The sequence below is a fragment of the Pseudomonadota bacterium genome (assembly GCA_013285465.1).
Classification (GTDB): domain Bacteria; phylum Pseudomonadota; class Alphaproteobacteria; order Micavibrionales; family CSBR16-224; genus CSBR16-224.
Genome location: CP053449.1, coordinates 1,690,646 through 1,748,316 on the forward strand (window position 1 = coordinate 1,690,646; position 57,671 = coordinate 1,748,316).

The window sequence follows — 57,671 nt, forward strand, 5'->3', positions numbered from 1 at the left end:
GATTCAGGATATTGATATAGGCGCGCATCACATCGGGGTTGGAGCGTTCCGCCCCGCTGCGGATCAGCGATAAAATCGTGCGGAAACGCGGCGAGCGTTTCTCCGCATCGGCAAAGAAATCAGAATATTCGCGCATCGCACGGCCAATACCGGAAACCGTATTGGCCAGCACGCCCATTTGCGCCAGAATGGCATTGGTCGGAATTGCCCTGATTTCATTGACATTGCGCTTATCGGGCAAGGCCGAACTATCCGTGCTTTCCCGTTTAATCGCCCTACTGCCGGAGGGGTCTGTCAAATTAGTGCCAAAGGCGAACAGTAAATCCGCATATTTCGGGTTCTTGGTATAATCCAGCTGGAACTGTGTTGATTCCGTGAAAAATCCGGTAACGGCACTCCGCATCGGCTCCTGATAATAAGGGTCGTCCTCATCCTGCGCCCCGTCCTGATCACCCAGCCAATATGTCAACGCACCTGTCACCATGGCCAGTGCCGTTTCCGCCGTCATAAAATTGACGTAACCGTCACCGCCCTGATAACTGCTTTCCTGTGTATAGGGAATACCGGCCTTGGCCAAAGCACCCAGCACATAGGGCGGCGCGATATATTCCAGACGTTTTTGGAAGCTTTCGGGATGACCGCCGCGCCCTATGGACTCCCCATGCGTATCAAAAAACAACAGGCCGATATTTTTAATTTTCCTGTCTTTGAACATCTGGATAAAGCGTTCTTTCATGCGCTCGATAGATGCCCCCGCGGCAGGCTGGCCGATATAACGCCCCGCATCGGAGTAACCGGTCTGAATACATAGGCGCTGCCGCTTTTTCAGATAAGAGGTAAAATCCGGGCTATCAAACAACGCGGCCATATAGCGCGTACTGTTCTGCAAAGCGCGGTCGGTTTCAAACAACGGGCAGATATCCACCATATGATCGACACCGAAATATTTGGCAAAATACAGCGCCGTTAAAATCGTGAACGCACTTTCGGTTTCCGCGATCAAAAAGCGGATCGGGCTGTCCGTATCAATATATTGCGTGATTTTCTGTATCAGCATGAATTTATATTTTGCCGTCATTTCTTCATCGGCAATATCGCCGAAATCCGCATTCACAGGCTTGGTCGCTTTAATAAGATCCAGAATTTTTTCGGTATTCTGCCGCCGTGTTGTCGGATGATCCGGATGCGTATCAAGCCGGATTTTCTCACTGACCGCATTATGCAGCTGGGTCGCATTCAGGCGGAAATGAACTTCCGCACGGCTTAATCCGTTGCTTTGCATTTGCGTCAGCAGGACAAGGAGTCGCTTTTGCAGTGCCGTATCTTCCGTTTTGGCGATATTTTTTTCAATTGCGCGGAGAAGCGGCGCAGCAGAGATAAGACGCTTTTTCGTACTGCCGATCAGCGATTGCGCAATCTGCTGCAATTCTTCGTAATTTTCATCGTCATTGTTATTGTAAGACAGGAAGTCCTTGCGGTGCTCCTCCATAAGAACAAGCGTCGTCTGAATATCCGCCAGCGGCTTTGCAAGCATTCCGCACTCTTCCGGATAATCCGCCAGCAGTGCGGTAAAGGCCTCCTGATATGCGGATAATTGCCGGATTTGCAGCAGGATACGTTTTTCCAAAGTCGTCGCCCATGAAATATCGCGCCGTCCGTCGATATCAAAACCGACCCATGTCGCAACGGAAAACAAACGCGGGCGCAGCTTCTGCCAATCCTGCGGATAGCATTCCTCCGCAACATCGAAAAGCCGTGACAGCATAAATTCCAGCGCTTTGTGCAAATTATCAATGGCCGCCAGTGCCAGATCATTTTCCATTGTCAAATCGGGTGGCATAAAAGTAACAGCCGCCGCCTTGTGCAATGCTTTTTTGGTCGCGCCGTTATCGGCTCCGGCAAGCTGCCCCGTATAGCGCGCCAGTTCCTGCGACAATGCAGGCGGCATTGAGAAAGTCGGATGCGCGGTAAAAACAAAACCGTAGAGAAAATCCTCCGTCTTTTTGCGGAAAGCTGAAAATCCGCACGGCGTTTTACCGTCTTTGCCGCGCGCCAGCGCATAGAAAATTTTATCGATCGCCGCCGTGTTTTCGGCCTGATTGCAACAGCCAAGATATTGCGCAGCGTTTTCCGCACGGTGTTCCAGCCCCTTGCGGTATAATTTTTCTACGGCATCCGACACAGCCGTGACAGATAATGCGCCTTTCTCAAAACCGCGGACAATATCCAGCGCCAAACGCAAGACCGGACTGACAAAGGGATCGCCTTGATAATTACCGTGATGCATCCGGTAACGCTCCAGCACATGCTGCAAGAAATCGGGACTGTCTTTTAAGGTGAGGCTGTTAACGGGGGTTATTTTGGGCAAATGACTTTCTTTCTTCTTATCGGATTGTTCAATATTGACCGGAAATCAATATTGCCACAGATCTGTAAAAATAGGAAATAAAGGCTTTGCTTGCTTTTGACGGCGCGGCAGAAAAATCTAGCGTTTGCGAATTTGCGGCTTATCGCCTTTCGGTCGCGAAGCCTGCGTTTTCTTTTCCTCTTCAGCCGTACCCTCCGTCATGGAAATTTTTGAGAAACGGCGTGCCAGCGCATCACCGTTTCCGAACGGATTAGCCGTATCCGCATCAAGATGCCCCGTGAGAACCAGATTCATATTGGAAAGACCGGATTCCTTATGCTGTATGAAACGCAAAGCTGCCTCATCAATCAAACGATGCACTTTGGCAATGGAGTCCTGATTGATGTCGCCATCGGTCATCTCCAAAAGCATATTCATCGCATTATGTTTCTTTTTATCAGGATCGCCAAACATCTCACGCAGCCGTGCCGTTTCCTTTTTCGGCATCGTGGCGGCATATTCCTGAATCTCGCCCAATGTCGCAATTTGAACGGTAGAGCCGTAGATTTCCACATCTTGACCGGTAGGCAATTGCAACTTGTCGCCAAAACGGGCTGTTTCCTCATCCGTCGGCACATGAATATCAATGTCTTTTTTTCCGGATTTTTGGGGCTGCGGTGTTTTTGTATTATCTGTCACAGGCTACTCTCACTTATGCGCTATTATTTTACATATAAATTATAGCGCATCCCGGGCTTGTTTGTCAAACGAAATACAGAATCCTCCGCAGGAACAATACGGGTGCAACAGCCGCTATAAGCGGCCGTTCAATTGCCTCTTTCTTCACAGTTTAAAGATAGAGCCGCTTACTTGATAAAATATCCGGAAACGCGCCAATGACCATCAGCCTCCTGCATAAAGGTCACGGTTTCTACCGCGTGCTGCTTATTTTGAAAGACAGTTTCATATAGCACAACCAGATAGTTGCCGTCAGGCGCACCCGGCAGCTCTGTCAAAAATTCAGACACTGTCAACTTACGCATCAACGTATTCCCCAGCGGTTTTCTGACGGCACTTAAAGAATGCGTCCAATCCTCTTGCGTTACAGCCGCCTTAAAATATGCCGATGCTCCCTCCCAACTCTCGGAATATTTTTCCCGGTCTACAAGCTGAAGCCATGTATGCACAGCCTGAAGCACCGCATCCTTTGCAGAATCAACCTGTACGGCGTCTTCCGCTTTTGCAACATTTGCCGTGACAAAAATCATTACGGCAACGATAAAAATTCTCATGGGTTTGAATAAAGCGCTCATTCTGTACAAATTCCTTTTCTTTCATGTTTAAAATAGCATCAGATTACAACAAACAGGGGTTAAAGTTAATCCTGCAAAAGATCCACCGTAAAAACCTCAATGTCTTTTTCTTTACCGGCAATGTCTTTTTGCCCCAGCGACTTAAAGTCATACTCATCATCTTGCCTGAACAAACGACGCGCATATCCCGATATTAACACTTTCGTACCGAGCTTCTTGTTCATTTGCTCCAGACGCGCCGCCGTATTGACAACATCTCCGTAAAGACTCAAGAACAGGCGATCCTCCCCGACCTGACTAAGGACAACCTTGCCCGTATGAATGCCGACACGGAACTGTGGTGTATAATCGTATTTTTTCTTATACTCTTTTTCATACTTTAAGAGCCGTTTTTCAAGCGCACTGATACTTCTAAGAGCGTTTTTCGCTTTTCCTATCGGCCAGATCACCACAAGCCCGTCTCCGGTGTAGTTGATTAAGTCGCCCCCGTAAATGCGGAAGATATAACCGGCATCGAAAATGAAGCGGGAAATAAGCTCCATACTTTTTTGCGGCGATAGTTTTTCGGCAATTTTAGTCGAGCCTACCATATCCAGAAACAAAACAACCCGCATCGTCTCGACAGGGCGCTTATATGTACCGATCAGAATATGGAAGATATGCTTGCTGCCGACCGTGTTGATGATATTTAACAGATAGCTTGTCAGCGTCGGGATAATAAACATCATACCGATAAAGAATAAATAGTAACTCTTAGGTATCGTCTGCAGAGATAAGGGGATATCAAATGCCTGCGAGACAAAAAATATGCTGACGATGACGGAAAACAGCATAAAGGCAAGGTAATAGAGGAAATGAACTGCCGGATGCCAAAGCTTGATATTCTGTCCCATCCGGCTGCGGCTTATTTCAAAATACACAAGCCAGCACCCCAGATAAACCAGCCAGAATGTTGCCGGAACCAGAATGTTGGACCAGGCGCTGTGATCTTCAATATTAAAAGAAGCCCATGACAGTAAAAAAGCAAAGCCGTAAACGATCAGATATTTTTGATAGAATAAAAGAGATATAACGGCCATGATCGCCGCATCAATATAAATCGGGGTCTTCATATATTCCCAAGACCACTCATGGCGATAGCCGACCAGCAAAGGCCCTGCGATCATCAAAATAATGAGCGCTATCGTGATTTTGTTATTCTCTCTCAGCATATTTTTTCTTCTTTAAAGCGCTGTCAGACCAAACAGGAGAACGTCAACGTCCGGCCTTTCGGCGCAAGGCGTCCAGCCTGTCCTGACGGCGTTTCATTGCTGCCTGTCCCGCCTTGGACGGCGCCTCTTTCGTCACAACAAATTTTTCACGCTCTGCAATAACGGCAGGGCTTGCCTCACTCACATCTCGAAAGCTCTGCAGTAATTGATCAACTTCCGACACATAGTTTTTTGATAATTTTGTCATTGTCTAAAAATCCATCCCTTATCTCCGGCCTTGCCGGATAAACAGCCTTACAGTTCTGCCAATAAAAGAGCCAGCGACAAGTAAATCACCCCCTGCAAAGCGCCAATAGCAATATTCCGCTGCTCTAAAATCTCATGGAACACATTCACGCGATATAAGATAACACGTTCCGCCACAAAAGAGAGCAGTTTCAAGACAAGGATAACCCCTAAGGAAACTGCCATCCATGGCAGCAGAAACATCTTGATATCATAAACCTCATAGACAACCAGATTCGCCGCGACACTAATGGCAAAAGCCGTCCCGATTTTCCGTCCGGCGAATGACAGCGCCAATGCCACATTGCCTTTTTGCAGCTCGTCCTGAACAGATTTATCTTTATGTGTCATGGAAAACAGTTTTAGCCTTAAGCGTGTCATACCTGTCAGCACAATCTGGGAAATAACATAGCCCGCAAACAGCGCCACCAGCGCCTCTATTGTATTGTCCGTAATCCAGATCATCAAAGCGCGCAGAATAATGGCTGCCGCAAGAACATTGCCTGTATCGCAAATAGCCACGGCAATATTGCCTTTGCTGATTTCCTCGCGCAGGGAAATATCGGGCAGCGCCAATTTATCAAAGATAATCCGGGCCCAGGCCATCAGAGCAATACCGACCACTCCGTAGACACCGATCGCCACAGCAGAACTCATCATATCTCCGCCCATATCGCCGTATATCGTGCCGCTCAATAAAATGGTCATTGCAAAAGTCACACCGGCGAGCGACAGCCCGAAAGCCGGGTTATCCTTTTTCAAAAGTTCATCAGAGGCATTGATATGCGCAATCGTCCCTGAAAATAATCTCAGCGATGCAAAAAGAGCAATCACAATGGAAAAATTCAAAAGCAGGATTTTATTATAACTATGATCCCAATAGACGAGGTCCCATCCCATTTTTCTTCACCCTTCTCTCGTGCGATATCGTTAAACGGAAGATATTTCATCTCTGTCTATTTTCTACAGTAATACATTGCATCAGATCTGGACAAGAAAACTCTTACATCTTGTCGCCATGAGTTGCGTCTGCGCATAAAAGACCGGTTGACCGATATGACATGATTGCGGATGATAGCGGATAGCAACCATAACCCCAGAAGAATCATGTTTAATCAAAAGCCAAGCACTGCACAGGATTATATTGACTGTTATTATTCACGCAGCCTGCGCATAGAGACAGATTTTCCAAAACTGCAGGAAACGGTTCAGCCCCCTGTCTGCATCGTCGGCGGCGGCATGGCCGGCGTAGCGACCGCGCAAAGTCTGGCTGAGCGCGGCATCCATGCCGTCCTGCTGGAGGCCAACCGTATTGCCTGGGGTGCTTCGGGGCGCAATGGCGGCTTCGTTTCCGCCGGATATTCATTAAGTCCGGAGAAAATCGCAAAAGCTGTCGGCAATCAACACGCGCGCGCATTATATGATTTAACAGCGGATGCTTTTCATTTGGTTCAGAAACGTATGGGCGCAAAGAAAGAGCTTATTTGCGAGGGGGAGGAAGGCATTCTGGGTGTGTCATGGTATGATGATGAAAAATCCGTGCGTGACCACGTCACTTTTATGAATGACGTCATGGGGGAAAAATTCGAATTCTGGCCAAGAGCGAAAGTCGCGGAATATTACAACACGAATAAATACTATGATGCCTATTTCAAAACACGCGCTATGCAACTGCACGCCTTGAACTATGTTTGTCACGCGGCAAATACGGCACAGGACGCAGGTGCCCGGATTTTCGAAAAATCTCCGGTAACAGCCTATTGTAAAAAAGGCGATCAATGGCATATTTACACTGAAAACGGCCATATTATTGCAGATCAGCTTGTCTTGTGCTGCGGCATACAAACGGGCGGCATACAGAAAAAACTGGCACGTTCCGTTTTATCGGTATCGACCTTTGTTTTACTGACGGAGCCGATGGAAGAAAAACTGCATCAAACCATCCGTGCACCTTACGGAGTCATGGATAGCCGCTTTTCATCGAATTACTACCGCCCCTTAACAAAAGATCACCGGCTGTTGTGGGGCGGCCTCGTATCGATGTTCCATCCCTCTCAGGAAAAGCTGAAAAAAATTATGATGCAGAATCTGCTGTCAATTTATCCGCAATTTGAGGGTGTTCAGGCAGAAGTCGCATGGGGCGGCGATATGGGCTATCCAACGCATAAAATGCCGCAAATCGGACGCCTGCAGGAGGGCCTCTGGTATGCGCAAGGATTTGGCGGGCATGGTATGACATCAACAGTCGCGGCCGGTGAAGTTATTGCCGCTGCCATAGCAGAGCAGGATGAACGATATAAATTATTTGAACCTTTCGGCCTGACATATGCCGGCAAACCCTTTGGCCCGGCAATTGCACAAACGGCCTATTGGTTATTTCAACTGCGGGATTCTTTGCAATCTCTGCGTTATAATCGTTCATGAATGCTTTAACAAAGCAAACCGGCCAAGTCTATAAGGTTTTTGCCGGGAAGATTATTGCCAAGCTGGTTTTAAAATATTTGAAGTGATTTATTTTCGTCATATTCAATGCTAACATGGCAAAAGTTTTGAAAACACAAAGTGAATTCAACAAGACTGTTTTTAAAGGAATGGGCGTTATGGGCATGAAAGCAGCACACTGGGATCATGAAGCGGCGCAGAAAATCCTGCAGGAAAAATCCTCCCTCCCCGGCGCTTTACTTCCCGTTCTCCATGACTTGCAGGCACGTTTCGGATATATCAATGCAGATTTCGTCCCGGAAATTGCACAGGCATTAAACCTTTCCCGCGCCGATATTCACGGTGTGATTTCTTTTTACCATGATTTCCGTGACGCTCCGCCCGCCGCAAATGTTGTAAAAATCTGCCGTGCCGAAGCGTGTCAATCCATGGGCTGTCATGAACTGGAAGAACATGCAAAGAACAGTCATATTACGCTAGAGCCTGTCTATTGCCTTGGCAATTGCGCCTGCGCCCCCGCCGTGATGATTGATGGCAAAACCTATGGCCGCGTTACGCCTGAAAAACTGAAGGAGCTGCTGTCATGAAAATTTATATTCCGCATGACACCTCATCCCTTTCCCTTGGCGCAGAGGATGTGTTGACCGCCATTCAGGCAAAAAATCCCGCTTTTGAAATTATCCGTAACGGCAGCCGCGGGCTTTACTGGCTGGAACCCCTGATCGAAGTGGAAATAAACGATACCCGCGTTGCTTACGGTCCCGTCACCGCCGCCGATATCCCTGCCCTGTTTGAGGCCGGATTCCCCGAAAATGCCAGATCCCATCCTTTATATCTGGGGCCAATAGAAGAACTTGATGCCTTTAAATGCCAGAGCCGCCTGACTTTTGCGCGCTGCGGGCTGATTGATGCGCTGAATATTGATGATTACAAATTTGACGCGCTGGAAAAAGCGCGCGCATTATCGCCGCAGAAAATCATTGATGCCGTCAAACAATCCGGCTTGCGCGGACGCGGCGGCGCGGCCTTCCCCACAGGGATTAAATGGCAAACCGTCTTGGATACAAAGTCAGAGCAGAAATATATCGTCTGCAACGCCGATGAAGGCGACAGCGGTACGTTCGCAGACCGCATGTTGATGGAAGGTGATCCCTATTGCCTGATCGAAGGCATGATGATTGCCGGACGCGCCGTTGAAGCCACGCAGGGCTATATTTACCTGCGCTCCGAATATCCCAACACCCAAAAAATCCTGCAAAAGGCGATTGATAAAGCCTATGCTGCCGGGTATCTGGGGAAAGACTTCGAACTCGAAATTCGTATAGGCGCAGGTGCTTATATATGCGGCGAGGAAACGGCGCTTCTGGAATCGCTGGAAGGCAAACGCGGCATGATCCGTTACCGCCCGCCTCTGCCTGCTGTCAAAGGATTGTTCGGCAAGCCGACGGCACTAAATAATGTCATTACACTGGCAAGCATTCCCTTTATTCTGACGCAGGGTGCGGAGGCTTACAAAAATCACGGCGCAGGGAAATCAAAAGGCACATTGACCATCCAGCTTTGTGGCAATGTCAAATATCCCGGCCTGTATGAAATTGATTTCGGCCTGTCGCTGAAAGAGCTTCTTTATGATATCGGTGGTGGCACGGCAACCGGAAAACCATTGAAAACAGTGCAATGCGGCGGGCCACTGGGGGCTTATCTGCATGAAAGCCAGTTCGATCTGCCGATGACCTATGAGGATTTTGCCGCGCAAGGGGCGATGCTGGGCCATGGCGGCGTCGTGGTTTTTGATGACAGCGTCGATATGGCGCAACAGGCGCGCTATGCCATGGAATTCTGTTCTATTGAATCCTGCGGAAAATGTACGCCCTGCCGTATCGGCTCCACCCGCGGTGTGGAGGTCATTGATAAAATCATCGCCAATACGGAGCGCGCCAAAAATCTGGAACTTCTGGAAGATCTTTGCGAAGTGATGACCGAAAGCTCGCTCTGCGCAATGGGCGGGCTGACACCGGCACCGGTCTTAAGCGCTCTGAAATACTTCCCCGAAGCTTTTGGTCTAAAACCCGGCAAAAAGGCGGCGTAACCATGGCGATATTGAAAGAAAAAGATTTCGGTACCCCTGCCCGCAAAACGGCAGCAGATATCACGCTGGAAATTGACGGGCATCATGTCACCGTGCCGGAAGGCACATCCGTCATGCGGGCAGCGGCGGAAATCGGCATCAACATTCCCAAGCTTTGCGCCACGGACTCACTGGAGGCTTTCGGCTCCTGCCGCTTATGTGTTGTCGAAATCGAAGGTCGCAAAGGCTATCCCGGATCATGCCATACGACCGTCACCGACGGCATGAAAATCAAGACCCAAAGCGAAAAACTGGCAAAACTGCGCCGCAATACGATGGAGCTTTATATCTCCGACCATCCGCTGGACTGCCTGACCTGCGCCGCCAATGGTGATTGCGAATTGCAGGATATGGCGGGCGTTGTCGGATTACGTGACCAGCGCTATGGCGATGAGGGAAAAAACCATCTGTCCGCGCAAAAGGATGAAAGCAACCCCTATTTCACTTTTGACCCAAGTAAATGTATTGTCTGTTCCCGCTGTGTCCGCGCCTGCGAAGAAATTCAGGGAACACATGCTTTGACTGTTGAAGGGCGCGGCTTTGACTCCGTTATTTCCGCCAGCCAGCATGATGATTTTCTGGCGTCCGAATGCGTTTCTTGCGGCGCTTGTGTTGATGCCTGCCCCACAGCCACGCTGATGGAAAAAACCACCATCGAACACGGTATCGGCGAACATTCCGTCATTACGACCTGCGCCTATTGCGGTGTCGGCTGCTCCCTGAAGGCCGAGATCAAGGGCGACCAGCTCGTACGCATGACACCTTATAAAGACGGCCATGCCAATGAAGGCCATGCCTGTGTTAAAGGCCGTTTTGCCTGGGGTTATGCCACGCATCCGGACCGTATCACAAGCCCGATGCTCCGTGAAAAAATTACCGATCCGTGGCGTGAAGTCAGCTGGGAAGAAGCGCTGGACTATACGGCACGTGCCTTTAAACGCATCCAAAAGGAATACGGCGTTAAAGCCATCGGCGGTATTACCTCCTCCCGCTGTACGGCGGAGGAAACTTTTCTTGTGCAAAAACTTGTCCGCGCCGGTTTCGGCAACAACAATATCGACAACTGCGCCCGTGTTTGCCATGCGCCGACCGGTTACGGTTTGCGTGAAACGCTCGGCACCTCCGCCGGAACGCAGAATTTTGCTTCCGTTGCCGCCGCCGATGTCGTTCTGTTGATCGGTGCCAACCCGACCGATGCCCATCCGGTCTTTGCCTCGCGCCTAAAAAAGCGTCTGCGTGAAGGCGCGCAGATTATCGTTATCGACCCGCGCAAACTGGCACTTGTCGACTCTCCGCATATCAAGGCCGCTTTTCATCTGCCGCTGCGCCCCGGTACAAATGTCGCCATGCTGAATGCGCTGGCACATGTGATCGTGACGGAAAATCTGGTCGATGAGGATTTTATCAAAACACGTTGTGAAGAATTTGAAATCTGGAAGGACTTCATTTCAGAGGAAAAACATTCGCCCGAGGCAATGGAAAAAATAACCGGCGTTCCCGCCGATGACATCAGAAACGCCGCGCGCCTCTATGCCAAATCCGGAAATGCCGCCATTTACTATGGTCTCGGCATTACCGAACACTCACAAGGCTCCACCGCTGTCATCGGGCTTGCTAATCTGGCAATGGCGACAGGCAATCTGGGGCGCGAAGGTGTCGGCGTGAACCCCTTGCGCGGTCAGAATAACGTACAGGGTGCCTGTGATGTCGGCGGCTTTCCCCATCAGTTCCCCGGTTACCGCTCCGTGACGGATGAGGCAACACGGAAGATTTTTGAAAAAGAATGGGGCGTTCCCCTTGATGATGAGCCGGGACTGCGTATCCCGAATATGATTGATGCAGCCTGCGCCGGAACATTTAAAGGGATTTACATTCAGGGTGAGGACATCGTCCAATCCGACCCGAACAGCCAACACATCGCCGCCGGACTGGAGGCGATGGACTGTGTCGTCATCCATGACATTTTTCTGAATGAAACATCGAAATATGCACATGTCTTTCTGCCGGGTTCATCCTTCCTTGAAAAAGACGGTACCTTTATTAATGCCGAACGGCGCATAAACCGTATCCGCAAAATCAAGGAGCCGCTCGGCGGTTTGGCAGACTGGCAGGGTACGGTCGCTTTGTCCAAAGCCATGGGCTATGACATGGATTATAATCACCCTTCGGAAGTCATGGATGAAATTGCCCGCACGACGCCTGCTTTTTCCGGCGTCAGCTATGAAAAGCTGGACAGGCTCGGCAGCGTGCAATGGCCGTGCAATGAAGAAAATCCGAACGGCACACCCGTGATGCATATCGACAAAATCGTCCGCAATCCGGGGCGCTTTGTCACGACGGAATTTGTACCGACCGAAGAAAAAACCAGCAAAAAATTCCCGTTGATCCTGACGACAGGCCGCATCCTGACACAATACAATGTCGGTACCCAGACACGCCGTACCGCCAATAATGTCTGGTGCAGTGAGGATTTACTGGAAATCCATGAGCATGATGCCGAACAGCGCGGTATTTCCGATGGTGATCTGGTGGCCATTCAAAGCCGCAGCGGCACGGTCAGCCTGCGCGCAAAAATCTCGCAGCGTGTCCAGCCCGGCGTTGTTTATACCAGCTTCCATTTCGCCGAAAGTGGCACCAATGTCGTCACCACCAAACAATCCGACTGGGCGACCGAATGCCCGGAATATAAAGTTGTCGCCGTTGAAATCCGCCTAACCAATGAACTGTCCGACTGGCAGAAAAAAGTGCACCAATCCCACCGGGATGAGCCGCGTCTGGCAGCCGATGCGGAATAGATTATGATCCATCCGCGCACAGGACATGTCACGGTCAAAGCCAGCAGCCGGGAAGCACAGCTTGAACAGGAGATCGAAAAAGCCATCGCCTCCGAAGTGCCGGTTGCCTTTATCTATAATGATGTTTCCCATGCAGTCATGATGTGCACGCCGCAAGATCTGGAAGATTTTGCGCGGGGTTTCAGCCTCAGCGAAGGCATCATCAACAAAGCCGAAGATATCGAATCTATTGATATACGGGAAGCAGAAAACGGGCTGCTGCTGACCATGAAAATCCCGGAGGAAAACTTTATGGGTGTCTTGCGCCGCAAGCGTAATTTAACCGGATCAACATCCTGCAGCCTTTGCGGTATTGAAAATCTGGAAGAAGCCCTCTGCATGCCGCCTGCCATTGAGAGTACAGTGAATATTTCCGCGGATGCCATCTACAAAGCTTATGATGACTTAATGCAGCACCAGCCGGAAAAAAAGATCACCGGCGCGGTTCACGCTGCCGCCTTCGTTGATGTGGACGGAAATATCATGCTGGTGCGCGAAGATGTCGGGCGTCATAACGCACTTGATAAACTGATCGGCGCCTCTCTTGCCGCAGGCATATCTCCGCAAAACGGCTTTGTCCTGCTGACCAGCCGCTGCAGTTCTGAAATGGTTCAAAAGGCCGTTTTCTTTGGTGCGCCGATATTGGCAGCCATCTCCGCACCGACAAGTCTGGCTGTCACACTCGCCGATGCCGCTAATCTGACACTGGTTGCACTGCTGCGGGAAAAGAGATTTATAACATTCACCCATACCGACAGGATCACCGATCCCCGCCTCTAAACGCGGCAATGTTATTTTTATGTTAACAAATAGGCGGTAATATATAAAGAAATGAAAAAGGAAAAGCATGACTGGCGAGACAGTACAAAAAAGCAATTTCCAGATTTTTTCTGCCCATGTTGAAAAAGCGGGGCTGCGCGGTTTTGAAGATATTGTCAGCGCCCATATCAATACATGGGGCAATACGGTACAAGGGCTGTGCAATTTTCATCACAGCACGATTGACGCAATGGAGGGCAGCTCCCTTGCCTATTTACAACAGGATTTCCTGGACCGCCTGAATGACCTGCGCACCGGTACGGAAGAGCACCGCAGCCGTTTTCAAACTGTTCTGAATAACCCGCCGTCACAAACAACAAAATGTTGCGACATCAATGTCCACAGCCCGAAACAGCTAAAAACAGATGCGCTGTTTGCGCTTGTTAACCATTTACCCGCGCAGGACAAACAACAGGGCTTGAAAATTTTAAGCCATGCCGGATACGCCGTATATCAGATGATGCATGATGCGGCTTTTCTTGAGGAAGACCTGCTCAAGACCATCACACCGGAGCGCGATGCCTTAACCCTCGCCCGCGGTAAAGATGTGATCCCGCCGCTGACACAGAATGTCAAATATCATAAGGACGTTGCAGCAGATTGGTCCGCCCTGCAAAAACGTGCAACAACTTCTTTACAGCCCCGCTCACCCTCAACAACAGCACCCTAACGTCCGAAACGGAATTTTCCGGTACCGTTTTTGAAACGCGGCGGCGCGAGCTTGGCTTTTACGGCGGCAAGGCCTTTTTCCAGCGTCTCGGCAGGCGAGTCTTCGGTCGTGTCAAGAATATGCGCATCATCGGCAGGGCGCAGCGGCGAGAATTGACGGTTCATATCACGCGCATCACGCAAGGTAATATCTTTCAGCACCATCTCGCGCGTCAGACCGGGATTGTCATCCTTCTGCTGCTGATAGCGGCGCTTCGCGCGTTCTTCCGGCGTCGCAGTGACGTAAAATTTGACATCAGCATGCGGGAACACGGATGTTCCGACATCGCGTCCGTCCAGCACCGCGCCGGCGGCTTTGTTTGGCGGGTTTTTGACAAAGTCTTCCTGATAACTGCGAACGGCGGCCTGCGCTTCCTGCATCGCGCCAATATGCGGTGTCGCCTCCTCGACCCGCGGCGTACGCAGATCAGGATTTTTCAACACCGTATCCGGCAGAGGATATTTGATTGTCTCCAGAACCGGCCTGACATCTTCGATATTCGTCGGATCACCACCGCGCTCCAGCACTTCATGCGCAATGGCGCGGTATATCGCGCCGGTATCGAGATACGCATAGTCGAGGCGCTTTGCCAGTGCCTTGGCAAACGTACCTTTACCGCTCGCAGCAGGGCCGTCAACGGCAATAATGGTTTTTCGTGGCTGTTCAGACATGAACATTATTCTATATGAAAATGCCCGCTGCCGCCATAGGAAATATCAAGCGGCGCTATCATTACAAAGCGGCAACACAGATATTTACTCCTGCAAGCCCTGCGGCTTCTCAGGAACTTTTATGTTTGAATCTCTCGCGACCTCATGAAATTTATCCGTTGCGCTCGATAATGTTTCTTTAATGTTATGCACTTGTTCTGCCCAAAAATATTCATCAACACTGCTGGTTCTATTAAGCGTACGCTCTGCATCTTCCAGCAAATCTTTACACTCCTGGAACAGTTCCCAGTAATCTCCGCTTTTTTGCAACCGAATTTCCGACATGATCATTTGAATATAAAAATCGATATGTTGCCTCAGCTCAGCCAACTCTTTAATACGGCGCTCTAAAAGTTCTTCCGCCAATATCTGGTCTCTTTCGATCTCTGTGTTCAGCTCAACGGCTTTTTCCTCCGCCTTCTCTAAAAGCTCAAGCTGCTGTGCTGTAATATCTTCAAGCTCCACAACTTTCTCATCTGTTCTAAGCTCTTCTTTTTCGATTGTTTTTATTTCCTCCTCAGTCGCCTCGGGGTTCGGAGCGACGTCATGTAAAGCATCTTTAACAATTTCGCTACGTCTGACATCTTCATCCATAACATTTTCGACTATGCGCCGTGTTTGCTTCAGAACGGCATTATGGTCCCGCGGTTTACGAATGGATGTTTTAAATGGCATGCCCTGACGGAAAGAGACCTCTGTCAGAAAAATGTCAACAGCCTCATCCGGAGAAATCCCCAGCTTTTCAAAAACCTCAAAAGCTTTTTCTTTTGTTTCCGCGTGAATAGAAAATGCGGCTTTTTCATGTGTCATGTTTAAATTCTCCTGTATTTTATTCTAAATAATATATTTTCTACGCCCTATGTGATGATTACAGTTTTTTTCTTTTCCCTTTCTTCCGTTGCCTCTTCGGCGCTGATATTTGTCCGGTCCGGATGATATAAACCATCACCTGCGATAAGATTCTTATCGGAGCAACTCAAAATAATGTCATGGGAAAACTATCGACGGGCTTGCCGCCGATCTTGAGCGAAATTATGTACACGTACAGTGCCTGTTATAATAAACATTTCAAATCCTGTTTTTCGTATGCATATAGTTCCATTATAACACATGCCATAATAATGCGCAAAAAGCAGGTATTTTGAGCCCTGCTCTAGAGTGCAGGGCCTTATGCCGTGGATTTTCAGTGTGTCACCGGATTGCATTAAATATGAATGGCATGACCCAGTGTTTGCAACACGGCCTCATGGAAAGATTCACTCATCGTCGGATGGACATGGATTGTACCTTCGATATCTTCCAGAACCGTGTTCATTTCCAGCGCGAGTGCAAATTCTCCCGACATTTCCGAGATATGCGGCCCGACACCGTGAATACCGATAATCACATGATCGTCTTTGCGTGCAGTCACGCGAATAAAACCGCCTGATTTGTCGGCCTCAGTCGAAAGAGCGCGTCCGTTTGCGGCAAGCGGGAATTTTCCGGTGATGACCTCAATGCCTTTTTCTTTCGCCTCTGCAGGGGATAGGCCAACACCGATGATCTCGGGTTCGGTAAAGCAAACCGCAGCAATGGCACGCGGTACAAAACGGCGTTTTTTGCCCGCGATAATTTCAGCGACCATTTCCCCCTGTGCAGAGGCGCGATGCGCCAGCATCGGCTCGCCCGTGACATCGCCAATGGCCCAGACATTTTTCATCGAAGTGCGGCATTGTTCATCCACTTTGATAAAGGCGCCGTCCATATCGACCGCCATATTTTCCAGCCCCCAGCCCTCGGTATTCGGTTTGCGGCCGACCGTCACCAGTACTTTATCCGCAGGTAATTTTTGTTTTTTGCCGTCCGCATCAGTATATTCGACCGCCTGTTTTTTGCCGTCGCCTTTCAATCCGGCGGCTTTGCAATTCAGATGGACCGCAACATCATGTGCGCGCAACCATGCCGCGACAGGGCGGGTCAGCTCCTCATCATAGGAGGACAAGATACGATCCATAGCCTCAACAAAAGCGACATTAACCCCCATTTTGCGATAAGCGATGCCGATTTCCATACCGATATAACCGCCGCCGATGACGACAAGATTTTCCGGTAGCTTTGTGAGTGACAGTGCCTCGGTTGATGAAAGCACATCACCGCCAAATGGCATAAAGGGCAGTTCAACCGGTGTGGAGCCATTAGCCAATATCACATGTTCGGCCGTGATGGTGACAGCGCCCTCCTTGGTTTCAACAGTGCAGGTTTTGCCGTTCTGGAAATGTGCCCAGCCCATGATCCGGCGCACTTTCGCTTTTTTCAGCAGAGCTTCAACACCTGTATTGAGTTGGTCTACAATACCCTCTTTCCATGCGACGGTTTTGGCAAGGTCAAGTTTTGGCGCGGATTTGACGCTGATCCCCAGATGAGCCTCGCCGGTATGACGCCCTATTTCCTCAAAACGCGTTGCTGCATGGATGAGCGCCTTGGACGGAATACAGCCGCGGATCAGGCAAGTGCCGCCGCAACGGTCTCCCTCGACAATCACCGTATCCAGACCAAGCTGTCCTGCACGAATGGCGGCAACATAACCGCCGGGTCCCGCACCAATGACAAGAACGCTGCATTTGATGTTTTCTGACATTATTTTTCCCTACACAAAGATCATCGCCGGATTTTCAAGCAAAAGCTTGATGTAATTTACAAATTCCGCCGCATCATAACCATCGATGATACGGTGGTCGAAAGAGGAAGACAAATTCATCATTTTACGCACGGCAATATTGCCGTCCACGACCATCGGGCGTTCCACGATTTTGTTGACGCCGACAATCGCAACTTCGGGGGCATTAATAATCGGCGTTGAAATCAAACCGCCCAGCGGCCCCAGACTGGTGATTGTGATGGTGGAACCGATGAGTTCGTCCCGCGCGGCGGTGCCGGATTTTGCGGCTTCGGACAGGCGCTGCATTTCTGCGGCAACACCCCAGATATCCAGAGCCTCACTATGTTTGACAACAGGAACCATCAACCCCTGCGCCGTCATGGCCGCAATACCGATATGGACAGGATTGTGCTGGTAGACAATTTCCGCTGCATCGTCGAATGTTGAATTGCATTTCGGATATTTTGCGCAGGCCTTGACCAGCGCCAGCATTAAGAACGGCAAAATCGTCAGGCGGGGCTGGCCCTCTTCACGCGTATTGTTCATACTGTGGCGCAGGTCTTCAATCCCCGTGACATCCACTTCCTCCACATAGGTAATATGCGGAATATTCTGTTTGCTTTCCTGCATGCGCCGGGCAATGATGCGGCGCATACCGATCACAGGGATTTCCTTTACGCCGTTTTTCTTTTGCCCGCGACTGCTGCGCGGCGCTCCTGCGGCGGCAAAACGGTCATAATCCTCCTGCGTGATGCGTCCGGACGGGCCTGTGCCTTTGATCTGCGTTAAATCCACACCTTGTTCATAGGCAATGCGGCGCAAATAAGGTGAGGTCAGAACCGTATTATCAACCTCCGGCGGGGCAGAAACACTTTCAGAGACAGGCTGAGCCACCGCCTGTTGCATTTGCGGGGTTTTGGTCTTCACCTCTTTTTTCGGTGCCGCCTCCGGCTGCACTTTCGGCGCGCCCTCTTGGGGCGTATCGCTGTTGGCGGTATCTTTTCTCAAGATATCCTCCAATGACTGGTCATCAGGGATATTCGCCAATGAATCCTCAACTTCAAAAACAGCAATCGGTGTCCCCACGGCAACAACATCACCTTTTTTACCGGCCAGATAGACAACCTTTCCCGTGACCGGGCTCGGCAGCTCCATAACGGCCTTATCCGTCAGAACATTCATCAGCTGGTCATCTTCCTGAATAATGTCGCCGACATTGGCCTGCACTTCGGCAATCTCCGTCGATACAATACCTTCACCAAGATCCGGCAGAATAAAAACATATTTTCCCATACTATCCCCCTTGCATCATGTTTTTCAGAGAGTCGGCCACGCGCTGTTTGGTCGGGAAATAATCCCATTCAAAGGACAGCGGATACGGCACATCCCAGCCGGTAATTCTCTCGATCGGCGCTTTCAGATGCCAAAAACATTCTTTTTGCACCATGGCGGCAAGCTCTGCGCCATAACCGCTGGTCAGGGTGGCTTCATGCACGATGACACAGCGCCCCGTTTTCTGCACAGATTGATTGATGGTATCAATATCCAGCGGCAACAAAGTACGGAGATCAATAATTTCCGCATCAAGCCCGGCTTGTTCAACAGCGGCTTGGGCAACATGCACCATTGTGCCGTAAACAAGAATAGTGACATCACTGCCTTCGCGAACAATAGCGGCCTTCCCAAGGGGAATGCTGTAATAATCTTCGGGCACATCTCCGCCCGGATGGCTGTCCCAACCAATGCCCGCCGCGTTCGGGTCACCGTTAAACGGGCCGTTGTAAATGCGTTTGGGCTCTAAAAATATGACGGGGTCATTCTTTTCAACTGCGGAAATCAACAACCCTTTTGCATCATAAGGGGTGGACGGCACAACAACTTGCAAGCCGGAAACATGGGTAAAAACAGCCTCCGGACTTTGACTATGCGTCTGCCCGCCTTTGACGCCGCCGCCATAGGGCGTACGAATTGTCATCGGACAGGTGAACATACCGGCGGAACGAAAGCGCAAACGTGCGGCTTCCGAGACAATTTGGTCATAGGCCGGATAGATGTAATCCGCAAATTGAATTTCCACAACCGGGCGCAAATCATTGGCCGCCATGCCGATGGCTGCGCCGACGATACCGGATTCTGAAATCGGGGCGTCAAAACAGCGTTCTTTCCCGAATTTTTTTTGCAGATTTTGCGTGGCATTAAAAACGCCGCCGAAATATCCGACATCCTGCCCGAACACAACCACTTTAGGATCCCGCTCCATAAGAACGTGATGTGCTGAGTTAATGGCTTCAACCATATTCATTACCGGCATATCAAACTCCCAGTTCTTGTCTTTGGCGTAAAAGATGTAGCGGCATATCTTCATACACATCTGTGAACATATCAGCGACGTTCAAGCCGTGATTTTTACCGAAACCGTAACTTTCCGCAGTTTTATAAGTTTTACTGACATAGGCTTTTTTGTCTTTCACCAGTTCCTCATGTTCTTTTTCAGACCATTTTCCAAGGCCGATCAAATGCTGTTTTAAACGTTCCACCGGATCACCGAGCGGCCATTTTTCGGCCTCAGAATCCGGACGGTATTTGCTGGGATCGTCACTGGTGGAATGTGCGCCTGCACGGTAGGTCACATGTTCGATAACCGTTGCGCCAAGTCCGGCACGCGCACGGTCTGCCGCCCATTTGGATGCGGCATAGACAGCCAGAAAATCATTGCCGTCAATCCGCAGGCTCGGCAGGCCGTAACCGCGACCGCGGCGTGCAAATGTTGCCGTCTCGCCGCCGGCAATCCCCTGAAAGGAAGAAATGGCCCATTGGTTATTAACGATATTTAAAATGACAGGCGCTTTATAGACTGCAGCGAAAACCATGGCGGCATGGACATCATTTTCAGCTGTGGCACCGTCACCGACAAAGGCGGTGGCAAGATTATCCGTGCCTTTATAGGCTTCCGCCATGGCCCAGCCGACCGCCTGAATATATTGTGTGGCCAGATTTCCGGAAATGGTGAAATAACCTTTACCTTTTTCGTTAGAGGAATACATCACCGGCAGTTGGCGACCTTTGACAGGGTCTTTTTTATTACCGAACAGCTGGCACATCATTTTTTCCAGATCATAGCCGCGAGAGATTAGAATCCCTTGTTGGCGGTATGTCGGGAAAGACATATCATCCTCTCCCAAAGCCATGCTATGGGCGACAGAAACGGCTTCTTCACCGCGGCTGCGCATATAGAACGAGATTTTTCCGACACGTTGCGTGTTTTGCATGCGGTCATCAAATTCACGGGTCAGAACCATGTGGGACAGCCCCTCCAAAAGCAGCGCGGGGCTAAGCTTCGGATCCCATTCGCCAACGGCTTTGCCGTTATCGTCCAGCACGCGGATCATATCATCGGCATAATGGGCAATCTCGTCATGGTGGGTATCCACTGCCGGGCGCGGTAATGTTCCGGCATCCGGAATGACCATATTTGAAAAATCCGGTGCCTCCCCCGGGCGGGCTTTTGGTTCAGGCACATATAATTTGTTATGCCGTACGGATTTTTTCGCTGACGCTTTAGGTTTTTTTACCATCTTCATCGATTTTTTTACCGTCATAACCGTTTTCTTCCAGAATAGTCTGTTTTATTAATGGGGTGCATGCTGTGTGATACAGCGGCGGATTTTAAGGAGTAATATTTATGGCTCACTTATAATCTCGCACGATTGGAAATTACCAAGAATATATGATATATTTCCGCCGAGCGCAATATATACACCCCCTTTCCGCTTTTGCGCGAAATCAGACCAGCAAAAGGACCTCTGCCGATGAGTATTGCAAAAACGCTAGAAGCGCGGAAATCAACACGTGCCTTTTTGGATAAAGCTGTACCGCGCGCCGTCATTGAAAAAATTTTAAAATCCGCACGCCATGCGCCTTCCGGCACCAATACGCAACCCTGGAAAGTGGCTGTTGTCTCAGGGGAAAAACGCCGCGCTTTATCTGATAAAATTGTGGCGGCATTTCAGTCCGGTCAGCCGCCGCAGATGGATTATCATTATTATCCGCAAGACTGGACAGAACCGTACAAAACCCGCCGGAAAGAATGCGGACTGCAGCTTTACCAAACGCTGAGCATCACGCGCGAGGACAAAGAGCGGCAAAAAGAACAATGGCTGGCCAATTACCGTGCCTTTGAAGCACCCTCTGTGCTGTTCTTTTTTATGGATCCTGTCTTGGAAAAAGGCTCCTTTGTGGATATGGGTATGTTTTTGCAATCCGTTATGCTGATGGCTGTGGAAGAAGGGCTGGCAACATGCCCGCAAGCCTCGCTTGGAGAATATCCGGATATCGTCCGCGCAGAGCTTGGTTACGGAGATGAAGTGCTGATTTGCGGTATGGCTCTGGGTTATGAAGACAAAGAGGCCGTCATCAATTCCTATCGCACACCGCGGCTGGAGGTCGACGCCTTTACACGCTTTTTTGAATAAGCCGCCGTGCTACATATTGCGCCGGTACTGCCCCCCGACATGGAACAGCATATCGGTAATCTGCCCCAGCGAGCAAACACGCACAGCATCCATCAGAGCTTCAAAACCGTTCCCCCCGCCCATCAATGTCTTTTTCAAGTTTTCAAGTGCGGCTTCGGAATGGGCGGCATGTTTCTTTTTAAAGGCTTCCACGCGTTTGATCTGGCTTTCTTTTTCCGCAGTGGTGGAGCGGGCAAGCTCAATCTCGAAACTCTCTTCCGGCTTCTCCGGCAAAAAGGTATTCACACCGATAATCGGCAGACTGCCGTCATGTTTTTTATGTTCATACAGCAATGATTCTTCCTGAATCTTGCCGCGCTGATACCCTGTTTCCATTGCGCCCAAAACGCCGCCGCGTTCGGAAATGCGCTCAAATTCACGCAAGACGGCCTCTTCGACCAAATCGGTCAGTTCTTCAATGATAAATGCGCCTTGCAGCGGGTTTTCATTTTTGGCCAGCCCGTATTCCTGATTGATAATCAGCTGAATAGCCAAAGCACGGCGTACCGATTCATCGGTTGGTGTCGTGATCGCCTCATCATAGGCGTTGGTATGCAGACTGTTACAATTATCATTGATCGCCAGCAATGCCTGCAAGGTCGTGCGAATATCGTTAAAAGCCATTTCCTGCGCGTGCAAGGAGCGTCCCGATGTTTGAATATGATATTTTAAACGCTGGCTGCGCTTGTTCGCATTGTATTTTTCGCGCATTGCCACCGCCCAAATGCGGCGCGCCACGCGCCCCATAACCGAATATTCCGGATCCATGCCGTTGGAAAAGAAAAAGGATAAATTCGGCGCGAAATCATCAATATCCATACCGCGTGCCAGATAGGTCTCGACATAGGTGAAAGCATTGGCCAATGTGAAGGCAAGTTGAGAAATCGGGTTCGCTCCGGCTTCGGCAATGTGATAGCCGGAAATTGAAACGGAATAGAAATTCTGCACATTGTGATCAATGAAATATTGTTGAATATCCCCCATCATGCGCAGACTGAATTCCGTCGAGAATATACAGGTGTTCTGCCCTTGATCTTCTTTAAGAATATCGGCCTGCACCGTGCCGCGCACGCTGTTGAGAGCGCCGGCCTTCAATGCCGCGTATTCCTTATCAGTGGGTTTGCGGTTATTATCTTTTTCGAATTTATCGACTTGCTGGTCGATCACCGTATTCAGGAAAAACGCCAGAATCGTTGGCGCAGGCCCGTTGATGGTCATAGAGACGGATGTTTTCGGGCTGCACAGGTCAAAACCGTCATAGAGCTCCTTCATATCATCCAGCGTGGCGATAGATACGCCGGAATTACCGATTTTCCCGTAAATATCAGGCCGTGTCGCAGGATCAAATCCGTAGAGTGTCACACTGTCAAATGCGGTGGAAAGGCGTTTTGCCTCGGAATGCATTGACAGTTTTTTGAATCTTTTATTGGTACGGAAGGCATCCCCCTCACCGGCAAACATACGTGCAGGGTCCTCGCCTTCACGTTTGAACGGGAACACACCCGCCGTAAACGGGAAGTTGCCCGGCAGGTTTTCCGTCAGCAGCCATTTTAAGAGATCACCTTGGCCGGTATAGCGCGGCAGCGATATTTTCGGCACCATCGTACCGGACAGGCTGGGACGTTTGATGATGGTCGTAATATCGTCCTTACCGGGAATTTCAACCGTTATCTTGTCTTGCGTATATTGCTCTCTGACCTTGGGCCAGTCTTGTAAAAGCTGTTTGGCGTTTTGTCCAAGCGCATCCCAGCGCTGATCGATCAGATTTTTCAACGCGTCATCTGCTGCGCTGTCACCCAGCATCTTTTGCGTTGCCGTTAAATGTTCATGTTCAGCGGCAAGACGGCTTTGCTCCGCGGCATATTCGTGATAATTGCGGAGCGTGTCCGCAATCTCCGCCAGATAGCGCGTGCGATCAGCCGGTACGATGGTGCTTTTTTCCGTTGAAACTTTTGTCGTCACAACAGGCAATTTACTGTCATAGTCTTTCAGACCTTTTTCGCGCAAGACACCCAGCAAATATTGATAGGCTGCGGTGACACCATCATCATTGAAATGAGAGGCAATAGAACCGAAGACCGGCATATCTGACGGCATGCGGTCAAAAGCTTCACGGTTGCGTTGCAGTTGTTTTGACACATCCCGTAACGCATCATCGCTGCCCTTGCGGTCAAATTTGTTGATCACCACAATATCAGCAAAGTCGAGCATGTCGATTTTTTCAAGCTGGCTGGCGGCTCCGAATTCCGGGGTCATCACATACATCGCCGTATCGACAAAGGGCACAATACCGGCATCGCCCTGACCGATACCGGGGGTTTCGACAATTACCAGATCGAATCCGGCCAGTTTCATCAAATCCATAACATTTGGCAAGCAATCCGGCACCTCGCCCTGCGTCGCGCGGGTGGCGAGCGAGCGCATATAAATATTCTCGTGATAAATCGCATTCATACGGATGCGGTCGCCTAGCAATGCGCCGCCGGTTTTGCGGCGGCTGGGGTCAATGGCCAGAATGGCAATTTTGATATGATCGCCGCTGTCCAGACGAAAACGGCGGATCAACTCATCGGTCAGGGATGATTTACCCGCACCGCCCGTGCCGGTAATACCCAATGTCGGCGTTTTGGAAAACGCGGCTTTTTCTTTTAAAACATCAAGGTCTTTGCCGTCGACAAGGCCGCGTTCAACGGCACTGACAGCCTGCGCAACGGCGCAGCGATCCCCCGTAGCAACAGCATCAAGATCAAAAGCCGGCGGCGTCTCAAACGCACCTTTCGCAAGCGTCATCATATCATCGATCATGCCTTGCAGACCCATTTTCTGCCCCATTTGCGGCGAATATAACCGCGCAACGCCATAGGCCTCCATATCTTTAATCTCATCAGGAATAATGACGCCGCCACCGCCGCCGAAAACACGAATATGCTCGGCGCCGCGCTCTTTCAAAAGATCGATCATATATTTGAAATATTCAACATGCCCGCCCTGATAAGAGCTGACGGCAATGCCTTGCACATCTTCCTGAATGGCGGATTCAACAACTTCCAACGCGGAACGATTATGCGCCAGATGAATAACCTCCGCACCTGACGATTGCAGGATGCGGCGCATAATATTAATGGCGGCATCATGGCCGTCAAACAGCGCGGCAGAGGTGACAAAACGCACAGGTGTTGTGTCAACGGCAGGGGCAGGTTTGTTCTGTGTTTTTGTTTTGCTCATTGTCATTCCATCTGTTTGGTTAGGGGCCATCTGTTGGGTTGGCGGTTAGCCGTTTTCCTTTTTGGTGACAGCGGCAGGCTGCCACAAAATTTCGGTTTCGCCATGTGCATGGGCAAGATACCGCGCCGTCACAAAGGCAAGATCAGATAGGCGGTTAAGATAAATGCGCGCATCGGCATTGACGTCTTCTTCCGCTCCCAGCGCGACGATATAACGCTCGGCACGGCGCGATACCGTGCGCACAATATGGCAATAAGCCAGCAATTTTGACCCGCCCGGCAAAATAAAGTTTTCAAGCGGTGCCAGCGTTTCGTTCAAATGTGAAATATGCTCTTCCAGTTTTTCCCAATGTTCTGCCTTGATCATGGTGTAGCCGGGCATGGACAACTCCCCACCCAGATCAAACAAATCATGCTGAATACGTAAGAATATTTTTTGTAAATCCTCATGCCCGTCCAGATAGGCGATAAAAAGACCGACAAAAGCGTTTAATTCATCCACTGTGCCGATTGCCTGCATGCGTGCGGCATTTTTGGGGATACGACCACCGCCGGTCAGACCCGTTGTGCCGTCATCACCGGTGCGCGTAACAATTTTCGACAGCCGTTTTCCCATTTTGTCTTGTACTCCCATGCTATGGACAGGTTTTGTTTGCCATTATAATCAGCAATATAAAGGATTGTCGTCATGCAAAACAAGCAAAAAGGCGTTGCCGGTGAAATCAAACAACGCGCGAAACACGGTGTAATTCCGGGTAACGCTGATCTGACTTGGAGCGCTCTGTAAACAGCGTATTTCAGCCAATCTCATCGCGCCATAACTTTAATATTTTGTTATATTTTTTTATGTAATATATAGCGGTAAGTCTTTATATTACATGAAAGAACATGTTCCAAATGGCAGACAATACGGCAGAAACCAATTTCAAATATGGCTGGTGCAAAACAGACCGTAAGCAGGGGCAAGATATCCGCCGTGATATGCGTTCGATAGATTACATGAATGATGAACCCTATGCGGCGCGGACGCGCGCAATTTTAAAGCAAATGGGACTGCCGGATCCGGAACCGGGGCAAATATATCGCGGCACACACCATGATATGTTGTTTTTAGACAGCCATGGCGTTGTCATACGCATTGGCCCCACAGATATCGAAGATTTAATGAATCCTGCAATTGTTCAGCCTTTGGGATGGGTCGAGGATAAAACACTCACCATCAAATCCGACAATCAAAGCCATACAGCCGAGATCCCCTTTACTGTCGCAATATATCCCGGCATTGAACTCTATGAAGATTTTTTTCAAAAAACGCCACGCCCCGCTATTGTCGGGGATGTTGAGGATTTCTTTCGTGAAACCGGACAAACCGCCAGCGACCTCGTCACCCATAATATGGGCATTATCCGCATATTGGACGATAACGGTGTCGAAGTCGCTGTTCCCATGTTGCTGGACTCGGATAACAGATTTAACTTTTCCACTGCGGCGTTACGGCAAAAACGTTCGGAAAGAATAAAAGAGCTCGACAAACGCACCAAAGACAAAGGACAGATCATGTCCTATGTTCTCAAAGACGTTTTCAAAGATGCTCAGGATGCCAACCTGTTCCAGCGCGCCTATCAACTGCACCAACCATTGCGCAATCTGTTCTGGCGCGCCTTCCGCAGCGTTGAAACAATTGAAGATGTCCCCGGAAAAGATCATATGGACGCTTTCTGGAATGAATGCGCCGCCATCACAAACTCCCCCAAAGAAACCACATCATTCCAGTGGACGTCACGCGTCAATGACAGCGGATTACACGTCTTTAAACGGGAAGAAATTGTCATCCCCAATCTGACCTTGTACCGCCCCTGGACAGGCGAGGAACAAGATAAACTTGTTCTACCCATTTCCCAATCAGAGGCCGTCAAAAAAGCATTGGCAAAAGCTGTGCAAAAAGACGACAGACTGGAAACAGGTGAAGAACCGCCCAAACCGAGAAAACTTATTGATCTGCGATTTCTCAATGATTTTGCAGCACGTTTTCGATAATTAGATAATATGGCTGGTTTTTGTACAACATGGCTTGAGCCTGACAACACCGTCACCAGAGTCGACACAATTTACCTTTCACCTACACTTTTATGATAGCGGGTGAAGAACATTCGCAAAGAGGATTTTATGAATTCTGACAGCAAAGACCCCACAATCGCACCTGATTATCTCGCGAAACAATCCAAGTCGGCCGCAGAACAAGCAAAGGAGGCGACAGAACCTACAGTAACAGCGGTTGAAGCAGCCGACGCTCACCCTCTAAATAAGGTGACATATTATTATGCTGTTTCAACTGTCAAACTGATTGTTTTATCGACTCTAACGTCTGGCCTATACGATATTTACTGGTTTTATAAGAACTGGGTAGAAATCAAGCGCCGGGAATATGCGAATATAACGCCGTGGGCACGCGCCTTGTTTTCACCGTTATTTGCATTCAGCTGTTTTGATCGTGTCTATAAATCTGCGGCATATACAAACCTGCATATCTCTCCGAAGTTGAAATGGCATGGTATCGGCTACGTGTTTGTGACCGCGCTTTACAAGTTGCCGGATCCTTATTGGTGGCTGTCATATGGTTCAGTGTTCTTTTTAGTCTCTGCAAACAAAGCCATGGCGGATATCAATGCAAAAACAGGAGGTGATGAAAAACCGCTCGGACTTCACGGATGGGATTGGTTATTGGTACTCCTTGGTGGTGCATTTATGACTTTCGCCCTCATTCCTGAATCGTGGATCCCCCAACCCTAACAGAGAACTGACCCAGCCCCTATAAAGGAGTCCAGTTATAGCTACGGTAATGCTATACATAGCTGGGTATTTTTTATAGGAGCTGGTTCAGATAAAGATTTGATACCATTCGAGGTACGTTTCATTATATCCGAAAATCACTCGTAACCGGGACGTCAGCAGAAACCCGACAATTTCGACATTCAGAAAAAAATCCTTTATCAGCAAATAAAGATGGAATAGGAACCAATTTAGTCCTATATTACGGCCTATCAGTGAACCCTGACAGTCGCGCTCCGTTTTGACTTTAAAGCAAAGGACGTCAATAACAGCCATGGAAAATACTGTACAATCATTACAAATGACCGGGGATACTCCCGCTGTCCTTCCCTGTGATGTTGCGACAAATGCAACGGCACTGGGTGCGGAACAGCCCGGTTTTTGCGGCTATATTCACAGCATTGACACCACGCAAGTTCTCTCTTCCTGCCCCGCGCCTGAGCTGGAGCGCCGTCTGCTTGAAATGGGCTTTATCGAAGGACATCTTGTTGAAATATTACATCAGGGATCCTTTCGCGGTGATCCTATCGCCGTGCGTATAGGCTCCTCCACCGTTGCCCTGCGCCGATGTGAAGCCATGGCAATTCTTGTCTCATAAGCAGAGATAAAGCCATGCCCAGCGTTAAACACGATATTACCTATGCGGCACTTGTTGGCACGCCGAATTCAGGCAAAACGTCCCTGTTCAACAGACTGACCGGTAGCCGTCAAAAGGTCGGCAATTATCCGGGCGTCACGGTCGAGCATCGATCCGGTCATTTTGTGACCCCTGCAGAAAAAAAGATTTCCATCACTGATTTACCCGGCACCTACTCCTTGCGGGGGCGCAGTCCCGATGAAGAGATCACACGTAAAGCCGTACTCGGTCTCCTCGATAGTGAAACACCGCCACAGCTCCTGATCGTCGTTGCAGATAGTACACATTTAATCGCCACATTACGCCTTGTACTGGAATTAAAGGAAACCGGTAAACCGCTTATCCTTGCACTCAATATGCATGATATCGCCCTGCATCGCGGTATAGAGATTGACCCGGAGGTGCTTTCGACCGCGCTTGGCATAGCTGTCGTTCCTTGCGTTGCCGTGCGTAAAGGCGGAACAGACAAACTTCTCGCCGCCATTGATAACTTTGCTGCGGCACCTGTTGCAGCCACTGCCAATACATGGAAAGAGCCTGATAGCACAGCTCTGCGCGCCATCAATAAAGAAGCGGAGCGGCTGCTTTCACTCTGCCTGCGCAGAACGGGAAAAATGGATACGCGCACAGCATATATTGACCGCATTCTTCTACATCCCGTCTACGGCATTATGATTTTGCTGGCTGTACTTTTCATGCTCTTTCAGGCCGTCTTTGCATGGTCGACGCCTTTTATCGATCTCGTCACCGCCGGGTTTGACGGCTTAAGCGGTCTGGTTATCGCACATACGCCTGACGGAAAATTGCAAAGTTTTATTGTAGACGGCATCATTGCAGGCGTCGGTGGTGTTGTTGTCTTTCTGCCGCAAATTCTTATGCTGTTTTTCTTTATCCTGCTGCTGGAAGATACGGGATATATGCCCCGCGCAGCATTTCTAATGGATAAGATCATGGGAAGTGTCGGATTGCATGGGCGGGCTTTTATTCCGCTTTTATCAAGCTTTGCCTGCGCCATCCCGGGCATCATGGCCACACGTGTGATTGACGGCCAACGCGATCGCCTGAGAACAATTATGATTGCCCCGCTTATGACCTGTTCGGCACGTATTCCCGTTTATACGCTCATTATCAGCGCTTTCATACCAAATGAAACAATCATGGGGTTGAAACTGCAAGGACTTGTGATGTTCGGCCTTTATGCCATCGGCATTCTTAGCGCTCTTGCCGTTTCCCTTGTCATGAAAATTTTTATGGACCGCCATGCACATCCACCGTTATTTATGTTGCAACTCCCCGATTACAAACCTCCGCATTTACGCAGCCTGGCTATCGGTCTTTGGACACGGGCGATGATTTTTCTAAAACGCGCCGGCACCATCATTTTCACAATGTCCATGGTCATATGGGTCCTCTCCACCTTCCCGTCAGCGCCTGAGGGGGCGACGGATTCCGCCATCAACTATTCCTTTGCAGCAATACTCGGCAACTGGATTGAACCGCTGCTTGCGCCGATCGGCTTTAACTGGCAAATCAGTGTTGCGCTTATCCCCGGCATGGCGGCGCGCGAGGTTATGATCTCCGCCCTTAGTACCGTTTATGCAATTTCCAGCCAAGGCGACTCTCTGAAAAGCATTACGGCCGCCCTGCAAAATGACTGGTCTTTGGCCACCGCACTATCTGTACTGGCATGGTATGTTTTTGCACCGCAGTGCCTCTCTACACTTGCCGTTATTCGACGTGAGCTTAACAGCTGGCGTATGATGCTTATTGCCTTCGGCTATATGTTGGTTTTGGCCTATGTCGCAGCTTTCATCACCTATAATATTGCCTGCGCCTTCGGTGCGGGATAATGCCCTCAAAACGCAAAGCCGCCGTAGAGAGTTCGGGGGCAGTCGCGACCAAATTCAGATGAACATTCACAGCCTGAGAATTGAGGCTACGAACGATCATATATAGCCCTCCGCGTAAAAGCATAAAAAAAACCGCTGTAGAAAAATAAACCCACTTATTTCCACTCTGCTTTAAAGGCAACAATCTATGTCAATGCTTCCCAAAGTATGCAGCTCTACAATGCAACGAATTTTAAAAATTGCTGCCAGACTAAGCCAAGCGGTAAATTTAATCTGATACAACAGCCGAAAGGCCAGGCTTCCACTCTTTAAGTCCGCTCCTAATAACTTTCAATTGTTCATCCGTTAAGTGATTTGCTGCGTCCTCGCGTTTCTCCATGGCCTCATCAAACTTTTTGGAAGCAAGTGCGAGCCAGAAATACGCCCTCCGGTAATCTTGCACAATCCCTTTCCCTTCCAAATACAGAAGCCCTAATTCATATTGTGCTTGATGCTGGCCTTGTATGGCGGATAGTTTATACCACTTCGCGGCTTCCGAGTAATCTTGCTCAACTCCGCGGCCATTCGCATAGAGGCTACCAAGACCATACTGCCCACCTTTATTCATCTGCTCCGCAGACAAACGATACCATTTGAGTGCTTCAGAATAATCTATTTCGATACTTTCTCCCCACTCATACGCCACACCCAAACGATACTGTCCATCAGGAGAACCTAATTTAGCAGCCCTACGAAACCATTTCACGGCATATTCAATATAGTCATACCGTTTTTCTTCATCATTATAGTATTTGACTCCAATATTATAGGCGGCATCCGCCTCCGATTTCTCAAGGATTTCTTCCGGCGCAGGAAGATGAGCCAATTCCCTCTCTATATGTTCCGTCGCCCCGCGCAGAACCGCAAACCCCTTCTCCGTACTATAGGTACAGATCATCACGGCAATGACTGCGGATAATAAAAATTGTAGCGTGCCATTCATATGCATCCGATTCACCTTCAGAAGCCCGTTACAACCTGTCCAATATTCTCATACTGTTTCATGACTTGTTCGGTCAGCCAGCGTTTTTCTTCAATAATCGACTCTTCAAAGTCCATGATCACGGTCTCAGGCAAACCTATCAGTTTTGCCTCTTCCAAATACTCCTCCATCAGCTCCAAACTTCCGCCCCATCTTGTCTGCAGGCTATCCATATAGGCCATACGCACAATGGCGTTTTTAGGATCAACGATATTTGCCCGTTCCACTGTTGCATAAATCTGCTGCCGCCCGCCACCTGTTTGCAATAGAGAGACCATGGTTCTATAAGACAGGATCGGCTTAGCCGTCAATGTAGCGGCTTCAACGCAATCATCCCACGCACGTCCCAAATAATGTTCCATACCTTCAACTTCCTGACTGGATGTCTCTGTCATATATTTGTTGCCGCGCGCACGCCATGCGGCGCTTAGAAGATACATCGCCCTTGTCTGGCGTGCCGCGTAAGATTTGGGATATTTTTTAATCCAGGCATTCAACTTCTCGGCATGATCAGGGTTTGCCAGACCAAAATCATAAAAGTATTTTCTTAAAGTCCGGTCATGAATTTTTCCCGCTTCATATTTCCGCTGGATATCTCCCATTCTTTTTTCGAGTTCCGCGTATTTGCCTTCTTTCAGTAATCGAATGTGAAATAAATCCGCAATTTCTATATGTTCGTCTTCCAGAGAAAAGCCTGCGGCTTCGTCTGCCAATTTGCGCATTTCATCCAATGTTTCATCACCTTTGTAGAATCTGTCAGAGTGCAATAAGGTCATATATGAGAGACGCGCAATCTTATTATCCGGAGCAATCCTGTTTACTTTTTCCAGCAATGCGCGGCTTGTTTTCATGTCACCGGTTACGGCATACAGCATAATCAATTTCGCATACGCCAATACCGGCTTCCCCTTCCGTAATTTGATCGCCGTATTGTGATCTGTGATGGCAAGCGCCGCATAATGCTTGATTTTATCTGCCTGCGCGGGAGGAATGTCCTCCCAACTCTTGATTTTCGTTATTTCCAAAGCCTCTTTGTAATATCTGTCTACCAGTCGGCTAAAATATAGACCGCGTGCCTGATGCGCCGCATATGATTTCGGAAAGACCTCCACCCATTTATTATAGACTGCCTCAAGCTCCGGAGCGTGACCTCTCAAAGACCAGGAAAACAAGTCATCCAGCTCTTCATCGCTCCAGCTCCCGTCTTCGTATTCACGCTGAATGCTATTCATCGCTTTATCCAGACTGGTGAAATCCTCCATCGCAAACATTTCTCTGTGCGTCAGATTCAAAGATGATTTTTTCTGAATATTCTCGCGCGTGTCTGACAAGGCGGGTTGGGACAACAACACAAGAAAAAACAGCAAGGGCAAAATAAGCGAGAGCAGTATCTTTTTCATTATTGCTGTCCTCTCTTTTTTTCTTCACAAGCCTTGGGCAAATAGCCTATCTCGGTGATCGGAGCCGTCTTAAACATTTTGCCCATCTCCGCCTCCGGTGCCGCAGTATCAACGGGATTTGCATCAAGCCACATATTCGCCGCGACAGACCCTTGCATTGCCGCCTTTTCCATCCAAATGCGCGCGGTCATCAGGTCTTTCTTAATCGGCACAGCTGAAACTTGCGGCGCGTTCACGCCCCGTGCATATAATCGCCCAATATTAAACATCGCGTGTCCGTAACACATATCCGAAGCTGTCTGATACAGTTCCAAGGCAGTTGGTTTTGGCTGCCCTTCCAGATATGCTTCATCTTTTGCGTCCAATCCGTGCTCATACATATAAGCTCTGTTATTCAGGGCCACTGGTGATCCGGCACGGCTGAGCAGTTTAAGCGCGCGATCGTAATCATACGGAAGATAATTTGTCAGGATTGCAGCCGCTTGAATGGCTCCCACCGGATGCCCTCGTTCCGCCGACTTCAAATACCACTTCAAAGCTTTTTTGTGATCTTTGGAAACGCCTCCCAAACCATATAAATAAATCATACCCAGTGCATTATTCGCTTCGTATATGCCACGCGCGACCGCTTTCTCATACATCGCGACCGCCTTTTCTCCGCTGTTTTGCAGCCCGTTTAAATAAATCCAGCCCAAACGGTCTATTGCAGGTTTAAAGCCGCGACTAGCATCCAATTCATACCACTCCGCCGCTTTATTAAGGTCTTGAGGGACCGCGATACCAAAATGGTAATATTTTCCCATCCAGCTTGCCGCTTCAATGCGCCCCCCCAACAATGCCTTCTTATAAAACCCTATCGCCCTTTCAAAATCATTTCCGGCATCAAGATTCGCACCGACTTGCATCTGCGCACGCGGAAGCCCCATGGAAGCGGATTTCAGGTAAAAATAACTGCTCGAATGATCATCTTCCTCATAAGCTCTTTTCGCACGCAAAAATATTCTCGCTGCCTCTTTCAATTCTTCGCTCGGCGATGCGGGATGCCTGTCATCTATACGCCATTTTGCAACGACAATTTGCTCGGGCGAGAGCTTCTTAGCCATTTGCGCGGCCTCGCTTTCGGCATATACGCCCAATGTCTTTTTTTCATCTGCCGGGAGATAGGCATCTTCTAGTGAGTCCAGCACAAGGCTATACCAGTAATAAGCCTCGAAATAATCCGGCGGATTCTGCTTTGCAAACAAATCTGCCAGACCGGAAAAGACCCGCGGATCAATTTCTTTCGCAACTGTCCTGTAGAGTTCCAACACATCATCATAATCAAGAACCGGCGCGTCATTCAGGAGATATTTACCAAAAAATTTGCGCATACCGGACTGATAGCGCGGTACGGGAACACCGATCTCGCGGTACGTCTCAATCAACCGACGCAATGATTGCTTATTTCCGATGCGCGCCGTCCTGTACCAAAGTTTAAGAGCCATATCTGTGCGGGACTGTAATAAATAAAGTTCAGCTTGTGCATTGACATGCCCTTCATCCGCGGCCTGCTGAAACCACTCCGCAGCTTTTTCTTGATTTTTTGGCATCCCGCGCCCTGCGGCAGCAAAGCGCCCCAGATTATATATCGCTTGCGGATAACCTTCTTCAGCTGCGCGCCGGTATAATTTAAGGGCTTTGGCATCACTTTGCGTCACACCGTCACCATGCTCGTAAAGCTCACCCAGATTATTCATTGCAACGATGAAACCTTGATCTGCGGCTTTACTATACCATTTAGCGGCCTCTGCAAAATTTTCAGGCTCATCAAATCCGAAAGCATATAGAACGGCTAAATTATACTGCGCGACCGCGACACCTTTCTCAGCCTGTTCTCGCAGCAATTTTCTATTCAGCGCGAAGTCCTGCGCTTTTGTACAGCCCCCCATCATACGGTTTGCGTGCTCAAAAGCGCGATCGGCCTTCCCCTGCTCTATAATCCGGCTATACCACCCGGCTGTTTGATATTGCCTGTTTTTGCTTTCTTTTCCCTGTAGCGGCACTGCACCCAGCCGGTTGCGTGCCGTCACATTACCTTGCGCCGCAGCCTTTTCCCACCACTCAATGGCAAATTTTGCTCCGGCACCATACGAACAATCCCCGACATGAAGCTGCGCGATCGCATCCCCCGCTTCTGCCGCCTCTCTATCCTCCTGTTTCAATTCCCGTGATGTCAGCGGCAGGAACATCCCTCCTCTGTAAACACTTGCCGAACGCGCCATCTTCATAAGATTATCCGGAAAAACCGGCGCGACCGGATTCAAAAATGCGCGCTTTATATCAATATCGGAAATTTCCGGTTCACCGTCTGTCCGCTTGACCGTAAGTTCGTAACCGCTTTTCTGATCGTTTGCCTCTATCTGGCTAACAATGACCGTATAATCACCATATTCCTTCATGTCCAAATCAACGAAACACCCTTCCGAGCATCCTATCGCCGTTGCCAGACCGCCATTTGGAGAAAAAACGGTAATTTCGGGAAAAACGCTTACCTCTTCTTTCGGTGTGAATCTGATCCGTCCAAGAACGTCCGGCGTACCGCTAATGGTATAAACACCGGTCTTGCCGCGAAAAAGATCGCCGGAATAAGTTTCACCGAATTTCATTCTTTTGCCTTGTGCGCCGGGAACCTGGAACAGCGTCATCTCGTATTTCCGGCCCTGCTCATTCCCATCTTTTTCGCCATGACCTATATCAAGACCGACATCTATTCTCCAATCTCCGGCCGATGCCTCCACCACCTGAAAGCCGGTATTCAGCTCAAAGGATCGCCCCTCTACCAGACGGTTATCAGGATCAAACAGCTTTACATCAATATTTGCACCGGGACCGTGCTCTCCGATCTCGCTAAGAGAAATCACAAAACTGCTGCCTGAGGCAACACTGAAACCATAGCGATGAATATCACCAACCCTTACGACACCGCTGACCGTCTTTTCATTCTCCATCCTTTCCACAATTCTGTCTTCATTATAGGCCGGATCGTCTACCATCCCGTCCCCCGTTTTTCTGGCAGCTAGACTATAACTGCCGTCTACATCCTGCTGATCAATGCGCCAGACCAATATTGTGTAAGTACCTGGTTCCATCAACGGCAAACCCAGCTCGCAACTCTCCGTGCAGCCTGCAGAATTCATGAGTTCACCGCGTGGAGAAATAACGGTCACTTCCGGAATAAATCCCTGTCCTCCTTCTGGCGCCAGTGATAAATCCCCCATTAGATCAGGTGCGCCCTTTATCGTATAAACATCTATTCCCCCACGGAGAATATTGCCTTTGTAGGTTTTATGAAATTTCATCGGCACCCCTGATGAACCGGGCACTTCCATAAATTTGATCTCGTAAGCACCGCCAGAAGCGCCCCGATCCCCCCGCCCGATTTCAATCGTCCAATCTCCTTCCGCTTCATTAATAAACGGTGCACGAAAAAAAAGCTGCTGCGCGCCCCCTGCCAGCAATCTCTTGTCCGGGTCAAAAAGCTTTACGGCGAGCATAAAGTCCTTATCAAACTGCTTCTCTGATTTATCAAGGCTAAGAACAAAGCTTTTACCCGCTTCAACCGTAAAAGTGTATTTATCGGTTGCCGTACCGGTAACGGCTCCGGTCACAGTTTTGTCCCTGTTCAAACGGGCATCAACCCCGTTGGCAAGACAAGCGGTCGACACCATGAATAGAAAGATCCCCGGCAACATACCCGCCAACATTTTCCAAAGTGAAGGCACGACCAATTATTCCTCAAAAAAATTTACGAGCAAACAACACAAAAATTTATAACTGTTTAAACATCGATAAATCATAGGACAGTTCAACATCCGTCTTTTTCAAAGTTAGACTGAATACGCTAAAATATCGTTAAAACATTTTTTGAACAGAAAGCGTTTCAGCCGCCAAACACAAAAATGAAAATTGCTATTTCGCTTGCGATGCGAATTGCTGACAAGCTTCAAACAAGTCGCCGCCCCATACCGACGGATATGGAACCTCCAGCTTCTGAAGAAGCTTTTTCGTCATATCCTGATCCTGAGCCATACACGCAAAAAACGCAAAATTATTAATATTCCATTGATCAGGGTATTTCGCCAAAACATCATTGATGCCTTGCTTCATCTTCTTCCAATCGGCATTGAAATCCTTAAAAAGCCCGCTCGGATTTGTCATACTGGCTACATACCAGTATATACGGGCATACATGCCCATCCCCTCTGTCCTGCGCGAATTCTCGACAGCCGCGTTCACAAAATCCTCAATCTGGCTTTTACTACCATGCCAGCGCGGCAGTAAGTAGATTGAGGCGGAAAAATATATCTCATAAAAATCAGGATATTTCTTAATCCCTTCTTGAAGGGTTTTCTGAAACGCAGGCAATTCAACACCCAGACCTCTTTCAACTAACAGCATTAGGTCATACCATTGCGGATCTTGACTAGAGATTTCTTTGGTCGCCAAAAGGTAATCTCTGGCTTGCTGATTGTATTGATTGAAAAGCTCCCACGCTTTTGGCGATACATCCTTCGCCCATCCACCGCCCCGCATTTTTCCGGCATAATTTGTTAGAAACGTGGCCTTTACAATATGAGCCACAGGAGAATTGGGATATAATTTTACCCATTCATCCGCAGTTTGAAAGGCTCTGCTCCAGTTTTCCGCAGAATCCGGCTGGGAATCCACGACAGCCACAATTCCGCCATAGAAAACACTTAGCTTCCACACTCCACTTGGGGTTCTGCTTTTCTTTTTCCGATATGTATCGGCAATTTCATCCAGTTTTTTAAAGTCTTTGCGCCAAAATAATCTTACGACTTCCAATCTGATATCGCCACGCAATGACATTTCATCATCCATCTCTGAAAATTGCTTACAGTCTGGATAAGCCCCTTTCCACACATCAGAGATGGGGCTCTTCACCTGCTTGATCAGCTCTTTCGTCATATTGCGGTCGTGGGCGATACAAGCAAAAAAGGCAAAATTGTTAATATTCCACTGGTCAGGGTATTGACTGACGATATCCTCCATACCCTGTCTAATCTTGGACCAGTCAATCTCAAGGCTTTGAAACAACGCTCCCTGATCATTCACCAGTTGTGACACCGTCCAATAGAAGCGGGCGAACATTCCCATACCTTCTGATTTATGCGTCAGCTGTGCAACCGCATTGGCAAAAGCCTCTATCTTGGATAAATCGCCCTGCCATTTTGGTAGGAAATACTCCATTGCGTTCAAATAAATAGGGCCATATTCCGGATAGCGCTTGCTGGCTTCATCCAGCTGCTTTTGAATAATACCTTCTGCGACATCCAAATCCTTCAGCATGAGAATCATGCGTGCATACCATTCCGGATCCCCGCTGGAGGTTTTCTTCGTGCTCTGCAGATATTCAATCGCTTTCTGAAGGTTCTCAATATAGGCGGAACTCGGTTTCGCATCAGGTTCCTCTCCGCGAAATTTCCAAGCATATAGATGCAGAAAATTTGCTTTCACGATATAGGCCGATGGCGCGTCCGGATATTGTTTGATCCATTCATCCGCTTTCTGGAATACACTATCCCAGCTCTTCTTATCAGCGAATTTAGGGCTCACAAGACCAGCAAGGCTATTGTAATAAATATGCGACATCCACAAACCATCAGATGTCCTGCTGTTGTTTTCCCTGTATGAATTCAGTCTTTGTTCAAGATCAGTAAACTTACTTTTCCAAAACAAATTTGCCACTTCCATTCTTATATCTTTATGCCTTGTGGCGTTGTTAGCTATGGCTTCTGAAATTCCTGAAAATAGCAAGACACATGAAAATAAAACCACAAAAAAGTGCCGCACATTATATCTCCCTCAATAACAAACGCCGCAATCAGAGAATAAAAAGTATAAGTTCAGAAATAAATACTACTTATACTAATATAACATTTCGTTAATTGTTGCTGTCAAATCGCAACGCAAAAATCTCAATAATCAGAACCGACAAAACGATTGCACTCTAGACAACACCCGATCGTTTTTGGCAGGTCGCTGAACGGAATAAAAGCGCGGGCATATCTTGAAAATACAAAGCCCCGCAAACGCAGGGCTTGAGTTTGTAAATTCTCTGAATGGTGTTGTCAGACTAAAACGCATAATTCTCGAAACCCGCCTCGCCTACCAATCTATCCTACGAGAATTGCCTGCCACTCGACAAGAGAAGCATCACGTAATTCCTTAAATGTTGTTCGTTTTTCGAGGTGACGTTGGTGGTTAAAATGGTTGAGAAAGACGGATTGAAAACTGGTAAATTTCTGTAGTGATCGCATTGATCGAAACTTGTTCATCAGCTTTTCTCGCCTTCGAAAATGGAGATGAGAGTTTTCAACTTGGTTGTTTTCATACTGCTTCGTTTCGTGGAGATACGCCATGTTCAGAGCCTTCAAAGCAGCGCGATATGATTTCAATTTATCTGTCACGATCTGTTTTGGAATGCCGTATTGCTTCACCATTTTCTTGAGGAATCTCTTGGCTGTACGGGCGTCACGGCGTTTCGAAACATAGCAGTCAATGACCGTTCCCTCTTGATCGACAGCGCGCCAAAGATAATGGAGTTCACCATTAATTTTGACGAAGACTTCATCAATATGCCACCGCCAGTTGGAAATACTTTGTGGCTTTTTCTTTTTCATCTCTTTGGAAAACAAAGAGCCAAAACGGTTCCACCAATAGCGGATTGTTTCATGGCAAACATCAATGCCGCGCTCATACAAAATGTCTTCAACCTGTCTCAAGCTGAGTGGATATCGGATGTAATACATCACCGCCATTTTGATGATTTCTGGACTCGTATTGAAGTATTTAAAATGATTTATTTTTGCCATGTTTCATCGTAACACGGCTACATTTTCGAAAACATGGATTTAGTCTGACAAGACCTTATTAGCGGTAAAAACGGCTTTGGAAAGACGACATTTCTTATGTCGCTTGTTTGGTGTCTGTATGGTAAGCAAATGGAAAAAGTTGACGTTCTTTATCAGAAAGAGATCAGCGATCATGGCGGGTATGGAAAATATATTGGGCACAGCCTAAATAGATTGGCAAAAGTAAACGGAGATAACGAGTTTTCGGTTTCCATCACGTTTTCAAACGTGAAAATCCCTGATATTACATGCAACGAAATTAAAGTTACACGTATATGGAACGAACGTGCCGGGGAAAGTGTTGAAGTCTTAATTGATGGTCATAGAAATGAGTTAATAGAAGACCTTAGAACAGATGGGAAGCAAAACGGAGAAGAGATTTTTATCCGCGACTTTATTCTGCCAATTGAGATTGCCAAATTCTTCTTTTTTGATGCAGAAAAAATTGTCTCTCTAGCGGAGATTAACTCTCCAGATCAAAGAAAGCTCCTGAGCAAAGCATATACAGAGGTTTTGGGAATTAAGAAATATGAAGATTTGAAGGATCAGCTTGAAAGTATTCAAGATGAATATCGTAAAAAATCAGCTAGTCGTAAGGATAAGGCTGATTTAAACCAATTGATCACAGATATTGATAATGCTGACATTCAGATCAATGAAATAGAGGAAAACATCGAAGAGCTTAGGAAGGAAAAGGCGGAAAAACGCCTTGAGTCAGATGATATTCAGCGAAAGCTAATCCAAGAAGGTAATCAAATTACATTGGAGCAATTAGAAGATTTGAAGGGAGAGGAAGCTGATTGGTTCCAAAAAATTGAAACTTTACAAGAAGAGTTAAAGGAGCTTTATGACTTTATTCCGTTTGGGCTGGCTGGAGAAACTCTTATTGAAATTTCTACACAGATTAAGCATGAGAAAGATTTTAGAGATAACACTTTCCGGCAAGAAGATATTCAGGAAAAGATTTCTCAATTTTTGATCGAGATCGAAGAGCAAAAGAAAGAGTTACCTCATGTGGTGCCAGTAGAGATACGAGATTTCTATGAATCCCAAATCAAGAGATTGATTCCGCAGTTTTTCGGAGGAGCTGCAAGCGATCTGCCATCGAACTTTGTTGTGTTACATGATTTCTCAGATGCAGAAATTAATGAGTTTAACTCTTTGGCCGAAAGTTTACGCCAGTCATTACGTGACCGTTACAAGAGCCTGTATGAGCGCTTTAGTAGTGCGAAAACGGAACATGATGGTGTTAGAAGAAAAATTCGAGAGGCGGAAAAGGATGCAGAAGATGATTATATTGCAGGCTTACGGTCTCGTAAATCAGAGTTAGATAAGCGGATTGTAAAAATAGAAGAGGATATTAACACCCTGCATCAAGAGATTGGTTCGATAAAAGCGAAACAGAAAACACTCCGTCAGAATCAAGAAATTCTAAGGAAGAAAATTGACACTTCGCGTAACTTCAGCGACAAAGAAGAGAAGGCGCAAGAAATTATCCAGCAACTTAAATCATTTATCAGAGCATTTAAAGAAGAGAAGAAAAAGTCTCTGGAAAAAAGTATTTTGGATGAACTTAGCAAACTAATGCATAAAAAAGGCTTTATCAAAAAAGTAGTCGTTGATATTAGCCAATCCGGCGATGATGTTGATATCAATTTATTTGATAAGCGTAATCATAAAATTGATAAAGGCTCTTTGTCGATGGGAGAGCGCCAAATGTATGCCTCATCACTTCTAAAAGCACTTGTAGATGAGTCTGATATCGAATTTCCGGTGTTTATCGACAGTCCTATGCAGAAATTTGACAAAGACCATGCGCGAAATATCATTAAAGAGTTTTATCCTAATGTCTCCGAGCAAGTCGTGATTTTTCCCTTGATCCATAAAGAACTGACTTCTGATGAATTTGATCTCTTAAAAGGGAATATTAGTGCTGCATATTTAATTAACAACTTGGATGTAGATTCTTCGGAGTTCCTTAAAACGGTTCCGGAAGAGCTAATCACAACATACGATGAGATTGAAAATGCAAATAAACTTAAAAACGTCTGAGGCCAACCTAGAAGTCGTCAAAAGTCTGACGAGTAAATTGCCTACGGGAACCAAAGAAAATGTCATAGCGCGGATTGCTCTTTGTTATTCTTTGCAACAGGGAAAGCATTTCAGTTCGTCTGAATTTAATGCGTATGATTCAAAAGGGAAGGAATATAAAGATCAAACCCTTTTTGATTCTAAGTACAAGGATTTTTATATTGCGCTAATCTGTCAACATTACGGTGTTTACCGTACAGATGAGAATATTCCGAAATATATCAAGCTTCATATTGATCACGGCTTAGAGACAATGGGGAATGTCTTTGAGAATAGCAAAGAATATAACTTCTTTGACTTTTTGTTAGAACACTTAGAAAAAGGCATGTCCGTTCTGGATACAGTCAAAATCAGCCTGGATGCTGTCCGTAATAATAACCAGAAAGTCGAAAAGACACATTTTGCAGAGCCGATCAAAATAAACATCGGTCGTACGTTGGATACAAACGAGCCAATCGTTTTGAATTTTAACAATTCCGAAAAATACAATAACAACCATATTGCGGTGGCGGGTAATTCAGGTACTGGTAAGACGCAGTTTGCTTTGGAGCTGTTAAGGCAAATAAGCGAAGCTTCCAATCATCATGTGAATTTTATCTATTTGGACTTTAAGGGTCTCAAAAAAGATGGTGTTAAAGAATTGCAGCCATTTTTTGATAAGACAAAATCAATATTTGTTGATGCCCCTCAAGTTCCTTTCCCTGTTAACCCGTTGTCGTTTATAGATACGATTAATGAAAAAGATCGTCTGATGGGGATCGACAAATTTGTCGATATTGTGGGTAAATATTCAAATTTGGGGATCAAGCAAAGTGGAATATTACGCGATGCCACTGTTGCAGCGTTTGCGAATAAGAAGGCCGGAGATTATCCCTCGATTCCAGAGATCAACGAAATTCTTTTGGAAATGGTGGGGGATAAACGAGATACGCTAACTGAAATTATTGGAGATCTCAGCCGGTATAACATTTTTGAAGAAGATCGGAAGGGAAAGCATTTTCTTGATAAAAATGTATACCTCTCTCTTTCTGGCGACTTGCCAAACACAGTTCGTTTTACAGCGTTGTTTCTGATTATCAATTACATCTACAACACGTTTATGAACTTGGATAACACACCTGTTGAAAAGGGGCATCGTGGAATGCGCTATGTGCTTTTGATTGACGAAGCGCACGTGATTTTTAAAGAGCGTAAATACCAAGGCATCCTTGAAAAGATTTTGCGTGAGATCCGGTCAAAAGGTGTTTCTGTTGTCCTGCTCTCGCAAGGGATTGAGGAATTCAATCAGTCTGAGTTTGATTTTTCCAGCATGTGCGAAATGTCATTTTTGTTAGATGTGAAAGACAAAAACAATGGCAGGGCGATTAATAAGTTTCTGGGCCTGAGTGAGAGTGAGGCGAACAAAGTTTGCCGTAGCTTAGAAAAAATAAAGAAAGGACAGGCTGTTTCTAATATCAAGGAATTTTCAAAAGGTGAACTATTTAAGATGAGCCAACTTTGGGAAAATATATAAAGAGGCTTGAATTAATGTTAAGTGATGATTGGCGAAATCGCATAGCATTGGTTTGGTGTTTCGTGAAAGAATATTCCTATTGGCTCGGAATGAACTTCATTTTTAGTCTGGTTCCAGTGGGTATAACACTCGTTGTCGATTGGGATAATAGCAAGGTTTTCGAAATTAGTAATGCCGTTATGTTAGGAATTTTATCATTCTCTATGACGATATTGCTATCGGGCATCCATGCATTTCAGCTGTCTTCAAAAAAAGTTGGAAGAGATATAATTATATTCCTATCTTTCTTTGGGACAGCAGTCGTAGGCCTCGTTTACCTGTACTACTATCAAGCAACCTCAGACACGCAATGTACGAACTTTGTAACGCCGCAATGCGTTGGAACTTTTGAGTTAAAATGCGATGGGGTGAAGATATTCCTTTGTGAGCAAGATCAATTCGAGAAGGCTGGTGTGAACTTAATCGTTAGTCACAAAGAATCTATAGTAAGGTGGTTCTTGGGTATAACTTTACTGCTTGCCTCCGTCTTGAACTATAGTGCTTTACTGAAGGCAGCGTTTGATGTGAGAGCGGCACAGATTACTGACAAACAGGAACAAGGTAAACGTGATGGGGATGCTATGAATTCCGAAGCGCAACAGCAGGGGCTTAGGTAAATGCAGACGGAGAGTAGAATTTTTCAAGGTAAAGAATATCTACTGTTAGATGTTGAACCCATTTATCAGAAATCTAAGGTTTTCTATCTTGCGAAGATGAAAGCCAAAGACCTTGTTGAGATGTTCACTGTTAGCCCTACGCAATACGATATCGATAAGAATAAAGCCCTTGCATCATCATTTGTAAGTGATGCGGACTATTACCAAGACCTTGTTGAGAAGTTAGAAAAGAGAACACCCCGCAATGATGATCGCAATACCGGTTTTCAGAGAGAGTTAAGAAAAGATCGTGCGAAAGCTATTAATAAATACTTAGCTGAGGAAGAGTACCCATTCTTTCCAAATACAATTATAGCGAGCTGTGAGTTAATTAATGATATTGAAGAAGCTGGTCTTAATACATCTTCGGGTATTGGCGACTTTGAATCCTTAGAGAATAGACCTGACCGTTTAGGCTTTTTGTATAAAGATGACGGAGAACACTATAGGCTTTTATTACCAAAGATGAAAGGCGCAGTATTAGTTATTGATGGACAACATCGATTGGAAGGTTTGAGGCTTTGGCTGGACAATGAGCAGAATGCCGATGGTTACAATGTGTTGGTATCTTTTATCGTTGGGTATGATCGCTCTGTGATCGCAAAGCAATTTTACACTATTAATTATGAACAGAAATCAGTCAATAAGTCCTTATTGCTCCATTTAACTGCAGAGTTTAGCCAAGACCTTGATGAAGTCACATTCTTACATAATCTTGTGAAAATATTGAACGAGCACGAGGACAGCCCGTTTCTTGGCAGAATTAAAATGCTCGGTGTGACTCCAGAAGAAGCTCGCGGTGATGAAAGGTATCTGTATTCGGTATCGCAAGCATTCCTAATTGAGCATATGAAAAGATTTATTGATAAAAAATTTATAGATAGTAAAGCGTATACGCCAATTTTTTTGTATTACTTTCAACATAGAAATATGCATATTGATATTATTCGATTTTTGAGCAGATATTTTTTGGCCATAAAAGAGCTCAAGAGTGATTGGAATGACCCTCAGAATTCAATTTTATCGAAGGGAATGGGAATAGGAGCGTTTTTAGTGGCTTTGCACACGATATTTCCAATAATTTTCGTTAATGATCTGGGACGCGATCCAAATAAAATTGGTGAAGTGAGTGTTGATTACTTTAAGAATGTTTTGAGTGGAATTGAAAATGTGAATTTCACACGATCGGGCGACTTTACTGGTGTTGGTAGTTCCGGCACGGTAACTAAGATAAAAAACGCAATTTTGGATGAGATTGGCTATCGAGATAATGGAGAAGTGGAAGAATTCCAAAAATGGCTACGGAGTAAAACAAAATTTTGATAAACTTTTCTTAGGCCTAGACCAAAGGTTATGTGTCGCCCCTATAATAAAGACCTCGAGTGAAGCCGCCACGGTATTTTCTTTTATTCTGAGCAAATGTAAGTAGTTCATCTTCTGAGAAATTATGCCATGTAGCAAGGGCGCTAATTACTTCAAAAATATCCGCGAGTTCTTCTACCGCTTTGTTGTCGTCTGGCGCATTGAGAAATTCTTCAACTTCTTCGATAAGTTTGGCGTTTAAAGCGTCTTTAAGCTCTAAGCCGCTTAATGTCTCTACAATCGGTGTGCGGCCAGATTGTTTTATAATTTCAGGTATTCTATCGCGCACCAATTTGTTCGATTTTCTGGGCGATATATTTTGAACGTCTACGTTTTGGAGTACTAATTTTTTAAATATATCAGGCATGGCGCTCTCCAATTTTACCCTTAAATACTTGCTCATGGTGCCACTTTAGATATTCTCCGGCAGGTGAATATTCCGTTTTTCGAGGAGGGCGAATTTTTTTGTTTTGGAGCTCTGAAGTCAGTTTTCTTGCCCAATTACCAGCAATGTTTTCTGAAACATGTATTGTATGGTCGCTCAGAACTGTTAAAGCTCCAAAGTCAAATAATCTGTGATGCAGTACGCAAAGGGCAAGTCCGTTTATTACTTGATCTGGGCCGTTTGCTGCATGCCACTGGATATGAGCGGCTTCCAGCGCGATGCCTCTCCCATTAAGCTTCATATCAAAATCACAAAAACAACATTGTTCAAAATATGCGTTAATAACCTCTCTGCGAAATTCAGGGTTTCTATTTTTCTTGGGAACAAGAGAAGTTGTGTCGCTCCCAATTTCTAAGCCAACGGCCTCTAGAATCTCTTCGTGAAGTCCGTCTGCAAAGTGATGCGATAAAAGAAGTGTTGCGACATTTTCGATCAGATGCGGGTTTTGTTCGAAAATTTTTATAGTGTCGTGTGTGAAGCCGGCTTTGATATTGAGTGATCGAGCTTCCGTCACTCTAAGGTCTCCACCTGGCCCCAGAAGGTTGGGCTTGTCTTCAAACCACCAAATATCTTTCATGTCATTCGCAAGCCGATTATACGGGTACGATACCGTAGAACTGGCGTTTGACCAAGGGCGGTACATTTCGATCAACGGTGCTACGTCTTTTTCGGCATCATTAAAAGTAATGAACTTTTGCTGATCTCTTTGAAGTTTGGCTAGCGCATATAGCAATAAGAGGGGTTTGTGCGGTGCACGTTGCCCTTTTTTTGTGAAGACAGACAGTTTTTGAAATTTGGCAAGGAAGCTTTCCAGATTTTTCATCGCTTTGTGTCGTGTTCCTGTTGCGTTTAAGCCTGTTGCGATCAGGTCATCGGATATTATCATATCACGCGATTGGGCAATTGACAGTTTCTTATGTTTGGCAACCAAATAATATCGGCCTGTGTCTGCTTTTCCTTGCATGATTGCGCCACTAAAAGCGGCTCGGCATTACATTGTACCACCATGTAAACTACTGAATAATCATCATTTTATCCCCCCCCCCCTTTCTAAAGCTTGCCTATCGTCGCTGACCTACGCGGTCGTCTCTTTTATGGCGAACCTGACGGCATGCGCCCTGCGGCGCAACGCTTGCGGTTGGTTTCTTCCCCGGCCTCTAGCCTTCCTCGCGGAAATCAAGAAACAGCCCTCTTTTCGCGTCCTTCACTTTGTTACGGTCTCCTCGTCGAATTCTCCGGGGAGATGCGCCTTTGGCTTGGCCTGCCGTCTATCGGTTGCCATGAGACGGCCGCGGCGGTTGCGGCCAACAAACGCCAAGCAAAAGGAAGTAAGACAATGACAAAACAACATTCAGATATTTACAGCAAGGTAACGCAGAACATCATCACCGCCATCGAGAAAGGCGCAGGCGACTGGCAAATGCCCTGGCACCAAGCCGGATCAGGCCTCAACCGCCCGAACAACATCAATACCGGCAATCCCTATCGCGGCATCAATATCCTGAACCTCTGGGTATCAGCACAGGCACAAGGCTTCAGCACCGGAACATGGGGAACCTACAAGCAATGGCAAGAGAAGGGCTGCCAAGTCCGCAAAGGCGAAAAATCCTCTCTGGTCATCTTCTACAAGACAGACGAGATCGAGAACACCGATGGTGAACTTGAAACGCGCTATATCGCCAGAGCCTCATACGTCTTTAATGCCGATCAAGTCGATGGCTTTGATGCACCGCCAGCACCCACACCGGAAAATCCGGTTGAAATCCTCGAGAATGTCGAGCAATTCATCAAGCATGCAAATGCAACAATTAAGCACACCGGCAACAGTGCCTTTTACCGTCCGGCAGATGACAGCATCACGATGCCCGAGCAAAGCCGTTTTCTCGGCTCCAAGACCAGCACGGCAACAGAAGCATATTATTCCACGCTGCTGCACGAATTGTCACACTGGACAGGTGCAAAGCACCGTCTAGACAGAGCATTCGGCAAACGCTTTGGTGATAACGCCTATGCGGTAGAAGAGCTGGTCGCGGAACTGAGTGCTGCATTCCTCTGTGCTGATCTCGGCATCACAGTAGAACCGAGACAAGACCACGCAGCATATCTTGAAAATTGGCTGACAGTACTCAAAGCCGACAAGAAGGCAATCTTCACCGCCGCAAGTCAGGCTGCAAAGGCAGCAGACTTTCTGAAAGCACTGCAACCGCTAGCTCAAAAGGAGGCGGCTTAGGCCGCCTCCAGAATCTTCAACAAATTTTCTTTAAGTATTGGTGTTTTGTTCTTTGGTTGGGTCGTAGTACAAACGGTATACTGAAGCTGCTCCCGTTCTCTGGATAAGAAATTTTAATTTGAACAATAGAAGCATAGTGTTATCTGAATCAGTCTCATGTGATAACTCCACAGGGTTTGCAGGTAAAGAAATATTTTCTATACTAGATTGCGGAAGCAAAAGACTGTATCCAACATCAGTTGCGGCTATAGTATAGACATCAATTTTATCGTTAATTGTTGCTATATATGCTGCGGAGCGGCTTTGTTTATCTGGATTATGCGTTACTGAACAGTTGGGTGGCTGAACGAATTTCTGCAAGCCGCCATATTCATCGCACCAGTCGTAAAGCCATGATGGGCTTGTGACATTAGTTGTCAACAAAATATAATTTTCTTGGTTCCCATTATTTAGAATATATTTCTCAATACTTTCCCAATATTGAACAGAATTATAGCCTTTCAGCCATTGCGGGTTACTACCAGCAATTTCACTCCATAATACATGTGACAGGTGCTGAATAAGATAATGAGATATTTCTTGAGATAGTTCATCATCAAAACGATTGCTATCATCTTCCGTGAGAAAATATCTTTTATGAGACTGCATTTTCCAAACCGTGTCACGATATGAGCCTTCTTGCACATCTCCATTAAATTGGTCAATAAATGCTTTTAAAGGTGAGTTGCTAAGTGCTTGCTCATCTCGCAGTCTTGCCGACACATTACGTTCAATATTCGCAAGGCGATTTTGGTCTATGCTTGTTGCGGCAATCTGTTGTTCTTCTAGCTGATCTATTTTTGTGATTAATCCATTTAACTGTTTCTGCAAATCAGTTAGTTTCTTTTTTTGATAAGAAACGCTTAAATACCCAAGCAGCTCCTTTACATCTGCGATAGCATTGTTCTTTTTGGAGGCGTCTAAAATTTTTCTTGCTTTATATTTCAACTGTTCCGTTTTTTTGCATTCATGTGCATTTTCACAGAGCTTATTGAAATTCCCATTATCTGGACAAGCGAGTAAAATGGCTAAAAACACTTCTGGCGGAATGTTACGACCATCACTCAATCTTGGGCGCCCCATAATTTGTGTCATTTGACAGTCAGCTATCGTATCAAGGCGATACATATCTATAATTGGGGCGTGTTCTTCAATCCGTACAATGCTATAAAGTACATCAGTTTGTTTGGTGAATATCCAATCATTCTTATCTGTTTCACCAAATACTCTTCCCGTCCAAAAATCTTTGATGGTGTGGTTTTCAGTATCAGCCTTTTGTTTCTTTTTCCACTCTACAAGCTTCGCCAGACAGGCAAGCCGTAAATCCTGCCACAGATTTTGGAATGCCCAATGGTATACATCTCTCTGTAATTTATCATCATTATTACTTTCCAACCGCTCTTTTAAATGTGCTGGAGATAAAAAGTACCTCTCTTGTACTGAATATAAAGCGTATTGGTACCCGAATACGGTCTTTTTCCACAAATGAAAAGCATCACTAAAATAGCGTTGCGCTACTTGATCTTTCTGTACACAAGACATCAAGTAGCGATGAGCTATTTGTATGAGAGAAGATTTATGGGGTTCCTCGTATTGCAGAAACAGATCAAGGCCTATTTCCAGATTTTTATCCCTTGGAAAAGAGAAGTAATAACGTAACAATGCTTCCCAACTTCCAACAAGCTCATTAACCAGTGTTTCGTATGTTACATCATTAAAGCGATTACGTTCACGCTCAACAATCCAGTAGCTGTTCAATATCCACTGCATAATTCCAGAACGAATAGGAGGTGTAAACAAATCGGAACGAAATGCTCTCCGATAGAGATTAAAAGCATTTCTGCTGGCATGCGCATAAAAACCTTGCTGGTTGGTCAAAATAATACTCTGCACTAAGCCATGATAGGATTGTATTAAACTGTGTAAAAAATATTGAGGTGTTTTACCTTCTTTTATTTTAAAGAAATAGTTGTCATTATCATCAGGTAGACGCAGGAGATCTAAAAGGTATTTGACATAGGAATTGATTTCATCAACAAAATTATCTGCTTCAGCGAACGTGAGATTCCTGCTAGTAAGTACTGTGTTAATTTTTTCCCTGAGTAAGCTAACACTATCGGAAGAGTCAAAATTAGATTGGGTTTCACTCTTTGTTTCTATCTCTTGTGAAGCTAAATCACGTATTACATTTAGGCCTAGTCTTTTTTTGAGAATATTATCCTGTTGTCTGGGCAGTAAAAATTCAACCGTATTCCATATCAATTTACTCGTATAAAAAATATTTCCAAAAAATAAAACCGTTGCCACAATAATGAGGCTGAAATACTCTAATAGCAAAGCAGCACTTAGCAGCAACAAAGTCAAAGTCGATATCATAATAAGTGGTTTTAAGGATACATGTTGTTTAAAACATATGTAGGCCGTTGGTTCGTTTTTCTGGGTCAATAAGTTCTCAGTAATGCTGGCGGTTATTGGTATCGCAAAACCTAGCAATGCCGCCTGTACTGTTAGGATTGCCACTAGCACGTTGTTACTATTGTTTATTGTCTCGAATTCAACCCATTCCAATTGAATTGATAGCAAAGCCATAGCGATTAGAAAAAAATAAGAAACTATAAAATGGTTGCGTTCAATCCATTTGGGAAAACATCTCTGATATTCTTTATTGTTTTTAATTTTGCTAATAATCTGATGAAACTGTCTGTGCCGTAAAAATATCTTTTTACCTGCATAGAATGCGCTTTTTACCAAGGCTAGAAATGGTCTTTCTGTAAGGGCAAGGCTGATCATTTGTGCATAAGACAAAAGAAAAGTGATTGTAATAATAAAGAAATCAGCCATAAAGTCTTCTTCATAGGAAAGTGAGAATAGAGGCTTGAATTTTATACCTCTGGTGCCTGAAAGGCAATTTTATTTAGCCACTCTAGCTTTGTCTCCAGAATATGCCCGCGCCCGTATTTCGGGCCACGTGACTTATGTCCCATCAGGTTATCAATGACTTCTTCCGGTGCCTGAATATCACGAAGGCGATCTTTGAAAGTGTGGCGCAGGGAATAGAGTGACTGGCCTTCGGACGGGCTCAGGTTATTTTCGCGCAGGAATTTATTAATAACGTTCGAGGCTGTATCGCCGCTGGCATAGCGCTCAAGCCCCTGTGGAAACATTTTTATACCGTACAGCGCCGAACCCACCAGCGGAATTTGTCTGTCTGATTGCGCTGTTTTCAGTGTTCCGCGTGCATTGTTGCGAATATGGATGAAAGGAATATCCGTATCAAGCCGGATGTCTTCGGGCAAAAGGCCGGTAATTTCGGAGACCCTCGCCCCGGTATCGGCCATGATATAAATCAGCGCCCTCGCCTCCTCATTCAAGCCGTCGAGCGCGTTGCTGTTCAGGAAGACTTTCTGCACATAGTCAGCCTCGTATGATTTGCGGCTGTCATCCCCTTCCCGCAGTTTCACCTTTGCAAACAGCGCGGTGATTTCCGTGTCCGGCACAACATCGGTGACGTTGCACACCATCTCGACAATATCTTTCACATAGCCGATATTTTTATTCGCCGTCGCCGGTTTGCGTCCCTCCTGCGTCACGCGACGCAGCCACCATTCCTGAAAATGTAAAACATCTTTGCGCGTCACTTCCGCAACAGGTTTATCCCCGATTACTTCAATAAAATTTTCAATCGCCAGCTTACGCGGGTTTTCCCATTTGCGGATTTGATGTTCTGTCTTACCAAGAAGACGATCCGCACAGCGTGGCCGGTAAATCTCCCACGCTTCACCGAGCATGGTTTTTGGAATATCTGCCGTGCCTAGCAACGCTGTTTGCAGTTGTTGTGATTTCTCCGGCTGCTTTTCTTCCGCCTCTCTTAAGGCCAGCAGTCTGTCAACCAGTTCAGCGGCAGACGCATTTTCGGAAAGGTCGGAAATATCCCGATAAGCAAAGCCGTGCAGCCTCGCCGTTGTAACGGCCTTCCGGTAAAGCGAATCTCTGCCTTGCTTTGCAGTATCCGGTGATGCCAGAAGTTCCCGCCAGTATTTTTCAACAGCTTCATTCTGCACAACCGCCCGTTTTCTAGCGGTCGCGCGGTCTTTCGTCTTCAGAGATATTTTGATATGTCTTCGGCTGTCATAGGCGGACAGGTCTTTCGGCACACGCCGAAAGTAATAATACCACCCATTATACTGCATCAGATAATCAGACATATTGGAGCTTCCTCGCGCCTCTTGTATTCTATTTCGTATACTAAAATGTATACTAATTTTAGAAACAGCGCAAGCGGAAAAATAAAAGAAATTCAGTATTTTCTTTTATTTTTAAATAGTTATGTTCGTTATCAGTGAGGAAAATTTGGTGGAGGGGACAGGATTCGAACCTGTGTACGCTATGCGGGCAGATTTACAGTCTGCTGCCTTTAACCACTCGGCCACCCCTCCATCATCAGGGAATTTTAAATTGAGTGGAAACATATCCAAGAACGGGATACATTGTATTGACCCTGTCTGTCAAGATTGAAAGGAAGAAAATGCAAAAAAAACGCCCCCCCGGCAAGCGCACATCCGATAAACGCGGCGCGAAAAAACACGCTCCGCGCCCACCGGCCGCGGCTCCGCAAAAAATACGCAGTGCCGGGCGTGATGACTGGCAAAAACAGGCTTTATTATTCGGCGTCCATGCCGTGCGCGAGGCTGTGCTGAATCCGCAACGGCGTATTCAAGCCATTTACGTCACCGAAGCCGGGAAAAAACTGCTTTCTCCCACACTGGAAAAGGCGCTGAAGGCAGGCATAAATCGTCCCGATCTTCAAATCATCGACAAACCCGTGCTGGATAAAATGCTGCCCGAAAATGCCGTCCACCAAGGCATGGCTGCTCAGGTTCAGCCTTTGCTTGTCCCGGATCTGGAACAATTCTGCGCCGCACTGCCGCAAGACAGCAGCCATATCCGCGACAATATCATGGTGATTCTCGATCAGGTAACCGACCCGCATAATATCGGTGCCATTTTGCGCTCTGCCGCCGCCTTTGGGGCAAAAGCGCTGATCGTGCAGGACCGCCACACACCGGAGATTACCGGCACACTGGCAAAATCCGCCTCCGGCGCGGTTGAACATGTGCCGATTCTGCGCGAGGTTAATCTGGCGCGCAGTATTGCCCTGCTGCAAAAACACGGCATTCTCTGCACAGGCTTTGATGAGCGCGGCGCAATGACACTTGCGGAACTGACAGCGGATAAAAACCTGTCTTCCTATGCCGGTATTGCGCTGGTCATGGGGGCGGAAGGTGACGGCATGCGCCGCCTGACCGCCGAAAGCTGTGATGTGCTGGTGCGCCTGCCGTCGAAAGGCGCAATTCAAAGCCTGAACGTCTCCAACGCCGCCGCCGTCGCATTGTATGAACTGGTGCGTTGAGTTTGAGGATAAGAATGCAGGACGACCACGACCAGATCGCCGCGCAGATTGCCGCATGGCAAACCGCGCATAACGGGACGCTGACCGTCGGCATCAGCGGCAGTCAGGGCTCAGGGAAAACCACACTGACCCGCGCACTGGCAACAGCACTGATGGAGCAGCACAATCTGCGCGTTGTGCAATTTTCCATTGATGATTTATACAAAACCAAAGCGGAACGTACGGTAATGGCGCAAGAGGTGCATCCGCTGTTTGCCACCCGCACCCTGCCCGGCACACATGATATCGCGCTGGGACTGGAGGTCTTCAAATCCCTGAAACACGGAAAGCAAACCGCCATCCCGTTTTTTGACAAAGCCGTTGACGACCGCACCGCACAGACGGCATGGACGGTTTTTGACGGACAGCCCGATGTCATTTTATTTGAAGGCTGGTGTCTGGGTGCCCGACCCGCAGCAAATGCGGAGGCGCTTGCAGAACCGCTAAACGACTTCGAACGCCAAAAAGACCCTGACGGCGCATGGCGGCGCGCAATCGACCTTTATCTGCGCCGCGACTACCCCGCGCTGTGGGATGAAATTGACAGGCTGCTCTTCATTAAAATCCCGTCATTCGACTCCGTGTTTCACTGGCGCAAACAGCAGGAAGCCGAAACTTTTTCCCATGCGCCCGAACAGGCTATGAGCGATGATGAAATTCGCCTGTTTACAGGACAGGCCGAACGCATTACCCGCCGCAATCTTGAAACCCTGCCCGCAAAGGCAGACATGACCCTCCATATCGCGGAGGATCACGCGCTCATAAAAATCACACGAAATTAAAATGACAAGGCGTGCGCACGGGCGATTTGCGGCAATTCCAGAATTTGCTTCAACACATCCGGCGTTAAAGCCTCATCCACCGACACAATTGCCAATGCCTGCCCCGTTCCTTCGGCGCGACCCAGACGGAAATCGGCAATATTAATACCCGCATTCCCCAGCAATGTTCCCAGCGCACCGATCAAACCCGGCTTGTCTTCATTGCGCATGAACAGCATATGCTGCGTCAGGCTGGCCTCGACCGGAACACCGTCAATATTAACGATGCGCGGCGACTGATCGCCGAATAATGTGCCGCCAGCGCTGATTTTGCCGTTTTCGGTTTCAACTTCCAACCTGATCTGGGTGTGGAAATCAGCACTGCTTTCATGAAATGTTTCGCTGATTTTAATGCCGCGTTCCGCCGCACGGACAGGCGCATTGACCATATTGATGCCGTCCAGTACCGGCTGCAGCAATCCCGCAACCGTGACACAAGTCAGCGGCTTGACATTCAGGCGGCTGACCGCACCTTCATAAATAATATGGATGGATTTGATCGGGCTTTGCGCGATCTGTCCGATCAATGCGCCAAGCTGCCCCGCCAAGGCCATATAAGGCTTCAGCTTCGGCGCATCCTCGGCACTGACCGATGGCACATTCAGCGCATTCTGCACAGCACCTGTCAGCAGAAAATCGGCAATCTGTTCTGCCACCTGTACAGCAACATTTTCCTGCGCCTCGACAGTTGACGCGCCCAGATGCGGCGTACAAATCACATTTTCATGGCCGAACAGAATATTCTCTTTCGCGGGCTCGACCACAAACACATCCAGCGCCGCCCCCGCGACATGGCCGCCGTTCAACGCCTCCAGTAAATCCTCTTCCGCCACCAGTGCACCGCGTGCGCAATTGATGATATAAACGCCCGGTTTGGTTTTTGCGAGAAAGTCTTTTGAAATAAGCCCGCGGGTCTTATCGGTCAAAGGCGTATGCAGCGTAATGTAATCCGCACGCGCCGCCAGCGTATCCAGATCGACTTTTTCCACGCCCAGCTCTGCCGCCTGCGCATCCGCCAAATAGGGATCATAGGCGATGACTTTCATTTGCAGGCCCAAGGCACGGGTCGCCACAATTTTCCCAATATTGCCGCAACCGACAATGCCGAGCGTTTTCGCATAAAGCTCCTGCCCCATAAAGCCGGATTTCTCCCATTTTCCGGCATGGGTCGAGGCATTGGCCTGCGGAATGCGGCGGCTGATGGCAAACATCATCGCAATCGTATGTTCCGCCGTGGTAATCGCATTGCCGAATGGCGTGTTCATCACAACGATGCCTGCATCTGTTGCGGCTTTTTGATCAATATTGTCCACGCCGATACCGGCGCGGCCGATAACTTTCAGATTTTTTGCCGCAGAAATAATATCGGGCGTCACGACCGTTGAAGAGCGGATGGCAAGCCCGTCATAATTGGCGATTTTATCTTTCAGCTCATCAGGCGATAAGCCGGGAATGAAATCAACCTCCACACCGCGTTGTTTTAAAATTTCGACCGCACGGTCAGACATTGAGTCACTAATCAGTACACGTACCGCTGACATCTTCTACACACTCCTAAAAACTATTACCCTTCAAATTCTTACAACACACACTTTATCCGTTTTCTTCTTTTAGGCGGCCTCCTGCTCATATTGCGCACGCACGGTGCGGTAGCCCCAATCCAGCCAATTCAGCGCAGATTCAATATCCGCCTTATCCACTGTTGCGCCGCCCCAAAAACGGAAACCCGGAACGGAATCACGGTGATTGGCAAAATCATAGGCCACGCCCTCACCTTCCAGCAGCTTTTGTACGGATTTGACAATCGGCCAATGATCTTCCGACGGGCGGTTCAGAAACCACGGATCAGTCAGTTTCAAGCAGATGCTCGTATTCGAGCGGATCGCTTCTTCCTCGGGCAGGAAATCGATCCAGTCTTTTTCCGCAGCCCATGCGGTAACGACGGCAAGATTATCATCGCTGCGTTTTTGCATCGCGGAAAGCCCGCCGATTTCCTCGGCCCAGCTCAGTGCGGACAGGCAATCCTCCACCGCCAGCATGGACGGCGTATTGATGGTTTTGCCGACAAACGGGTCTTGCGAGACTTTACCTTTTTTGGAAATGCGGAACAGCTTCGGCAGCGGACGTTCCGGCGTATAGCTTTCAAGGCGCTGAATGGCACGCGGCGACAGGGCGATCATCCCGTGCCCGCCTTCACTGCCCAGCACTTTTTGCCACGACCATGTCACGGCGTCCAGCTTATTCCACGGAATATCCATCGAGAACAGCGCCGAGGTCGCGTCACAAATAGCCAGCCCCTTGCGGTCATCTTTAATCCAGTCACCGTTTGGAACACGCACACCCGATGTTGTGCCGTTCCATGTAAAGACCACATCACGGTCCGTATCAATCTCCGCAAGATCGGGCAGCATACCGAAATCGGCTTCAAAGACACGGACATCACGAATACGTAACTCCGCCACAATATCCACGACCCAGATTTTTCCAAAGACTTCCCATGCCATCACATCCACGCCGCGCGGGCCGAGAAGATTCCATAGCGCCATTTCAAATGCACCGGTATCAGATGCCGGCGTAATCGCGATTTTATAATCTTCCGGTATACCGAGAAGCTTGCGTGAGCGTTCAATCACGGCCTCAAGCTTTTTCACTTCTCCGCCGGCACGGTGCGACCGACCGGGATGAAAATCTTTTAAACCATCCAAACTCCAACCCGGAAATTTTGCGCAAGGCCCCGAAGAAAATGTCGGACGCCCCGGGCGTGTAGCGGGTTTTTCAAACTGCGTCATTTTTTATTGTTCCTTTTCGCCATGTCTGATTCCTGCTAAAGTGTATGCCTCTGACGGCAAAACCGCAAGGCAAATACGGACGAAAAGATGACGCAAATTCTCACGCTGATCGCAGGGACGGAACGCAGCCTGCCCGCAGAATTCATGAATAATGTGAAAGCTGATAAAATCACGGTTCTGCACCGGGACAAAGCCGTCGACTTATTCTTTGAGGATGCCGCCCGCGCTGCCGCGGTTTTTCAGGAGCTCGCAGCAGAATGCGATACACAAAAAATTGATGCCGTCCTGCAGGATGACAGCCCCGCCCGCCGCAAAAAACTGCTTTGCGCCGATATGGATTCCACCTTAATAGAGCAAGAAGGCCTGGATTTGATTGCCGCGCATCTGGGATTGGGCGCAGAAACCGCCGCTGTAA

43 protein-coding genes, 1 tRNA gene and 1 pseudogene (2 of these 45 running past the window's edge) are annotated in these 57,671 nt (G+C 47.5%); 19 read left to right on the forward strand and 26 right to left on the reverse strand.

Translation table 11 applies throughout. From position 1 onward, the window contains the following. The 6 genes from HND56_08230 to HND56_08255 all read right to left on the reverse strand — a co-directional run. Nucleotides 1-2,368 carry the 5' portion of a phosphoenolpyruvate carboxylase gene (locus HND56_08230; GenBank protein QKK05675.1) on the reverse strand. It extends 545 nt beyond the left edge of the window, so the window shows 2,368 of its 2,913 coding nt (coding positions 1-2,368); the start codon lies at nucleotides 2,366-2,368; its stop codon lies off the left edge, out of view. Nucleotides 2,369-2,485: 117 nt separating this feature from the next. Further along, a complete protein-coding gene (locus HND56_08235; GenBank protein ID QKK05676.1) occupies nucleotides 2,486-3,046 on the reverse strand; it encodes a hypothetical protein in 561 nt (186 codons plus the stop codon). Between the two features lie 167 nt (nucleotides 3,047-3,213). Beyond that, nucleotides 3,214-3,660 carry a DUF4019 domain-containing protein gene (locus tag HND56_08240; protein QKK05677.1) on the reverse strand — a complete coding sequence of 149 codons (447 nt, stop codon included), beginning with the start codon at nucleotides 3,658-3,660 and terminating at the stop codon, nucleotides 3,214-3,216. A 65-nt stretch (nucleotides 3,661-3,725) separates the two neighbouring features. Then, nucleotides 3,726-4,871, reverse strand: a complete 1,146-nt coding sequence (locus tag HND56_08245) for an adenylate/guanylate cyclase domain-containing protein (GenBank protein ID QKK05678.1) — start codon at nucleotides 4,869-4,871, stop codon at nucleotides 3,726-3,728. Between the two features lie 43 nt (nucleotides 4,872-4,914). Further along, the gene (locus tag HND56_08250; protein QKK05679.1) at nucleotides 4,915-5,118 is read right to left on the reverse strand and encodes a hypothetical protein; all 204 of its coding nucleotides are present in this window, start codon (nucleotides 5,116-5,118) and stop codon (nucleotides 4,915-4,917) included. A 47-nt stretch (nucleotides 5,119-5,165) separates the two neighbouring features. Beyond that, nucleotides 5,166-6,056, reverse strand: coding sequence for a DUF350 domain-containing protein (locus tag HND56_08255; protein QKK05680.1), 891 nt, complete (start codon nucleotides 6,054-6,056; stop codon nucleotides 5,166-5,168). Nucleotides 6,057-6,263: 207 nt separating this feature from the next. On the opposite strand from HND56_08255, the gene HND56_08260 reads away from it, so the two are divergent. The 6 genes from HND56_08260 (at nucleotide 6,264) to HND56_08285 (ending at nucleotide 14,049) form a co-directional block, all read left to right on the forward strand. After that, the gene (locus tag HND56_08260; protein QKK05681.1) at nucleotides 6,264-7,580 is read left to right on the forward strand and encodes an FAD-binding oxidoreductase; all 1,317 of its coding nucleotides are present in this window, start codon (nucleotides 6,264-6,266) and stop codon (nucleotides 7,578-7,580) included. 182 nt (nucleotides 7,581-7,762) lie between these two features. Next, nucleotides 7,763-8,185: a formate dehydrogenase gene (locus HND56_08265; protein ID QKK06599.1), complete on the forward strand. Its 423-nt coding sequence runs from the start codon at nucleotides 7,763-7,765 to the stop codon at nucleotides 8,183-8,185. Continuing rightward, nucleotides 8,182-9,687, forward strand: coding sequence for a formate dehydrogenase (locus HND56_08270; protein QKK05682.1), 1,506 nt, complete (start codon nucleotides 8,182-8,184; stop codon nucleotides 9,685-9,687). Before HND56_08265 ends, HND56_08270 begins: the two co-directional genes overlap by 4 nt. Nucleotides 9,688-9,689: 2 nt before the next feature. Continuing rightward, on the forward strand, nucleotides 9,690-12,521 hold the full coding sequence (gene fdhF / locus HND56_08275; protein ID QKK05683.1) for a formate dehydrogenase subunit alpha: 2,832 nt from the start codon (nucleotides 9,690-9,692) through the stop codon (nucleotides 12,519-12,521). 3 nt (nucleotides 12,522-12,524) lie between these two features. After that, a complete protein-coding gene (gene fdhD, locus HND56_08280; GenBank protein ID QKK05684.1) occupies nucleotides 12,525-13,340 on the forward strand; it encodes a formate dehydrogenase accessory sulfurtransferase FdhD in 816 nt (271 codons plus the stop codon). 67 nt (nucleotides 13,341-13,407) lie between these two features. Next, nucleotides 13,408-14,049, forward strand: coding sequence for a hypothetical protein (locus HND56_08285; GenBank protein ID QKK05685.1), 642 nt, complete (start codon nucleotides 13,408-13,410; stop codon nucleotides 14,047-14,049). Here the strand turns inward: HND56_08285 and HND56_08290 are convergent. The 6 genes from HND56_08290 to HND56_08315 all read right to left on the reverse strand — a co-directional run bounded on the left by HND56_08290 (nucleotide 14,046) and on the right by HND56_08315 (nucleotide 21,011). Next, on the reverse strand, nucleotides 14,046-14,759 hold the full coding sequence (locus HND56_08290; protein QKK05686.1) for a (d)CMP kinase: 714 nt from the start codon (nucleotides 14,757-14,759) through the stop codon (nucleotides 14,046-14,048). The genes HND56_08285 and HND56_08290 overlap by 4 nt on opposite strands. Before the next feature lie 84 nt (nucleotides 14,760-14,843). After that, on the reverse strand, nucleotides 14,844-15,608 hold the full coding sequence (locus tag HND56_08295; protein ID QKK05687.1) for a hypothetical protein: 765 nt from the start codon (nucleotides 15,606-15,608) through the stop codon (nucleotides 14,844-14,846). Between the two features lie 394 nt (nucleotides 15,609-16,002). Beyond that, entirely contained in the window at nucleotides 16,003-17,415 is a 1,413-nt protein-coding gene (gene lpdA / locus HND56_08300; protein QKK05688.1) for a dihydrolipoyl dehydrogenase, read from the reverse strand. A 9-nt stretch (nucleotides 17,416-17,424) separates the two neighbouring features. Continuing rightward, entirely contained in the window at nucleotides 17,425-18,729 is a 1,305-nt protein-coding gene (locus tag HND56_08305; GenBank protein QKK05689.1) for a 2-oxo acid dehydrogenase subunit E2, read from the reverse strand. 1 nt (nucleotide 18,730) lies between these two features. Then, nucleotides 18,731-19,747: an alpha-ketoacid dehydrogenase subunit beta gene (locus tag HND56_08310; GenBank protein ID QKK05690.1), complete on the reverse strand. Its 1,017-nt coding sequence runs from the start codon at nucleotides 19,745-19,747 to the stop codon at nucleotides 18,731-18,733. 1 nt (nucleotide 19,748) lies between these two features. Further along, entirely contained in the window at nucleotides 19,749-21,011 is a 1,263-nt protein-coding gene (locus HND56_08315; protein QKK06600.1) for a 3-methyl-2-oxobutanoate dehydrogenase (2-methylpropanoyl-transferring) subunit alpha, read from the reverse strand. Nucleotides 21,012-21,245: 234 nt separating this feature from the next. Between HND56_08315 and HND56_08320 the strand changes: the two genes are divergently transcribed. Next, nucleotides 21,246-21,908, forward strand: a complete 663-nt coding sequence (locus tag HND56_08320) for a nitroreductase (protein QKK05691.1) — start codon at nucleotides 21,246-21,248, stop codon at nucleotides 21,906-21,908. A 9-nt stretch (nucleotides 21,909-21,917) separates the two neighbouring features. On the opposite strand, the gene HND56_08325 is transcribed toward HND56_08320, so the two are convergent. Together HND56_08325 and HND56_08330 are read right to left on the reverse strand one after the other, a co-directional pair. Further along, nucleotides 21,918-25,202, reverse strand: coding sequence for a methylmalonyl-CoA mutase family protein (locus tag HND56_08325; protein ID QKK05692.1), 3,285 nt, complete (start codon nucleotides 25,200-25,202; stop codon nucleotides 21,918-21,920). A gap of 15 nt (nucleotides 25,203-25,217) precedes the next feature. Next, nucleotides 25,218-25,787 carry a cob(I)yrinic acid a,c-diamide adenosyltransferase gene (locus tag HND56_08330; protein ID QKK05693.1) on the reverse strand — a complete coding sequence of 190 codons (570 nt, stop codon included), beginning with the start codon at nucleotides 25,785-25,787 and terminating at the stop codon, nucleotides 25,218-25,220. Between the two features lie 281 nt (nucleotides 25,788-26,068). On the opposite strand from HND56_08330, the gene HND56_08335 reads away from it, so the two are divergent. From HND56_08335 to HND56_08350, 4 genes are all read left to right on the forward strand, one after another. Beyond that, nucleotides 26,069-27,208, forward strand: coding sequence for a hypothetical protein (locus tag HND56_08335; GenBank protein ID QKK05694.1), 1,140 nt, complete (start codon nucleotides 26,069-26,071; stop codon nucleotides 27,206-27,208). 129 nt (nucleotides 27,209-27,337) lie between these two features. Beyond that, complete coding sequence (locus HND56_08340; protein QKK05695.1) at nucleotides 27,338-27,961, forward strand: hypothetical protein; 624 nt, start codon at nucleotides 27,338-27,340, stop codon at nucleotides 27,959-27,961. A 340-nt stretch (nucleotides 27,962-28,301) separates the two neighbouring features. Further along, on the forward strand, nucleotides 28,302-28,598 hold the full coding sequence (locus tag HND56_08345; GenBank protein ID QKK06601.1) for a ferrous iron transport protein A: 297 nt from the start codon (nucleotides 28,302-28,304) through the stop codon (nucleotides 28,596-28,598). A gap of 14 nt (nucleotides 28,599-28,612) precedes the next feature. Continuing rightward, complete coding sequence (locus tag HND56_08350) at nucleotides 28,613-30,487, forward strand: ferrous iron transporter B (protein ID QKK05696.1); 1,875 nt, start codon at nucleotides 28,613-28,615, stop codon at nucleotides 30,485-30,487. Between the two features lie 268 nt (nucleotides 30,488-30,755). Here HND56_08350 and HND56_08355 read toward each other — a convergent pair whose 3' ends face one another. The 5 genes from HND56_08355 to HND56_08375 form a co-directional block, all read right to left on the reverse strand. Next, nucleotides 30,756-31,469: a sel1 repeat family protein gene (locus HND56_08355; GenBank protein QKK05697.1), complete on the reverse strand. Its 714-nt coding sequence runs from the start codon at nucleotides 31,467-31,469 to the stop codon at nucleotides 30,756-30,758. Nucleotides 31,470-31,486: 17 nt separating this feature from the next. After that, a complete protein-coding gene (locus HND56_08360; protein ID QKK05698.1) occupies nucleotides 31,487-32,908 on the reverse strand; it encodes a DUF4034 domain-containing protein in 1,422 nt (473 codons plus the stop codon). Then, nucleotides 32,908-36,669: a sel1 repeat family protein gene (locus tag HND56_08365; protein QKK05699.1), complete on the reverse strand. Its 3,762-nt coding sequence runs from the start codon at nucleotides 36,667-36,669 to the stop codon at nucleotides 32,908-32,910. The genes HND56_08360 and HND56_08365 overlap by 1 nt, the downstream gene beginning before the upstream one ends. 187 nt (nucleotides 36,670-36,856) lie before the next feature. Next, nucleotides 36,857-38,662: a DUF4034 domain-containing protein gene (locus tag HND56_08370; GenBank protein ID QKK05700.1), complete on the reverse strand. Its 1,806-nt coding sequence runs from the start codon at nucleotides 38,660-38,662 to the stop codon at nucleotides 36,857-36,859. A 422-nt stretch (nucleotides 38,663-39,084) separates the two neighbouring features. After that, entirely contained in the window at nucleotides 39,085-39,783 is a 699-nt protein-coding gene (locus tag HND56_08375; protein QKK05701.1) for an IS6 family transposase, read from the reverse strand. Between the two features lie 33 nt (nucleotides 39,784-39,816). Here HND56_08375 and dndD point away from each other — a divergent pair. From dndD to HND56_08395, 4 genes and pseudogenes are all read left to right on the forward strand, one after another. Beyond that, nucleotides 39,817-41,874: pseudogene (gene dndD / locus HND56_08380) on the forward strand (DNA sulfur modification protein DndD). Then, nucleotides 41,849-43,426 (forward strand): DndE family protein, encoded by a 1,578-nt coding sequence (locus tag HND56_08385; protein QKK05702.1) that lies wholly within the window; start codon nucleotides 41,849-41,851, stop codon nucleotides 43,424-43,426. The pseudogene dndD and the gene HND56_08385 overlap by 26 nt, the downstream one beginning before the upstream one ends. A gap of 14 nt (nucleotides 43,427-43,440) precedes the next feature. Continuing rightward, entirely contained in the window at nucleotides 43,441-44,082 is a 642-nt protein-coding gene (locus HND56_08390; protein QKK05703.1) for a hypothetical protein, read from the forward strand. Then, entirely contained in the window at nucleotides 44,083-45,444 is a 1,362-nt protein-coding gene (locus tag HND56_08395; protein ID QKK05704.1) for a DGQHR domain-containing protein, read from the forward strand. Nucleotides 45,445-45,472: 28 nt separating this feature from the next. Here the strand turns inward: HND56_08395 and HND56_08400 are convergent, their stop codons facing one another. Both HND56_08400 and HND56_08405 read right to left on the reverse strand, forming a co-directional pair. Further along, nucleotides 45,473-45,799: a nucleoside triphosphate pyrophosphohydrolase gene (locus HND56_08400; GenBank protein QKK06602.1), complete on the reverse strand. Its 327-nt coding sequence runs from the start codon at nucleotides 45,797-45,799 to the stop codon at nucleotides 45,473-45,475. Between the two features lie 43 nt (nucleotides 45,800-45,842). Continuing rightward, nucleotides 45,843-46,892 carry a hypothetical protein gene (locus HND56_08405; protein QKK05705.1) on the reverse strand — a complete coding sequence of 350 codons (1,050 nt, stop codon included), beginning with the start codon at nucleotides 46,890-46,892 and terminating at the stop codon, nucleotides 45,843-45,845. A 372-nt stretch (nucleotides 46,893-47,264) separates the two neighbouring features. On the opposite strand from HND56_08405, the gene HND56_08410 reads away from it, so the two are divergent. After that, the gene (locus HND56_08410) at nucleotides 47,265-48,158 is read left to right on the forward strand and encodes a DUF1738 domain-containing protein (protein QKK05706.1); all 894 of its coding nucleotides are present in this window, start codon (nucleotides 47,265-47,267) and stop codon (nucleotides 48,156-48,158) included. A 30-nt stretch (nucleotides 48,159-48,188) separates the two neighbouring features. Here the strand turns inward: HND56_08410 and HND56_08415 are convergent, their stop codons facing one another. The 3 genes from HND56_08415 to HND56_08425 form a co-directional block, all read right to left on the reverse strand. Beyond that, complete coding sequence (locus HND56_08415) at nucleotides 48,189-51,038, reverse strand: hypothetical protein (GenBank protein ID QKK05707.1); 2,850 nt, start codon at nucleotides 51,036-51,038, stop codon at nucleotides 48,189-48,191. 41 nt (nucleotides 51,039-51,079) lie between these two features. After that, nucleotides 51,080-52,402 carry a tyrosine-type recombinase/integrase gene (locus HND56_08420; GenBank protein ID QKK05708.1) on the reverse strand — a complete coding sequence of 441 codons (1,323 nt, stop codon included), beginning with the start codon at nucleotides 52,400-52,402 and terminating at the stop codon, nucleotides 51,080-51,082. Nucleotides 52,403-52,548: 146 nt separating this feature from the next. Then, a tRNA-Tyr gene (locus HND56_08425) sits at nucleotides 52,549-52,633 on the reverse strand. A gap of 89 nt (nucleotides 52,634-52,722) precedes the next feature. Between HND56_08425 and rlmB the strand changes: the two genes are divergently transcribed. Together rlmB and HND56_08435 are read left to right on the forward strand one after the other, a co-directional pair. Next, nucleotides 52,723-53,607, forward strand: coding sequence for a 23S rRNA (guanosine(2251)-2'-O)-methyltransferase RlmB (gene rlmB / locus HND56_08430; GenBank protein QKK05709.1), 885 nt, complete (start codon nucleotides 52,723-52,725; stop codon nucleotides 53,605-53,607). A 14-nt stretch (nucleotides 53,608-53,621) separates the two neighbouring features. Further along, complete coding sequence (locus HND56_08435; protein ID QKK05710.1) at nucleotides 53,622-54,428, forward strand: kinase; 807 nt, start codon at nucleotides 53,622-53,624, stop codon at nucleotides 54,426-54,428. Here HND56_08435 and HND56_08440 read toward each other — a convergent pair. After that, nucleotides 54,425-56,008, reverse strand: a complete 1,584-nt coding sequence (locus tag HND56_08440) for a phosphoglycerate dehydrogenase (protein QKK05711.1) — start codon at nucleotides 56,006-56,008, stop codon at nucleotides 54,425-54,427. The genes HND56_08435 and HND56_08440 overlap by 4 nt on opposite strands. Before the next feature lie 69 nt (nucleotides 56,009-56,077). Further along, the gene (locus HND56_08445; protein QKK05712.1) at nucleotides 56,078-57,256 is read right to left on the reverse strand and encodes a phosphoserine transaminase; all 1,179 of its coding nucleotides are present in this window, start codon (nucleotides 57,254-57,256) and stop codon (nucleotides 56,078-56,080) included. 87 nt (nucleotides 57,257-57,343) lie between these two features. Between HND56_08445 and serB the strand changes: the two genes are divergently transcribed. Beyond that, nucleotides 57,344-57,671, forward strand: the beginning of a protein-coding gene (gene serB / locus HND56_08450; GenBank protein ID QKK05713.1) for a phosphoserine phosphatase SerB. Its footprint extends 545 nt past the window's final position; 328 of the gene's 873 nt are visible here — the first part of the coding sequence; the start codon lies at nucleotides 57,344-57,346; its stop codon lies beyond the right edge, outside the window.

Bases quoted from the DNA above. Each gene is read 5' to 3' on its own strand.
- HND56_08340 (QKK05695.1), top strand. From the start codon at position 27,338: ATGAATTCTGACAGCAAAGACCCCACAATCGCACCTGATTATCTCGCG.
- HND56_08250 (QKK05679.1), bottom strand. From the start codon at position 5,118: ATGACAAAATTATCAAAAAACTATGTGTCGGAAGTTGATCAATTACTG.
- HND56_08410 (QKK05706.1), top strand. From the start codon at position 47,265: ATGACAAAACAACATTCAGATATTTACAGCAAGGTAACGCAGAACATC.
- HND56_08290 (QKK05686.1), bottom strand. From the start codon at position 14,759: ATGTCTGAACAGCCACGAAAAACCATTATTGCCGTTGACGGCCCTGCT.
- HND56_08270 (QKK05682.1), top strand. From the start codon at position 8,182: ATGAAAATTTATATTCCGCATGACACCTCATCCCTTTCCCTTGGCGCA.
- HND56_08255 (QKK05680.1), bottom strand. From the start codon at position 6,056: ATGGGATGGGACCTCGTCTATTGGGATCATAGTTATAATAAAATCCTG.
- HND56_08375 (QKK05701.1), bottom strand. From the start codon at position 39,783: ATGGCAAAAATAAATCATTTTAAATACTTCAATACGAGTCCAGAAATC.
- HND56_08370 (QKK05700.1), bottom strand. From the start codon at position 38,662: ATGGAAGTGGCAAATTTGTTTTGGAAAAGTAAGTTTACTGATCTTGAA.
- HND56_08420 (QKK05708.1), bottom strand. From the start codon at position 52,402: ATGTCTGATTATCTGATGCAGTATAATGGGTGGTATTATTACTTTCGG.
- HND56_08415 (QKK05707.1), bottom strand. From the start codon at position 51,038: ATGGCTGATTTCTTTATTATTACAATCACTTTTCTTTTGTCTTATGCA.
- HND56_08265 (QKK06599.1), top strand. From the start codon at position 7,763: ATGAAAGCAGCACACTGGGATCATGAAGCGGCGCAGAAAATCCTGCAG.
- HND56_08240 (QKK05677.1), bottom strand. From the start codon at position 3,660: ATGAGCGCTTTATTCAAACCCATGAGAATTTTTATCGTTGCCGTAATG.
- HND56_08260 (QKK05681.1), top strand. From the start codon at position 6,264: ATGTTTAATCAAAAGCCAAGCACTGCACAGGATTATATTGACTGTTAT.
- HND56_08395 (QKK05704.1), top strand. From the start codon at position 44,083: ATGCAGACGGAGAGTAGAATTTTTCAAGGTAAAGAATATCTACTGTTA.
- HND56_08285 (QKK05685.1), top strand. From the start codon at position 13,408: ATGACTGGCGAGACAGTACAAAAAAGCAATTTCCAGATTTTTTCTGCC.
- fdhD (QKK05684.1), top strand. From the start codon at position 12,525: ATGATCCATCCGCGCACAGGACATGTCACGGTCAAAGCCAGCAGCCGG.
- HND56_08305 (QKK05689.1), bottom strand. From the start codon at position 18,729: ATGGGAAAATATGTTTTTATTCTGCCGGATCTTGGTGAAGGTATTGTA.
- HND56_08440 (QKK05711.1), bottom strand. From the start codon at position 56,008: ATGTCAGCGGTACGTGTACTGATTAGTGACTCAATGTCTGACCGTGCG.
- HND56_08315 (QKK06600.1), bottom strand. From the start codon at position 21,011: ATGGTAAAAAAACCTAAAGCGTCAGCGAAAAAATCCGTACGGCATAAC.
- fdhF (QKK05683.1), top strand. From the start codon at position 9,690: ATGGCGATATTGAAAGAAAAAGATTTCGGTACCCCTGCCCGCAAAACG.
- HND56_08295 (QKK05687.1), bottom strand. From the start codon at position 15,608: ATGACACATGAAAAAGCCGCATTTTCTATTCACGCGGAAACAAAAGAA.
- HND56_08345 (QKK06601.1), top strand. From the start codon at position 28,302: ATGACCGGGGATACTCCCGCTGTCCTTCCCTGTGATGTTGCGACAAAT.
- HND56_08360 (QKK05698.1), bottom strand. From the start codon at position 32,908: ATGAAAAAGATACTGCTCTCGCTTATTTTGCCCTTGCTGTTTTTTCTT.
- HND56_08390 (QKK05703.1), top strand. From the start codon at position 43,441: ATGTTAAGTGATGATTGGCGAAATCGCATAGCATTGGTTTGGTGTTTC.
- rlmB (QKK05709.1), top strand. From the start codon at position 52,723: ATGCAAAAAAAACGCCCCCCCGGCAAGCGCACATCCGATAAACGCGGC.
- HND56_08325 (QKK05692.1), bottom strand. From the start codon at position 25,202: ATGGCCCCTAACCAAACAGATGGAATGACAATGAGCAAAACAAAAACA.
- HND56_08355 (QKK05697.1), bottom strand. From the start codon at position 31,469: ATGAATGGCACGCTACAATTTTTATTATCCGCAGTCATTGCCGTGATG.
- HND56_08320 (QKK05691.1), top strand. From the start codon at position 21,246: ATGAGTATTGCAAAAACGCTAGAAGCGCGGAAATCAACACGTGCCTTT.
- HND56_08350 (QKK05696.1), top strand. From the start codon at position 28,613: ATGCCCAGCGTTAAACACGATATTACCTATGCGGCACTTGTTGGCACG.
- lpdA (QKK05688.1), bottom strand. From the start codon at position 17,415: ATGTCAGAAAACATCAAATGCAGCGTTCTTGTCATTGGTGCGGGACCC.
- HND56_08405 (QKK05705.1), bottom strand. From the start codon at position 46,892: ATGCAAGGAAAAGCAGACACAGGCCGATATTATTTGGTTGCCAAACAT.
- HND56_08445 (QKK05712.1), bottom strand. From the start codon at position 57,256: ATGACGCAGTTTGAAAAACCCGCTACACGCCCGGGGCGTCCGACATTT.
- HND56_08385 (QKK05702.1), top strand. From the start codon at position 41,849: ATGCAAATAAACTTAAAAACGTCTGAGGCCAACCTAGAAGTCGTCAAA.
- HND56_08335 (QKK05694.1), top strand. From the start codon at position 26,069: ATGGCAGACAATACGGCAGAAACCAATTTCAAATATGGCTGGTGCAAA.
- HND56_08310 (QKK05690.1), bottom strand. From the start codon at position 19,747: ATGCCGGTAATGAATATGGTTGAAGCCATTAACTCAGCACATCACGTT.
- HND56_08245 (QKK05678.1), bottom strand. From the start codon at position 4,871: ATGCTGAGAGAGAATAACAAAATCACGATAGCGCTCATTATTTTGATG.
- HND56_08330 (QKK05693.1), bottom strand. From the start codon at position 25,787: ATGGGAAAACGGCTGTCGAAAATTGTTACGCGCACCGGTGATGACGGC.
- HND56_08435 (QKK05710.1), top strand. From the start codon at position 53,622: ATGCAGGACGACCACGACCAGATCGCCGCGCAGATTGCCGCATGGCAA.